Raw genomic sequence first — 45389 nt, 5'->3', positions numbered from 1 at the left:
ACATTATACCAGAAAAAGGGAGGTCAATGCTCTTTTTATTTGCATTCTCCCATAAAATCAAGGTTTTTATTGAATTTTGGGACAAAAAAACAGGTAGTTTTTGACACTACCACAAGTAACGAGGAGGTAATATTATGTCAATTACAGCTGAAACAGCAAAAGAACATGCAAAAGACCCTGCCGTATTATGTTGCAGAGCAGAAGGCGGAATTACAATTCAGGCAGCAAATCTGGAAGATCCGGCTATTTTCGATGATCTGGTAGATTCAGGACTTTTGAATCTGGAAGGAGCGCTTACGATCGAACAGGTTCTGGGAGCAACTCTGGTTAAGACTTGTGACTCTCTTACACCGCTTACCGCTGATCTGGTAGAAGGAGCCAATGTAGTTGCAGAAGCACCGATAGAAGAAGAGGAAGAAGCGGCTCCGGTAGAAGCATCTGCTGCAGCACCGGCACAGGTATGCCAGGCATCTGCGGCATCCGGTATTTTGAAAATTCATATCGGAGAAGGAAAAGATATCAATATTGAACTTCCGGTGGGTTTTAATGGCGGTGCTGCAGTAGCAGAAGTTCCTGCACAGCTTCCGGTTCAGGAGGCAGCACCGGCGGTGAAAGAACCGGAACCGAAAGTTGTAAGAAGTGTAACAAGAAAGCACTATAAGATTACAGAAGTAAAACGCGGCCCGGAGACAAAGATTGAAGGCACGACTCTTTACATCAGAGAAGGAATTGAGGAAGAAGCAGTTGCTTCTCAGGAGTTGGTACACAGCCTTAAAATTGATATCATTACACCGGATATGTATCATACCTATTCTGAGACAATTATGGACGTTCAGCCAATCGCTGCAAAAGAAGGCGATGACGAGATCGGAAGCGGAACAACAAGAGTACTTGATGGTGTTGTTATGATGGTCACAGGAACAGATGACAACGGTGTACAGATTGGTGAATTCGGTTCTTCCGAAGGCTATCTGGACGAAAACATCATGTGGAATCGTCCGGGTGCACCGGATAAAGGCGAGATCTTTATCAAGACAGAAGTTGTGATCAAAGAAGGAACCAATATGGAAAGACCGGGCCCGCTTGCAGCACATACCGCAACAGATGTGATCACACAGGAAATCCGGGTGGCTTTAAAAGCGCTTGAAGATGAAAGCCTTGTAGTAAATACAGAAACATTTGAACAGGTAAGAAGACCTGGAAAGAAGAAGGTTGTAATCGTAAAAGAGATCATGGGACAGGGCGCAATGCATGATAACCTGATCCTTCCGGTTGAGCCGGTCGGCGTTCTTGGGGCAAAACCGAACGTAGACCTTGGAAATGTTCCGGTTATGGTTTCTCCGCTTGAGGTACTGGACGGATGTATCCATGCACTGACCTGCATTGGACCTGCTTCTAAGGAAATGTCAAGACATTACTGGAGAGAACCTCTGGTTACGGAAGTGCTCCATGACGAAGAAGTAGACCTTTGCGGTGTTATTTTCGTGGGAAGTCCACAGATCAATGCGGAAAAATTCTATGTATCCAAACGTGTCGGCATGATGGTGGAAGCACTGGATGTTGACGGAGCTTTCGTCACAACAGAAGGCTTTGGAAACAACCACATTGACTTTGCAAGTCATATTGAACAGATCGGTATGAGAGGAATCTCTGTTGTCGGGATGTCTTTCTGCGCAGTTCAAGGAGCTTTGGTTGTTGGAAATAAATATATGACTCATATGATTGATAATAATAAATCTGAGTCTGGTATTGAAAATGAAGTTCTTGCCTGCAACACGCTTTGCAAGGAAGACGCAGTACGCGCACTTGCAATGCTGAAAGCTGCAATGGCTGGCGAAGAAGTAAAGAAACCGGAAAGAAAATGGAATCCGAACGTGAAATCAACCAATGTGGAATTAATTTCCGAGACGATGGACGATACGCTGGAACTGGTAAAGAATGAGCAGTCTTTGCCGATGAGCCAGAAGAGAAAAGAAAAATACGACTAAGAACAGGTGAAGAACATGAAATATGGCGATAAAATCATTTATATGGAAGGGGTAATCGTAGAAATTCATGATGGATGTGTTGGGATCGATCTCAAAGGACGTCTGGGCTATCTGAAGATTCCAATGCGAATGCTGATTACCGATTATCCATTAGTGGTGGGACAGGAAGTTGGATGGAATATGAGTTTTATTGAACAGTTAGGTCCCGAGGCCAATGACAAATATGTAAGTAACCTGGATACTTATCAGAGACGTCAGGAAGAAATGAAGTCTCATAAAGAAGAATGTGAATAGCAATTAGAGGAGGTAGTAACATGAGTTTAACAGTTGTTAAAGGGCTGCAGTCAGAAATCTATGTTCCGATTACTCCGCCGCCGGTATGGGCGCCTGTAAAGAAAGAATTAAAAGATATGACGATTGCACTTGCTACAGCGGCAGGTGTGCACCATAAAGAACAGGAAAGATTTAATCTTGCAGGAGATTTTACCTGGAGAAAAATTACCGATACGATGCCGTCAAGTGAGCTTATGGTTTCACACGGAGGATATGACAACAGTGATGTGAACAAAGACATCAACTGTATGTTCCCAATTGATAGAATCCATGAGCTGGCAAAGGAAGGATTTATCAAAGCCTGTGCACCGGTTCATGCAGGATTCATGGGCGGCGGCGGAAATCAGGAGAAATTCAAGGGTGAAACCGGTCCTGCGATCGCTCAGATGTTTGTTGAGGAAGGCGTGGATGCGGTTATCCTCACCGCTGGTTGAGGTACCTGCCACCGCTCTGCAGTTCTGGTGCAGAGAGCAATTGAAGCCGCTGGCATTCCGACTATCATTATCGCGGCACTTCCGCCGGTTGTACGTCAGACCGGTTCACCACGTGCGGTAGCTCCGCTTGTTCCGATGGGAGCAAATGCAGGAGAGCCGAACAATGTGGAAATGCAGACAGCTATTGTTAAAGCAACTCTTGAAGCTCTGGTGAGCATTGAATCTGCCGGAAAGGTAGTTTCACTTCCGTATGAATATGTTGCGAAAGTATAAGTGATATGAAATATAAAGTCTCAGATAAATAGTCTATGAGGCTTTAAAGCAAAAAAGAGAACCGAAGGGTTCTCTTTTTTGCTTTTGAAGATTGTTATCCAGAAGAGTATAATTCGTAGAGTATTTTACTCTGCGAATTTATTTAGCAGTATGTGAAAATAAAGGCTCCAGCTTTTCCATTTGATTTTTCTTTAGTTCACTTGAAGGATGAACATATCTGTTCAATGTAATATTCACAGAAGAATGACCTAGAATCTCACTTAAACTCTTAATATCAAAGCCGGATTCTACACAACAAGTTGCAAAAGTGTGTCTTAAAGTATGAAAATTGACATCTCGAATATTTAATTTTTTAAAAGTTAATTTGAAATGGTTTTCTAACGTTCGTGGCTCAATATATTTATTGATTTTCCCGGTTAACAGGAATTCATTTCCACTTTTTTGATATGATTTCAAATAAAATGCCAGGAATTCCGGAAGTGGTATACACCGATAAGATGAGTTGCTTTTTGGTTTAGTAATAACAACCTTTGTCTTAGTGCCATCTTTTTTTGTCTTATTTTGAATACGTTGCATAGTATATTTTATTTCCAAATATCTCTCATTTAGATGAATATTATCCCATGTCAATGCACATAGTTCACCAATGCGTATACCAGTAAAAAGAGCTAGCATAATACCTACTTCGCTTAATGATGTTGGGGTTTGCAAGGACGTTATAAGTGTTTGCTGTTCATGGGAAGTTAAGACATTAAAAGAAGGTGGGAGTGGACTAATGGAAATCATGGAGAAGTCACAATATAGAGGAATCTGTTGGGAAGAAGCAAAACGAAGTGCTCGTTTTACTAATGAAAATGTATCTTGGACTGTTTTTGTAGAAAGACCTTGCCGTGAATTATCTCCATTTAGAAGCAGTAATATGTAATTCTGAATATATTCTGTTGTTAACTCATAAATTTGTTTTTTCCCCAAAAACGGTAAAATGTTTTTTTCATAAGATTATAATATTTGTTGTAAGAAGTTTCTTTCAAGTTGGGCTTAATCAAGATTAGCCATCTACTAAATAATTGTTCAAAATCTTCATAATCGTTATTTTGAGGAAGTGTAGAAATTTCAAGATTCTGTTTTGACATTATATGGGAATTCCTTTCTATTACGTTAAAATTGACTGTACAAGTTTAATGTATTTTCTCTATTTTGCACAAATTATACAAAAACTTTGCTTTCCCACCCTCCTTTCATCGTACATATTGCTTGACATATTTTGAAATCATTAGTAGAATATAGTCTAAAGATAGTTCATACTTATGTACGGTTTATTTCGCAGAGTAAAATACTCTGAGAAAATTATATAGGATTTTAGAGGGAGAGGAAATGAATTATTTGAAGGAGTGATTAGTCAGATGATTGAAAAAACTCAAGATAAAATTCAAATTTTTCATGAGGGCGAATTCGTTCAAGTTGAGGCTTATGGTCCTAATGTTGTTAGAGTGAGAGCTTCGGCGGGAGAAATTGCTGATCTTGATTGGACATTATTGGAGCCATTAAAAGCAAGAGTTGAAATTTGCGATGGGAAGGATGGAACCATACAGTTGACGAATGGGAAAATTTGTGTCGAGGTCAGTGGTGATGGGCATATCACTTTTTTTAATCAGGAACATAGACTTTTGCTGAAAGAATTATGGAGAAATGAAAGAGATATAGGGGCGAGAATTATTCGGGGACATAATGGAGGACTCTTTCATCTGGAACAGAATTTTTGCCAAAGTGTAGGCGAGCATTTTTATGGATTAGGGCAAGAAGCACACGATTTGTTTGATTTGAAAGGTGCAACATTGGATTTGTGTCAGCAGAATACAAAAAGCACAATACCATTTGTTATGTCGTCCAGGGGATATGGCTTCATATGGAATAATCCCGCGATAGGAAGAGTGGAATTTGGAACTTCAATGACACGATGGGTCGCAGAATCGGCTAGACAGATTGATTATCTTGTTATAGTCGGAGATACACCTGATGAAATAGAAAAGAGTTATTGTACATTGATTGGCTTCGCACCAGAGTTCCCGATGTGGGCAACCGGTTTGTGGCAATCAAAATTACGTTATGAAACGCAGTCAGAATTGTTGGAAGTTGCCAGAGAGTATAAACGCAGACAGATTCCTATTTCTATGATTGTGTGTGACTATTTTCACTGGACACAGCAGGGAGAATGGAAATTTGATGAAAAATATTGGCCGGATCCGGCTGCTATGATAAAAGAATTGGATGAAATGGGAATTCGACTTTTGGTTTCTATTTGGCCAACTGTAGACCCACGCAGTGAGAATTTCTTGGAAATGAGAGAAAAGAATATGTTGATACGATCCGAAAGAGGACCGGGAACATTAGTGTATTGCCGTGGGCCGGAAACTTATTATGATCCAACAAATCCAAAAGCAAGAGAATATGTTTGGAATAAAGTGAAGAAAAATTATTATGATTTGGGAGTGAAAAATTTTTGGCTTGATGAATCGGAACCAGAAATTACACCTTATGATTATGACAATTTAAGATATTGGCTGGGAAATGGAATGGAAGTTAGTAGCCTTTATCCATATTATTATGCAAAGACATTTTATGACGGGCAAAAAGAGGCGGGACAGACAGAAATTGTCAACTTAATCAGATGTGCTTTCTTGGGAAGCCAGAAATATGGGGTTGTCTTATGGTCAGGTGATATTTGTGCAGATTTTGATAGCCTTCGTCGTCAGATTAAAACAGGATTGCATGTGGCTATAAGTGGAATTCCATGGTGGACTACAGATATTGGTGGGTTTCATGGTGGAGATCCCGATTCTCCTGATTATAGAGAATGTATTATTAGATGGTTTCAATTTGGTGCATTTTGTCCGGTATTCAGGATACATGGATTTCGTTATCGTGAAGATCGTCCGGTTTCCTCACCGGTAAGTCTTGAGGGATTTTGCTATTCTGGCGGACCTAATGAAGTGTGGAGCTATGGCGAAGAAGCGTATGAGATTATGAAAGCGTTTGTGCAGATAAGAGAACGGATAAGGCCATATATTTATGAAAATCTGAAGCTTGCTTCGAAAAGTGGCACACCGCTTATGCGCCCATTATTTTATGAGTATCCAGAAGAAAGAAATTACGATATTTTTGACCAATATATGTTTGGACCTGATATTATGGTTTGTCCGGTATATGAGTTGGGAAGACGAGAAAGAAAAGTATATTTTCCGGGAAATGAAATTTGGGTAGATGTATTTACAGGAGAGGAATATTCGGGTGGACTTGAAATAGTAGCGGAGACGCCGATTAGCCGGATTCCATTGTATTTAAGAAAAGGGACAGAACTTACTTGCGAGATGTTCCGGTCAAATGATTGCTAATGCTTTCACGCATTAAGTAATAAACAAAAGAAAGGAGTAAAAACATGAAAAAGACACTGAAAAAAACCTTGGCACTGGCACTTACGTTAACTATGTCAGTGGCACTGGCAGGCTGTGGAGGCAAAAAGGAAGAAGAAAAAACTCAAGAATCAACACCTACCGCTTCTGCAGAAGACACAAATTGGGAGGGCGCATCTAAAGCGGCAGAATTGAGCGGTAAGGTTACTTACATGCATTCTGGGGATGATTATGAACGTGAAATGTATGCGAACGTGTTTAAATCATATCAAGCATATGCCCCGAATGTTGAAGTGGAACAAATGTATGTACCATCTGACTATGCAACAAAACTTCAGACGCTGGCTGCAGCAGGCACTCTTCCGGATTTGTTCTGGACAAGTGAAGCTGGTGTAAAAGCCTATTATGAGGCGGGAATGCTTTCAGATATGAACGGAGTTCTGGAAGAATATCCACAGCTCACAGAAGACATCATTGATGGTGTATTAGAGTTTGGTAATATTGATGGAAAACAGGTCGCTTTTCCGAAAGATTGGACTTCATATGTAATGTACCTCAATCTTGATCTGTTTGAAGAAGCAGGTGTTGAAGTTCCAACAAATGACTGGACAGTTGAGGATTACAAAGAAATCGCAGCAGAGCTTACTCAAAAGAGCAGCGATGGAGAACGAGTAGATGTTTATGGTACAGCCATTAACAACTATCGTGCAGATTGGATTAACTGGATGGGTAACTTTGGGGCAGAGTGGTTCAAAGATGGAAAATCTAATCTTTCATCTCCAGAAGCGCTTGAAGGACTTAGTGTAATGTATGATTTAGTACAGGCTGGATCAGCACCTTCTCCTGGAACTGTTTCATCAACAGGTGATAGCGAAGACCGTCTGTTTGTTATCGGTAAAGTTGCTATGTATCCATCCGGACGTTGGGTTATTCCTTCATTCCGTTCAGAATGTGATTTTGAATGGGATGCTGTTGAAATGCCGAAGGGTACAACACGTACTTGTCCATTTATTTGTAGTATGGTTTGTATTGCAGAAACAAGCGAAAATAAAGATATTGCAGCAAATCTTCTGTCTTATCAGATGAGTGATGAAGGACTTGCATTGGTTATGGAATCTGCATTATCATTACCTGTTTATACTGATTTGCTGGCAAATGAAGATTATGTAAATACACCACCATCATCTGATGCATTCATTAATTCTGCAGAATATCTTGGAAATGAATCTCAGATTGAAGCATGTTTAACAGGACAGTGGGCTGAATATAATAGTATTATTAATGCCGGATTGTCAGATGCTTTTGAAGGTGTAACAACAATTGAAGAAGCAGTTAAGACTATTGATGAGCAGGCAAATACAACTGTGTTTAAGTAAAAAATTAGAGAAAAGGTATCCTGCAAAAACAGGATACCTTTTATAAAAGTTTGAATTAAGATGGAGGTGTCTGACCGTGAAAAATGCAAAGTTGCCTAAAAAGGGATTGACGCTGAAACAAAAAGAGGCATGCACAGGATATTTATTTATCCTTTTACCTTTAGTTAGTTTGATCATTATGATGTATTATCCAATCATTCGTTCTTTCTTTATCAGTTTCTTTGAATGGAATTTGTTACAGGAACCTACGTTTGTTGGTTTCGGAAATTATAAAACGTTAATTCATGACGAAGTTTTTAAAACAGCTCTTTGTAATACAGTGAAATGGGTTCTTATATATGTTCCTATGTCAGTAATTAGTTCCTTTTTACTTGCGCTTCTCCTTGATCGTAAAATGAAAGGAGCTGGATTTTTTAGAACATTATATTATCTTCCGGTAGTATGTCCAATTGTAGTAGTTTCTTTGCTGTTTGTGTGGATTTATAATACGGATTACGGTATTTTGAATTTTATATTAAAAGAATTGTTTCATATGGATCCTATAGGATGGCTTACGGATTCAAAGTATTCTTTGTTTGCTATTGCGATTATGTCTGTATGGAAATGGGCAGGATATAATATGTTGATTTTTTTGTCAGCTCTTCAGGGAATAGATGAGTCATTATATGAAGCAGCTGCAATCGATGGAATTTCACCGTTACAGAAATTGATTTATATTAAAATACCACTTGTTATGCCATCTATCTATTTTGTAATGTTGACTGCTGTTATTGATGCATTCCAGATGTTCACTGAGATATTCATTATGACTAAAGGTGGACCGGGATATTCTACATATACGGTATCTTATTATTTGTGGTCAAATGCATTTGAATATCAAAAAATGGGATATGCTTGTGCAATGGCAGCTGTTATGTTCGTGATTATATTGGCAGTTACATTGTTGCAGGATAGAGTTATGAATAAAAAAGTTCAATATGATGAATAAAAGGAGGTGGCAATCATGAAAAGGAAGAAAATAGGTTCGGTTTTCGTGTATTTCATGGTTATTTTAGTGGCGATTTTGGTTATTTTGCCATTTTTGTGGATGATTGTATCTGCGTTTAAGAGTCAGAGAGAACTCTTTGCATATCCACCAACTTTTTTCCCAAAAGTATGGAAGGTGGAAAACTTTATTGAGGCAGCGTCAAGAGGAAGCATTAGTTTTTGGCAGATGTTTTTAAATACTATGAAAATTGCGGTGCCTGCTACAGTATTTAATATTATCTTTTCATCACTGGCAGGCTATGCATTTGCTCGTTTACGTTTCCCATTTAGAGAGACGATTTTCATGTGCTTTATTGCGGCTATGATGGTTCCGTTTGCGATTACATTAATTCCAAGATTCCTTATGTTTAAAGATTTAGGATTCTATGATACATATGTACCATTGATTTTGCCGATTATGTTTGGTACGCCATTTTCAATCTTTTTAACGAGACAGTTTTTTATGACATTACCTAAGGAACTTGAAGAAGCAGCTATCGTTGATGGATGCGGTCACGTTAGAATTTGGGCACAAATTTTTATGCCGCTTTGTAAACCCATTATTGCAACTTTGGCAGTGTTCCAGTTCCAGAGTTCTTACAATGATTTTATGGGACCGGTTATTTACATCGCATCAGATGCTAAATTTACAGTACAGATGGGGTTATCCTCTTTTAGAAATTCATTTACATCACGATATGATCTTATTATGGCAGGGTCAATTTTAGCGATTATTCCGGTGCTTATTTTATTTATCTGTTGCCAGAAGTATATTGTTCGTGGTATTGCTATGAGTGGTATGAAGGGATAATAATTCTGCGACATCTTAGTAATATGTAAAGGCTTCTGCCGGCACCTTTTAGGGACTGGAGGAAGCTTTTTGCATTTTTAATGTGATACACTTCGTGCTAGAACTGGCAATAGAATAATACATTATATGACGAGGATACAACATGATTGAAGTAAAAGGACTTGTAAAAAAATATGGAAGTAAGACAGTTTTGGATAATGTAAGTTTTGAGGTGGAAGAAGGCGAAATAATGGGGCTGTTAGGACCAAATGGAGCTGGAAAATCTACGACTATGAATATTATTACCGGAAATCTCTCCGCAACGGATGGGATGGTAAAAATTAATGGGTATGAAATACTGGAATCACCTTTGGAGGCCAAAAAAGAACTGGGATATCTTCCGGAATTACCGCCATTGTACATGGATATGACAGTAAAAGAATATTTGAATTTTGTATATCGGCTTAAAAAATGCAGATTGCCAAGAAAACAACATCTTGAGGCAGTGTGTAAAGCTGCACATATACAGGATGTCTATAATAGAGTGATTAAAAACCTATCCAAGGGGTATAAACAACGTATAGGTATTGCGCAGGCGCTTATAGGGGAACCTAAGGTTTTGATTTTGGATGAACCTACAGTAGGCTTAGACCCTAAACAGATGATAGAAATTCGTGATCTGATTCGGCTTCTTGGAAAGAAGCATACAGTAATACTTTCAAGTCACATTTTGTCTGAGGTGCAGGCTGTATGTGATCGGGTAGTTGTAATAAACAAAGGAAAATTGATTGCAAATGATAGCCCGGAGAATTTGTCCAGACAATTACATGGAAATTGTTTGAAGATTGTTGTGGAAGGTCCTCAAGGTAAGATATATAATGCGTTGAAACAGATGAAAGAGCTGGCTTCGGTTGAAGTCCTTCCTGCCGTGGATCAGAATACTTGTGCATTTGAAATTCATGCGAAAGATAACTTGGATATACGTCACAGCATAGCAAAGTATTTTAAAGATACCCCTTGGTTACTTTTGGAACTTAAGATGTCAGATATGAGTCTTGAAAATATATTCCTGAAACTAACAGATGGAAAAAAAAGATAGGAGGAATGAAAAGTTGACTGCAATATTTTTAAGAGAATTGGCTTCCTATTTTATTTCGCCGATTGGATATGTATATTTGGCGGCGTTTTATGCTTTGGCTGGATATCAATATACGGTTATTATTTTAAATGGAAGTGCAGAAATGAATTATGAATTTTCATTCTTATATACGATTATCCTCTTGCTCACTCCAATTTTGACTATGCGCCTTATGAGTGAAGATAGAAAGCAGAAAACGGATCAGATTTTGTTCTCATCACCAATCTCTTTGTCAGAAATTGTAGCGGGAAAATATTTTGCTGCAATAGTAGTGTATTTGCTTGGAATTGGCGTTACCTTGTTACATGCGGTAGCGCTTGCACCATATGCTGATTTGAATTGGAAACTCATTCTGGGAAATGTGGTAGGGATTTCATTAATGGGTACGGCAGGAATTTCGCTTTGTATGTTTATCTCTGCGCAGACTGAAAATCAAATCATAGCAGCAATAGGAGGGTTTACTGCTATGATTGTAGTTATTTCATTGAATTCAATAGCAAATTTTATACCTTTTGAACCAATTAGAGCCGGATTATACAGTATTTCATTTTATACACGATACTACAATTTAACAGTTGGAATATTTCGAGTATCAGACTTATTTTTCTTTATTAGTTTTGCAGCAGTATTCTTTTTCTTAACGGAAAGAGTTTTGGAGAAAAGAAGATGGAGTGGACGATAAAGGTAAAGAAAGTGAGGACAAAGATGAAATCGATAAGTAGAAGAAGAAAATACGGAGTATTGGCAACTACAATCAGTATTTTGGGAGTTGTTTTGATTGTGGCGGCTAACATTGTTGTTGATAAACTGACAGATAAATATGAATGGAGTAAAGACTTAACAGAGGATGAAAGATATGCCATTACGGAAGAATCGATACGGTGTGTGAAAGAATTGGAAAGTAATGTGAAAATAACGGTTTTTGTTGATGAGGAATCCATGGCTTCTGGAAGCTATTATCTGGTGCAGGCATATCAGAATATCTTGGAATATGAGCGTAATTCAGATAAGGTAGAAGTGGAGTTTGTTGATTTAGTTGAGAATCCGACATATATTGCAAAATATCCAGAGTTAAATCTTAGCGCATATGACATTTTAGTGGAGTCCGACAAAGGCACAGAAGTATTGTCTTTGCAGGAAATGTATGAATATGATAGTTCTGGAAGTACAATTACAGGGTCAAAAGTAGAGCAGATGATAACGAATGCAATTGTTACGGTTACATCTGAAGCGAAAACGAAGGCGGTTGTATTAACAGGGTATGGAAAAACATACCCAAATGAATTAGTAGAATTGCTGGAAGCTAACCAATATGATGTGGAGGAACAATCACTTCTTACCGGAGAGATAAGTAAAGATGCAGAAACTGCTATTTTATATGCTCCGCAAGGAGATCTAGAGGAAATCAGTCTGAAAAGCTTAAGAACATGGTTGGATAATGATGGAAAGCAAGGGAAAAGTTTGTTTGTATTTTTAGATCCAACGATAGAAAAATTGCCTCGTTTAGAAGAATTTTTGAATGAATGGGGAATTGCATTGGGAGAGGGGTATGCATTTGAAGCGAATAAAAGCCTCTATTATGACAAGTTCTATTATCCAATTGCTCAGTATGCAGACAAGGATTATGCAGAAAATTTGACGGGGGATGATTTGACGATTATGGCGCTTTGTCGACCGGTGGATGTATTGTTTGATACAAAAGATAATTATACTACTTCTGTTCTATTGAATTTCTCGACAACATCAGGTGCGATAAAACTTGGTGAAACAGAAGTAACAAACGAGTTAGTAACTGGAGATGTCAAAGGAATGGTTATGTCAAGTCATGACTGGTATGGGACTGAAGTTAATACATCAAATGTTGTGGTTTCAGGATCGGCTCTGGCATTTAGCGAAAGCTTAATTACAAGTGATACATTTGCAAATTCAGATTATATATTGGGTGTATTTCGTAAATTGAATAACCGTGATACGGGATATTATATAGAAACAAAAGAATTTAGTATGCCTATGCATTCGATGACAGGGGCAAGAACAAATATGTATGTGTGGATATTTATGGTTATCCTTCCGGTGGTGGTATTCGCAGCTGGTATTGTAGTGTGGATGAAAAGAAAAAATTGTTAGAAAAGAGGGCTGTGAATGAAGAAACAAAAAAAGATAATTCTGATGATTGGTGTATGCCTGATTCTGTTGATAGGGGCTGGAGTTTTGTTGGGAGATCCGGATCAGAAATCAATTGAAAAAGATGAAAAAGTAATTCTTCTAGATACAGAAATGAATGTACTTGAGTCAATTGTGGTTGAGAATATGTCAGGAGGATATTGCGCTACATGTGAGAATGGGGAAATCAGTATAAATGATCTGGATGGGGTTCCGCTGGACTCATCAGTGATCAGTAAATTAAAAAATTGTTTGTCAAAAATTCAAAGTGAAAGTGAGGTTCAAAATGGTATAGAAAGGCTGACAGATTTTGGGCTTGACCAACCCTCAGCTACTGTAACGATAAAATCAAAGCAGGAAGAATTCGTGCTTATGCTTGGAGATGTTGTCCCTGATGAAAAAGAAGTTCGATATGTCGAATGGAATGATAAAGTATATACTATGGAAGAAAGTAAGGTTGAAGTGTTTTTTTATGACAAATACACTTTTGTATCTAAGCAGATTACTCCATCATATGAAGACGGCTCGGACGATTATTTGGTCACATCGGTTAAGATTGAAGGAGAACAACGAGAGAAGCCTCTTGAAATCAAACTTGCTGAGAGCCAGGAACTTGCAGGTTACATGGTGAACTCTTATGAATTGGTATCGCCTTTGCAATATCCGGCAACTGCTGATATATATGAACAGTTTTTGACATTTGTGTTTAATATGGAAGCAGAAGAGATTGTCAAGATAAAGCCGGATTCAAGTGAAATAGAGAAGTACGACCTTAAGGAACCTTACATATCTGCGCAGATAATATATCAAGATGAAGAAGAAAATGAGAAAGAAATTACTTTGTCAGTATCGCAAGCAGATGAGGATGGAAATGTTTATGTATGGAAGCAAGATACTGCTATCATTTATAAGTGTTCAAAAGAAACGGTTGCATGGATGGAATCTTCCGAGGAAAGTTTGGTAAGTAAAACAATTGCAGTACCAGACATTCGAAGCTTACAAAAACTGGAAATATATGATGCTGAAAGAGGAACGTTTTCAATTGAGATTGAAAGCGAGGAAGAAGAAAGTAAGGTATTTTTTGAAAATCAAGAATTACAGATAGACAATTTTAAGAATTATTATTATTTAGTAATTAGCCTTTCGGCAGATGAAGTATTATTCGATAATTTACCATCGGTAACGAATATGCAGGTAAGTGCTGAAATTAGATTTGTTTACGAAGATGGTAATAGAGATATTGTGTCATATTACCAGGAAGGAAATGGAAAATTATATGCAACATATAATAATGGGGAGAAGGGTTTTAGACTCTCCGCTTCAAAGCTTGAGTTGGTATTAAGTGATTTGCAACGACTAATCAGCGGAGAGAAAATTGAAACCAGGTATTAGTTATTGGGATCTGTTTTATGCTCATCAATAGATTTCGCTTTTTCAAGAGAGTCAAGCGCTTTTTTGAAACCGGGTTCAATTAGACGTTCGGCAGCCATAGCATAACAACCGGGAAGCAAAAACATAGTTACAGGTGCAATGTATGAAGCTACAATACATAAAAGAAAAATGATAATCAGTAGGAGGGTGAAGCCAAAACGAGTTACTGCCAGTGCAATACTTGTTTTGATTATATCAATGGTTTTCATGTAAAACCGTGATAGGACGGGGAAACCATATGTACATAATATGCATGTGAAGAATGAAACGAAAGCAGTAATGACTAAGTATAACAAACCAAGCACGCTGTCAAATTCCATACTTTTAGAAAAATTAAAGCAAACGAAAGCAAACAGAATAAGAAAAGTGGTTAATAAAGTTAAGATAATTCCCTGTTTCGCGTTAGATTTGAAAGAGTTCCAAAAAGTAGTTAATAGATAACCTTCATTTTGGAAAATTACTTTGTGGACAGTATGATATAATGCGGAAGTTGCGGGACCAATAGTAATAATGGGGCAACTGAAAATAATCCAGAGGATACTGACGATTAGAAGATCACAGAATTTGCTTAAAAAGGTCATAACAGGTCCGTCAAGGTTAAATAAAGTATTCATATCATTCCTTCTTTCTATGGTTGATATATGAATTCTAACACGGATATAACAAAGTGTCAAATAGTAAAATACGAGCCTGCATAAAGATAAAATAAATAGTGACAGGTAAAAGGAGGTAAACATGAGTGAAGATGTAAGAAAAATTGTTCAAATGGATTTGGAGTCAATCTATATTGGTAATTTAAACACTGTAGAAGACAACCTGAACTTGCCGAGTGAGGGAAAGTATGGTTCCCAATTAATATGGACAACTGGGGAAGAACGTTTTATTGAGGTGAATGGCATAGTTCATCGTCCATTACATGGAATGGGAAACCGTAACGTTGATTTGACTGTAGAGGCAATTTGCGGAAACTACAGTGAAAAAAGGACGTTTACAGCCACCGTACTACAGCAAACAAAGGAAAATATTGTGGCTAAAGTGTATGATGTGGAAATGGACGCTGAGTTTGGCGAGAAAAAAATATTACCTTCAGTTGTTATTGTAGATACTATGGATGGACGTTGTATGACAATGGCAGTAACATGGGATAACTATGAACCTTTACATACAGAAGGTGTAGTGGTTGTAAAAGGAAAACTGAAAGACAATGATAAAGATGCTTATGCAAAAATAAAATATAAAAAGCAGTTGATAAGAAAAGAGGCACCAAAACAGAAAGGAACATATTTCCCACTGAATCAAGTAAGGCTTCTTGAAGGTAGTCTTTATTATGATTATCAGAAGAAAATGGTTGAATATTTACTTGGTATAGATGATGATCAGATGTTGTACAATTTCAGAAAAGCAGCAGGGCTGGATACGCTAAATGCAGAACCGATGACTGGTTGGGATGAAGAGTCTTGCAAATTGAAAGGACACACGACTGGACATTATATGTCTGGACTTGGTCTCGCATGGTCGGTAACTGGGGATGAGAGATTTTTAGATAAAATTAAATACATGGTTGATGCATTGTGTGAATGTCAAGAAGCATTTGCAAAATCAGGTCAATATCACAGAGGTTTTCTTAGTGCATATTCTGAAGAACAGTTTGATCTTCTAGAACAATATACGCGTTATCCTGAGATATGGGCACCATATTATACATTAGATAAAATTATGTCAGGATTATATGATTGTTATCAGTATGCGGGATATGAGAAGGCTTTGTCGATTCTTACATTAATGGGGGATTGGGTTTATGATCGTCTTTCGAGACTTTCAAAAGAAGCAAGAGATAAGATGTGGGCGATGTACATTGCTGGAGAATTTGGCGGTATGTTTGGAACAATGGTGAAACTCTATCAGTTGACCGGTAATGAGAAACATTTAGCGGCTGCATGTATGTTTTATAATGAAAAATTGTTCTATCCGATGGAAAAGAATTATGATACTCTTGAAGATATGCACGCTAATCAGCATATCCCACAAATTCTGGGAGCTATGGATATGTATCAGACAACACAGGATGCAGAATATTGGGATATTGCAAAAAATTTCTGGGAAATTGTTACAAATGGGCATATTTATACTATAGGAGGAGTAGGAGAAACTGAGATGTTTCATGGTGCGGGAACTACTTGCTCGTATCTCACTGAAAAGGCTGCTGAAAGTTGTGCCAGTTATAATATGCTTAGGTTAACTGCTCAGCTCTTTGAATATACAATGTCCGGAAATTTGATGGATTATTATGATAATACACTTAGAAATCACATTTTGACATCGTGCAGCCATACTAACGATGGAGGTACTACATATTTTATGCCACTTGGTCCGGGACAGAGTAAAGAGTATTCTACAACAGAAAATACATGTTGCCACGGAACGGGAATGGAAAGTCGTTTCCGTTATATGGAAAATATTTATGCATATGATGAAAATTATATTTACATTAATCTATGGATTAACTCTGAACTTAATGGAGAAGTAAAACTGGAACAGAGAAGTGAGTATGGCAGTGAGACAACAGTCGTTTTGTGTAAAAGTAATTTAAATAAAAAGCTTAAGATTCATATACCGAGCTGGGCGGAACAATCATTTGAAATATTGATTAATGGAGTGGAATTACACAATTGTGTGGTTGAAAATGGATATGCTGTTGTAGAACAGTGCCTTGAATCTGGTGATAAGATTGAACTGAAATTACCGATGGAACTGAGGGTGATTGAAAATACATCAGATAAACATTTTGTCAATCTTGCTTATGGACCATATATTATGGCAATACTTTCAGAAGAGAAGGACTTTATGCAATTACCACCAATAGATACTATTGAGAAAAGTGAAGTGCCAATGCATTTTGTTGTAAAAGGAAAAGAAATGATTCCTTTTGCAGAAGTGGATCTGCAGTCATATCATGTTTATTTAAAGAGATAAATTAAGTGAAAATGTTTAGGCCTATTTCTTGACGCGTTAAATTGTTGAGGAGCAGGCCTTTATTCATAGAAATATCTACACTTTTCTAAAAAAATATTTTATAATACGAAAAGATGAAGTTAGTAAAACATATTTTTTAAAGGAGAAGGCAGTGGAAAAAGATTTACGCCGCCTTGTAATCAAGGCATTTCACGTACAGGACGTATCTTATGGACAGGAAAACCGGGTGATGCCGGATGGCAGGATGGTAATAGATGGAGCAATCCTTCAAGAGATTCTGGCAAAGCATCCGCAACTTGAGAAAATAGATGTTCAGATCATTCCGCCTCACGACCATGATCGTTACACGAACACAATTATGGATATCATCCCGATTTCGACCAAGGTTCTTGGAAAAATCGGAGAAGGAATCACACATACCCTTACCGGAGTGTACGTGATTCTGACCGGGGTAGATGTAAATGGAAAGCAGACGCATGAATTCGGATCTTCCGAGGGGAATCTGAAGGAAAAGTTGTATCTGAACCGGGCGGGAACGCCGGGGGATGAGGATTATATTCTTTCATTTGATGTCGTTCTGAAAGCTGGAATGGGACAAGAACGGGAAGGCGTTCTTGCCGCACACAGAGCCTGTGATGAATTTATTCAGATTTTCCGGGAACAGATGAAGAAATTCAGAGGAGACCTCTGCAGCGAGCGCCATGAATACCATGATATCGTGCGGCCCGGGAAGAAACGTGTGCTGATCGTAAAGCAGGTTGCCGGACAAGGTGCGATGTATGACACCTCGCTTTTTGCAAAGGAGCCTTCCGGCACAGAGGGCGGGCATTCGATCATTGATATGGGAAACATGCCGGTGATCGTGACACCGAACGAATATAGGGACGGAATCATCCGTTCTATGCAGTAGGAGGAAAGACTATGGGTATAGGACCATCTACAAAAGAAACATCCCTGCACCATTTTCGTGATCCACTTCTCGATGTGGTATCAGCAGATGAAGATCTGGATCTGATGGGAATTATGATTGTGGGAACTCCGGATGATAATGAAGATAAGATTCTGGTGGGGACCCGCGCCGCGGTCTGGGCGGAAGCAATGCGTGCTGACGGAGTGATTTTATCCTCTGACGGATGGGGAAACAGTGACGTGGATTTTGCCAATACGGTCGAGCAGATGGAAATCCGCGGCATTCCGGTGACCGGGCTTAAGTTCAGTGGTACGGTTGGGCAGTTTGTTGTCACGAATGATTATCTGGATGGAATTCTGGATATTAACAAAAGCGCAGAAGGTGTTGAGACGAATGTAGTCGGGGAAAACAATGTGACTCAGCTTGACGCCAGAAAAGTGACTGCGCTTTTAAAGCTGAAGATGAGAAAAAGAGACGCGTAATAGGTCTCTTTTTTGAACTTATTAAGTAATGATATGATTTCTTATAATCGCCCGCATGCTTTCGTTGAGGTATGGCTTCAAGCTTTCAAATGGAATCGGATCATTTTCCAGTATCGTGCTGTAGGAAGTGGAACTAGCAAGTTCAATGATGAGAAACATCATAGTTTCAGGTGCTTTGAGTTTAACTGCTGGATTTTCGAGAAGTCTTGTGCGGTAGAGTTCCATAATGTTGATATCTGCTTCATCGTCGCTCGAAAGAATCGCTTGGCGGAAAATTCCCCAACTTAGATTTTTAGAAATAAAGCGTAGCATCGCCTTGTTCTCCTGCATTTGTTCCAGAATAAAATCCACAATGAAAATAATCCGGTCCTCGAATGCCGGAATATCGGAAGACTCTAATGCCTGCCATGCGGCTAAGAAGAGCTTTCCGGCAGTCCGGGAGATCAGATGATCCCGCAATTCATATTTATCTGTAAAATAAAGATAGAAGGTTCCCTTTGCAACTCCGGCCTTTTTGGCAATGTCGCTGATGGAGGTTTTTTCAGTTCCCTGTTCTATGAATAAATCGTAGGCACTTCGATAGAGTGCGTCTAATTTCAATTGTTTGTTTTCATCTACTTTTCCCATAATTTATCTCCTTTACAAGAACATTATACAAGCGAAATGACTAAAAGTCAATTTTTTATATTTAAATTATTGACTTATGGTCATTTTTGGCATATAGTGAGAACGCGAAAAAGAAAAATGACCAAAAGTCAATAATAAAGGAGAGAACGCTATGAATAAAATAAGAAAACTCATTGTAAAATACCGAGTCGCAATTCTGGCACTTGGTATTCTTCTGCTGATCCCTTCGGCAATGGGCTATCTTAAAACCAGAGTTAATTATGATATCCTGTATTATCTGCCCGATGATATTGAAACGATGAAAGGACAGGATATTTTACAGGAGGACTTCGGGAAGGGTGCTTTTGCCATGGAAATCGTGGAAGGAATGACGTCAAAAGAAGTTGCAGAAGTAAAAGATAAAATAGAAGAGGTGGATGGTGTAGCTGATGTCATCTGGTATGATTCGATAGCGGATCTGTCGCTTCCGATTGATATCCTTCCCGATAGGCTGAAGGATGTATTTAATACGGATGATGCCACATTGATGGCGATCTTCTTTGAGGATACCACCTCTGCTGACAGTACGATGGATGCAATTACTGAAATACGGAAGATAACGAATGATCAGTGTTACCTAAGCAGCATGTCTGCGGTGGTAACGGATATTAAAGCATTATCGGAAAAAGAAACACCGATTTACGTGCTGATAGCAGTTGTGCTGACCTGCATCGTGCTTTCGATATTTATGGATTGCTGGATCCTTCCGATTTTCTTTATGCTCAGTATCGGTATGGCGATTGCCTATAATATGGGAACGAATTATTTCCTGGGAGAAATTTCTTACATCACAAAAGCATTGAGTGCGGTTCTGCAGCTTGGTGTCACGCTGGATTATTCTATTTTCCTGTGGCACAGTTATCAGGAGAATCAGCAGAGGTTTCCGGGAGATAAAGAGCGGGCGATGGCGCACGCCATTTCCAATACATTTTCATCGGTGGTCGGAAGTTCGATCACAACGGTTGCCGGTTTTATCGCGCTTTGCTTCATGAGCTTTACATTGGGAAAAGATCTGGGAATCGTTATGGCTAAAGGTGTTATTTTCGGCGTACTTTGCTGCGTCACGATTCTTCCGTCCTTTATCCTTGTGTTTGATAAAGCGATTCAGAAAACAACGCACAAAAATATCATGCCAAAGATGGAAAAACCGGCGGCATTTATTACAAAACATTACAAAGCATTTGTTGCGGCGTTTGTGGTTGTTTTGATTCCGGCGTTTTTGGGATATACAAAAGCGGACGTTTATTATAATCTTGATGCAACCTTGCCGAAGGATCTGGATAGTATTATTGCAAATGAAAAACTGTCAGATGAATTTGATATGAATGCAACCCATATGGTTCTGGCAAATGCGGATTTATCTTCCAAAGATGCAAAGGCGATGCTGAATGAAATGTCGGATGTAAAAGGCGTCAAATTTGCTTTGGGACTGGATAGTATCCTTGGCTCGGCGATTCCGAGAGATATGATTCCGGATGAGGTGACGAGCCAATTGAAAGAAGGCGATTGGCAGCTGTTTCTGGTACAGTCTGAATATAAGACGGCGACGGATGAGGTGAATGCCCAGTGCGAAGAACTGAACAGTATTATTAAAAAATACGATTCGACAGCGATGCTGATCGGTGAAGCGCCCTGTACGAAAGATCTGATTACGATTACGGATAAAGATTTTAAAGTGGTCAGTGCGATATCTATTGTGGCAATATTCCTCATCATTGCATTGGTGTTTAAGTCCGTGTCTGTTCCGATTGTACTTGTATCGGTAATTGAATTTGCAATTTTCATCAATCTGGGAATTCCGTATTATACCGGAACGAAGATGCCGTTTATCGCATCCATTGTCATTGGAACCATACAGCTTGGAGCAACTGTGGATTATGCAATTCTGATGACAACACGATATAAGAAAGAACGTTGTCACGGTAAAGAGAAGAAAGAAGCAATTCAGATTGCGCTTTCTACATCTATTACTTCGGTTATCGTGTCTGCACTTGGGTTCTTTGCGGCAACATTCGGGGTTGGAATGTATTCAGACATCGATATGATTTCAGCTCTTTGCACGCTGATGGCAAGGGGCGCGATTATCAGTATGATCGTTGTAATATTCATTCTTCCGTCCATGCTCATGGTTTTTGATAAAGTGATCTGTGCGACGACGGGAGAAATGCGAAAAATAAAGAAACAAAAAATGGCAGCTGTGGCTGCTGAACTATAACAGGAGGCGTGAATTATGAAGAATAGAGAATTTCGTACTTTGATGGCAGTTGCGGTTATGACAGCTATGGTAGCCGGCGGGGTACAGGGAACCACGATGTATGCACAGGCAGCAGATGAGGCAAATGAAGTGAATTCCTTAGAGGTTTCTTCGGAAGAAGAAAAAGTACTGAAAAATGAAACGGTCTATGTAAAGCTTGATGCGAATGGAAAGAAGAAAACGGTTGAAGTGTCAGACCAGCTTAAAAATATTACAGATTTGACAACGCTTAAGGATATTTCCGATTTAAAGGATATTGTAAATGTCAAAGGTGATGAAACCTTTAAACAGAATGGTACCTCTTTGACCTGGGATGTAAACGGAAGTGATATCTGCTATCAGGGGACAACGGATAAGAAGCTTCCGGTTGGAATAGGAATCACTTACGAACTGGATGGAAAAAAAGTTTCGGCTGAAGAGCTTGAAGGGAAAAGCGGACATTTGAAAATTCGCTATGAGTACCAGAATTTGACCGGAAAAGACGGAGAAGATTACACTCCGTTTGCGATGGTGACGGGAGTAATCCTTGACGCGGATAAATTTACCAACGTTACAGTGACAAACGGGAAAATGATATCAGATGGAGAAAGAGAACTTGCAATTGGTATTGGTATTCCGGAAATGAAGGAAACTCTTGGTATTAGTGAACTGGATATTCCGGACTGTTTTGAAATAGAAGCCGATGTGACAGAGTATGAAGCGGTGGAAGGAATTTCAATTGCCACCAATGATATTTTTAATGAAGTAAGTACGGATAAATTCGACAGCTTGGATGATTTGAAGGATTCGATGTCGGAATTGCAAAGTGCTGCTGATAGGCTTGTAGAAGGCTCGGGAGAATTGAAAGACGGTTTGGATACACTTCTTGAATCTTCCGGTTTATTATTCCATGGGATTGGAGAACTTGCAGATGGAGGAAATCAGCTGGCCGCGGGAACAACGTCGCTTTCTTTGGGAGCTTCGGAACTGAAAGAAGGTGCCGGAACACTTGCGGCAGGAACCGGTGCCTTGTCATCGGGAGCGGGAACACTGGCGTCCGGAGCCCGGGGAGTTTCAGATGGAGCAAAGAGTACACTTGCGGGAATGAATCAGCTCTATGGCGGAATAGAAAGTCTTGATCAGGGAATTGCTTCGTTTGGGTCAGAAGCTTTGGCAGGTATCGCTCAGTTACGTGAAGGCGTAACTGCATTGCAAAATGGTATCGACAGTGCGGCAGAGGGCGCAAGTGCGCTTGCGGGAGGAATCGGTCAGGCAAAAGAGGCAGCGCAGAATTTGTCGCAGGCGACAACACAGCTCGCACAAAGTAGTTCTGCGGATTCGATAAGTGAGCAAATTGCGACGCTCATGCAGTTAAAAGAAAATTGTGAAGATGAGACCTTGAAGGAACAGCTTGGTGCAGTGATTTCTAATCTGGAGAGTATAAAGAGCAGCCTTGAAACTCAGCAGGCAACAGCGGCATTAATTGCATCTGGAATGAATGACCTTACATCCACGCTTGGCAGTGGAGAGGGTCAGCTTGGCGCAGGGGCCGCATCACTTGCAGCGACTCTGAATGAGCCTCTGAAGAATGGAGCGGCATCCGTGAACGAGGGAATGAATCAGATGGAGCTGTCGCTTGAAGCAGGAGTAGGAAGACTGAGCGAAGGAACCGGAATGTTGCTTGGTGGTGAAGATGGAAATGGAGGAGCCAAAGCACTTAAGAGCGGAATGAATGCTCTTGCTGACGGGGCACAGCAGGTAAGTGATGGCAGTGAGAGTTTGAGTGAGAATCTGAAAACGGCAGAAAACGGAGCAAATACTCTCAAGGCGGGAACGATAAGTCTTGCATCAGGCGCGGAGGAATTAATGAATGGTTCTGCGACGCTTTCGACCGGCCTTGAAACACTTAGGCAGGGCTCGGGAGAACTTGTAGAAGGTGTGACGAAACTGGATGAAGGAGCAGGAGAGCTACATGACGGAATGATCCGGTTTAACGAAGAGGGAATTGAAAAGCTTGTCTCCGCTTTTGGAGGGGATACAGAGGAACTTCTTGATAAATTAAATGATATGCTGGATGCTTCGAAGAAATATAAGAGTTTTACCGGAATTTCTGATGGAATGGATGGGGAAGTGAAATTTATATTTGTAATGGATAAGTAATACGATTTGGCCATGTGGCAGAAATTTGCCGCATGGCTGAAACCGTATTTGGGTGAACTGGTTCTCGATATTCTTTATGAATTCTGTTATAATAGACGGTAGATTCGGGTAAGGAGGACAATGAGAGAATGATATTTACAGAGAAAAGTCCGGAAAAAATCGTGAAAGAAGATCTGGATGCTGTTTATATAGGAAATTTAAATACAGTAGAAGCGGATCTGGATTTACCCTTGCAGGGGAAAAACGGTGCCAAGTTCCGGTGGGATAGTGGTGAAGAAAGATTTATTTCAGACGGAGGGAAGGTACATCGACCTCTTTATGGAATGGGGAATAGAAAAGTTATTCTGCGAGTAACAGCTTCTTGGGGTGGTTACAGTGAAGTTCGCGAGTTTGAGGTAACTGTGCTTCAGGAAAAACGTGAAACGATTATAACGAAGATTTATGAAGTGAAATGTGAAGTTACGATTGGTGAGAAAGCAGAACTCCCGTCGGTTGTAATCGCCGAAACTAAAGACGGCAGGACCTTGACGGTGCCGGTGAAATGGGAGCAAGTGAAGATGCCGGACAAAGAAGGGACAGCCTGCGTGAAAGGGACGGTAGAAGGGACAGGCAAAGAGGCGCATGCTTCTGTGCATTATAATCGAAAGAAAAAGGAAACTGTGGATGCACCGAAGAAAAAAGCGGAGTATGTTCCAATACGGCAGGTGCGCTTAAGTCCCGGAACTTTATATTATGAAAGACAGCAGGAAATGTTGGAATATCTTTTACATGTTGATGATGATCAGATGCTTTATAATTTCAGACAGGCAGCCGCTCTTGATACGAGAGGCGCACAGCCGATGACCGGATGGGACGAAGAAAGCTGCAAGCTGAAGGGGCATACGACAGGGCATTATTTATCCGGACTTGCCCTGGCATTTGGTGCGAGTGGGAATGCGGCTTTTCAGAAGAAAATTGATTATATGGTGTCTGAATTGGAAAAGTGTCAGATGGCAATGGCCAAATCCGGAAAATATCATAAAGGATTTCTGAGCGCGTATTCGGAAGAGCAATTTGATCTGCTGGAAAAATACACTCGCTACCCGGCAATCTGGGCTCCGTATTATACGCTTGACAAAATCATGTCCGGACTTTACGACTGTTACCAGATAGGTGGAAGTAAAAAGGCTATGAGCATACTTGCAGGAATGGGTGACTGGGTTTATGAACGACTTTCCCGTCTCCCGAAGGAAACTCTGGATAAGATGTGGTCCATGTATATCGCAGGAGAATTCGGCGGCATGCTGGGGACGATGGTAAAACTTTATCAGATTACTGGAAAAGAGGAACATTTGAAGGCGGCAAGGCTTTTTGCGAATGAAAAGCTGTTTTATCCGATGGAAGAAGGATGTGATACACTGGAAGATATGCACGCAAATCAGCATATCCCGCAGATTATGGGTGCGATGGATTTATTCCAGACCACAGGGGAAGAAAAATACTGGAAGATTGGAAAGAATTTCTGGGATATCGTTACAGGAGGCCATGTTTACTGCATTGGCGGAACCGGAGAGACAGAGATGTTCCATCGGGCGGGAACAACTTGCTCCTACCTGACAGAGAAGGCGGCAGAAAGCTGTGCAAGCTATAATATGCTGAGGCTCACATCGCAGATCTTCTCTTATACACTGGATGGAAGTATGATGGATTATTACGATAATACTCTTCGCAATCATATTCTTACATCCAGCAGCCATAAGGCAGATGGCGGCACGACGTATTTTATGCCTCTCGGACCCGGACAGTGCAAGGTGTACTCTACTACGGAGAACACATGCTGTCATGGGACAGGTATGGAAAGTCGCTTTCGTTATATGGAAAATATATACACATATAATAAGGAAGAAATCCTTGTTAATCTGTTCATAGATTCTGTCCTTGATGGTGAAGAAAAGCTTGAAATCAGCACTAACGAGTCAGATGGCATTGTGAAAATCTTGTGCGGAAAAAATATGGACAGACATTTGAAAATTCACATTCCGTCATGGGGAGTAGGACAATTTACAGTTTGGATTAATCAGACGGAAATAAGGAATAAGGCATTGGAAAAAGGATACCTTTCGATTCCGGAATATCTGAAAAAAGGTGACGAGATTTTGATTCATTTGCCTATGGAATTCCGAATTGTAGAACATGCATCGGATTCGAACTATGTTAATCTGGCATATGGTCCCTATATACTGGCTGCACAATCTGACAAAGGGGAATTTTTTGCACTCCCTAAATTGGAGAGGTTCCAACCGGAAAAAGAATCACTGCATTTTGAAGCTGACGGTATCAAGTTTATTCCGTTCCCGGAGATCGATGAAGAACAATATCATGTATATTTTCTGGCACCGGAAAAATAAAAAATGTATAAAGGTTGAAAATAAAGGCAGAATCTGATATATTGATACTGCTTTTATAAATAGAAGAAAAGACACGACCACAGTCGTGCCTTTTCTTTTTGGTATGTCATTGAGAGGTTTTTCCTCGTTGCCTTGCAGTCTTGTCTATATACAAAGCTGGGGAATGCTCCTCGAAAGAGGAAGTATATATAAATTGAGTTTTACCATCGCGGGATTATTCTTGGGGGAAACAATCGGCAATGATATAACTGCAACAGCAACCAATCGGTTTATACCTAATTGAAAAAATAAAAAAAGACGATATCCAACTTTCTTGGAAACCGTCCTTGGTTTATTGCTTTCGATTAAGTTGGTTACACTATAACACTTTATTGTGATGGTGTCAATAAGCGAAATGCAAAAAAATGTATTTTTATAAATGCATACGGTTGGTGGGATTGTACCTAAAAAAATACAATATTTTTCGGAAAAGCCTTGCAAATAAGAAAGATATCTTGTATACTGAAAAAGCTGTGACATGATAGCTGTGAAGCGTGAGGTTGCTGCCTGATATGGCAGGTTTTCCGTGGAGCGAATGTCAAGTTAGGAAACTGGCGACAAGTCACTGTACTGAATCATAACAGCCGCTGAGATGCGGTAACAACGTGTGAGTTTCTCACGACACACACGGGGAAGTGTACAGTCACCGCTTGTCGTACTGAGGTTTAAGTACGAAAAGGAGGCGACTTTTTTTATGGCAAGTCAAGTAATGAGAATCACATTGAAGGCATATGACCATCAGCTGGTTGATGCATCTGCCAAGAAAATCATCGAAACTGTAAAGAAGAATGGAGCACAGGTTAGCGGACCGGTACCGCTTCCGACAAAGAAGGAAGTTGTAACAATCTTAAGAGCGGTTCACAAATACAAATACTCCAGAGAACAGTTCGAACAGAGAACTCATAAGAGACTGATTGATATCATTGCACCGACACAGAAGACGGTTGATGCTCTTTCCAGATTGGAAATGCCGGCTGGTGTATATATTGATATCAAAATGAAAACAAAATAAGAACACAGTAATTCCTAAAATTTAGGATGAACATCAATCCGATGTTCCGCTGTAAATCACAGGAGGTAATTATAATGAAGAAAGCTATCTTAGCTACAAAAGTCGGAATGACTCAAATCTTCAACGAAGATGGAGTATTGACTCCGGTAACTGTTCTTCAGGCAGGTCCTTGTGTTGTGACACAGATCAAGACTGTTGAGAATGACGGTTACAGTGCTGTTCAGGTTGGATTCGTTGACAAGAAAGAAAAGATCGTTAACGTGGACAAGAACGGAAAGAAAGAAATCGTGCATAGACACGGTGTTACAAAAGCTGAAAAAGGACATTTTGACAAAGCTGGCGTAACAGGAAAAAGATTCGTAAGAGAATTCAAATTCGAGAACGCTGATGAATATCAGCTGGCTCAGGAAATTAAAGCTGACATCTTTGAGGCTGGCGACAAAGTTGACGCAACAGCAATTTCAAAGGGTAAAGGATTCCAGGGTGCAATCAAGAGACACAATCAGCACAGAGGACCTATGGCGCATGGCTCTAAATTCCATCGTCATGCAGGTTCAAACGGTGCTTGTTCTGACCCGAGCAAGGTATTCAAAGGAAAAGGAATGCCGGGACACATGGGAGCAAAGAGAATTACAGTTCAGAACCTTGAAGTTGTAAGAGTAGATGCTGAGAACAACCTGCTCTTAGTAAAAGGTGCCGTACCGGGACCAAAGAAATCTTTAGTAACTATTAAGGAATCTGTAAAATCTATCTAAGATTTGCACTAGGAAAGGAGGAACACACAGATGGCAAACGTATCTGTTTACAATATCGAAGGCAAAGAAGTTGGTACAATCGAACTGAACGACGCTATTTTCGGTGTAGAAGTTAACGAACATCTTGTACACATGGCAGTTGTTAACCAGCTTGCAAATAATCGCCAGGGAACGCAGAAAGCGAAAACTCGTTCTGAAGTTTCCGGTGGTGGAAGAAAACCGTGGAGACAGAAAGGTACCGGTCATGCGAGACAGGGATCTACAAGAGCTCCGCAGTGGACAGGCGGCGGCGTAGTATTCGCACCGGTTCCGAGAGACTATTCTTTCAAGATGAACAAGAAAGAAAAGAGAGCAGCTCTTAAGTCTGCGCTTACTTCCAGAGTAGAAGAAAACAAATTCATCGTAGTTGATGAGATGAATTTTGATGAAATCAAGACAAAGAAATTCCAGGCAGTATTAAACAACCTGTCAGTATCTAAAGCATTAGTTGTATTGGAAGATGGAAATGTGAATGCAGAACTTTCTGCAAGAAACATTGCTGATGTTAAGACAGCCAAAACAAATACAATCAATGTGTATGATATCCTGAAATACAACACAGTGATCGCTACGAAAGCTGCTGTTGAAGCGATTGAGGAGGTGTACGCATAATGGCAAACGTTCAGTATTATGATGTAATCCTTAAACCGGTAATTACAGAAAAAACAATGGAGCTTATGGCTGATAAGAAATACACGTTCTTAGTTCACACAGAAGCTACAAAGAATCAGGTGAAAGAAGCTGTTGAAAAAATGTTCCCGGGAACAAAAGTTGCCGGAGTGAATACAATGAATCTTGATGGCAAGACAAAACGTCGTGGCATGACATTTGGAAAGACAGCGAAAACAAAGAAAGCGATTGTTCAGTTAACAGAAGACTCAGCAGAGATTGAAATCTTCCAGGGACTGTAAGAACAAACTGATTAAACGGTGCAATTCCGTGACACTAATAATTAGAAGTAACGAAAGGAGATAGAGTAATGGGAATTAAAACATACCGCCCATATACACCATCCAGAAGACATATGACCGGTTCTGATTTCTCAGAAATCACAAAGACAACTCCGGAAAAATCCTTAGTTGTATCTTTGAATAAGACAGCCGGACGTAACAATCAGGGTAAAATTACTGTAAGACACCGCGGAGGCGGAGTTAAGAGAAAATATAGAATTGTGGATTTTAAACGTAAAAAAGACGGAATCCCGGCTACTGTAATCGGAATTGAATACGATCCGAACAGAACAGCTAACATCGCATTGATCTGTTATGCAGACGGCGAGAAAGCATACATCCTTGCACCGGAAGGACTTAAGGATGGAATGAAAGTTATGAACGGACCGGAAGCGGAAGTACATGTAGGAAACTGCCTGCCGCTCAGCTGCATCCCGGTTGGTACACAGATCCACAACATTGAGCTTCATCCTGGAAAAGGCGGACAGATGGTTCGTTCTGCAGGAAACAGTGCTCAGTTAATGGCTAAAGAAGGTAAATATGCAACACTTCGTCTTCCTTCAGGCGAAATGAGAATGGTTCCGATCGAATGCCGCGCATCAGTTGGTGTAGTTGGTAATGGTGATCACAACCTGGTAAATATTGGTAAAGCAGGACGTAAACGTCATATGGGTATCAGACCTACAGTTCGTGGTTCTGTAATGAACCCGAATGACCATCCACATGGTGGTGGTGAAGGTAAGACTGGAATTGGTCGTCCGGGTCCGTGCACACCTTGGGGTAAACCGGCACTTGGCCTTAAGACTCGTAAGAAAAACAAACAGTCTAATAAGCTGATCATCAGAAGAAAAGACGGTAGAGGAATCAAATAGTTAATTTTGAAGGAGGTTATAACCTATGGCTCGTTCACTTAAAAAAGGACCATTTGCAGATGCAAGTCTGCTGAAAAAAGTGGAAGCAATGAACGCATCAGGAGACAAGGGTGTTATTAAAACATGGTCTCGCCGTTCTACAATCTTCCCGATTATGGTTGGACATACAATTGCAGTTCATGACGGAAGAAAACACGTTCCGGTATATGTAACAGAGGATATGGTTGGACACAAACTCGGAGAGTTCGTTGCAACCAGAACCTATAGAGGACATGGAAAAGACGAAAAGAAATCCAAAGTTAGATAATATTTAACGTATTGAAAGGAGGTTTCATCCCATGGCAAAAGGACATAGAAGTCAAATTAAGAGAGAAAGAAATGCAAATAAAGACACCAGACCATCAGCTAAGTTATCTTACGCTAGAGTCTCTGTTCAGAAAGCATGCTTCGTATTAGATGCCATCAGAGGTAAGGATGTACAGACAGCGCTTGGTATTTTGACATATAACCCAAGATACGCTTCAAGCATTATAAAGAAATTATTAGAGTCAGCAATTGCTAATGCTGAAAACAACAATGGTATGAATGTTGAAAACCTTTATATCGAGGAATGTTACGCAAATAAAGGACCAACAATGAAGAGAATCAGACCGAGAGCACAGGGCAGAGCTTACAGAATCGAAAAGAGAATGAGTCATATTACACTTGTGCTGAATGAAAGATAAGGAGGACAATCATGGGACAGAAAGTTAATCCTCATGGCTTGAGAGTCGGTGTTATCAAAGACTGGGACTCAAAATGGTATGCAGAGAAAGATTTCGCTGATTACCTGGTAGAAGACCATAAAATCAGAGTATTTCTTAAAAAGAAATTATATAGTGCCGGTGTTTCTAAGATTGAAATCGAAAGAGCATCTGACCGTGTGAAGATTATTATTTATACTGCTAAACCGGGTGTCGTAATCGGTAAAGGCGGTTCAGAGATTGAAAAAGTAAAAGCTGAACTTAAGAAAATGACGGATAAAAAAGTTATCGTTGATATCAAAGAAGTGAAGAGACCGGATAAGGACGCACAGTTAGTAGCTGAGAATATTGCACAGCAGCTGGAAAACCGTATTTCATTCCGTCGTGCAATGAAGTCCTGCATGTCCAGAACTATGAAAGCAGGAGCGCTTGGTGTTAAGACTTCTGTATCAGGACGTCTTGGCGGAGCTGATATGGCTCGTACAGAGTTCTACAGTGAAGGAACGATTCCGCTTCAGACATTAAGAGCAGACATTGACTATGGCTTCGCTGAAGCAGACACAACTTATGGAAAAGTTGGTGTTAAGGTATGGGTATACAAAGGCGAAGTACTTCCAACAAAGGCAAGTAAGGAAGGGAGCGATAAATAATGTTAATGCCAAAAAGAGTAAAACGTAGAAAACAGTTCCGTGGCTCCATGAAGGGTAAAGCATTAAGAGGAAACAAGATCACGAACGGTGAATATGGTCTTGTGGCAATGGAACCATGTTGGATCAAATCCAATCAGATCGAAGCTGCCCGTATTGCTATGACACGTTACATCAAGCGTGGTGGTAAAGTTTGGATTAAGATTTTCCCGGATAAACCAGTAACAACAAAACCGGCTGAAACTCGTATGGGTTCTGGTAAAGGAACTCTTGAATACTGGGTAGCAGTTGTTAAGCCAGGACGTGTTATGTTTGAGCTGTCAGGAGTACCTGAAGAAGTTGCAAGAGAAGCACTTCGTCTGGCTATGCACAAGTTACCATGCAAATGTAAAGTCGTTTCTCGTGCAGATTTAGAAGGCGGTGATAACAGTGAAAATTAAGACATTCGTAGAAGATTTAAAAGCAAAATCAGTTGCGGAGCTGAACGAAGAATTAGTAGCTGCTAAAAAGGAACTCTTTAACCTGAGATTCCAGAACGCAACAAACCAGTTAGATAATACAAGCAGAATCAAAGAAGTCAGAAAGAACATCGCAAGAATTCAGACAGTGATTACTGAAAAAGGCAACGAATAAGCAGCGTAGCTTAGAGTGTTCTAGAAAGGAGCAAAACCGTGGAAAGAAACCTGAGAAAAACGAGAGTTGGTAAGGTTGTAAGCAACAAGATGGATAAGACAATCGTTGTTGCAGTAGAAGACCATGTAAAACATCCGCTTTACAATAAGATCGTAAAAAGAACTTATAAATTAAAAGCGCATGATGAAGAGAATAAATGCAATATTGGCGATAGAGTAAAAGTTATGGAAACAAGACCGTTATCGAAAGATAAGAGATGGAGACTTGTTGAAATCGTAGAAGAAGTTAAATAGTTTGGCTTTGAATAAGTATAAGGAGGTTTACCTGCATGATACAGCAAGAAAGCAGATTAAAAGTAGCTGACAACACAGGTGCTAAAGAATTACTCTGTATCCGTGTATTAGGCGGTTCTACAAGAAGATATGCAGCAATCGGCGATGTGATCGTTGCGTCTGTTAAAGATGCAACACCAGGCGGCGTTGTTAAAAAAGGTGATGTAGTAAAAGCTGTTGTAGTTCGTACTGTAAACAGCACACGTCGTAAAGATGGTTCTTACATCAGATTCGACGAGAATGCTGCAGTAATTATAAAAGATGACAAAAACCCAAGAGGAACTCGTATTTTTGGACCTGTAGCCAGAGAACTTCGTGAGAAACAGTTTATGAAAATTGTTTCCCTGGCTCCGGAAGTACTGTAAGGAGGTTCGAATATGTCAACAATGAAGATCAAGAAAGGTGATACTGTTAAAGTAATCGCCGGAAAAGACAAAGACAAAGAAGGCAAAGTAATCGCTGTTAATAAAAAAGACGGAACTGTCCTTGTGGAAAATGTTAACATGAGAACAAAACATACAAAACCGAGCGCTTCCAATCCGGAAGGTGGAATCATCCATCAGGAAGGACCGATCGATGCGTCCAACGTAATGTATGTGCACAAGGGAGAAGCCACAAGAGTTGGTTTTAAACTTGAAGGAGACAAGAAAGTTCGTTTTGCTAAATCAACAGGCGAAGTGATTGATTAATTCGAGGAAGGAGGTCCAGAGCTTTGAGTAGACTGAAAGAACAGTACCAGAATGAGATCGTTGATGCAATGATCAAGAAATTTGGTTATAAGAATATTATGGAAGTGCCAAAACTCGATAAAGTTGTAATCAACATGGGTGTTGGCGAAGCAAAAGATAATGCAAAAGCATTAGACTCAGCAGTAGCTGATATGGAAAAAATTACCGGACAGAAAGCGGTTCTTACAAGAGCTAAGAAATCTGTTGCTAACTTCAAAATCCGTGAAGGTATGGCAATTGGATGCAAGGTTACATTAAGAGGCGAGAAGATGTATGAATTCGTTGATCGTCTGATCAACCTTGCACTGCCGCGAGTTCGTGACTTTAGAGGAGTTAACCCGAACGCATTTGACGGAAGAGGAAATTACGCTCTTGGAATCAAAGAGCAGCTGATCTTCCCTGAAATCGAGTACGATAAAGTGGATAAAGTAAGAGGTATGGATGTTATCTTCGTTACAACTGCAAGAACTGACGAAGAAGCTCGTGAATTATTAACACAGTTCAACATGCCATTCACAAAGTAAGGAGGAAATTTTCATGGCAAAGACAGCAATGAAACTGAAACAGCAGCGCAAACAGAAATTCTCTACAAGAGAATACAATCGCTGCAGAATCTGCGGACGTCCACATGCATATTTAAGAAAATATGGAATCTGCCGTGTATGCTTCCGTGAACTGGCATACAAGGGTGAAATTCCGGGCGTTAAGAAAGCAAGTTGGTAGAAAAGGAGGACAATCCAGATGACTATGAGTGATCCAATTGCAGATATGCTTACAAGAATCCGTAATGCAAATACTGCAAAACATGATACAGTTGATGTTCCGGCATCTAAAATGAAAATCGCTATTGCAGATATTCTTCTGAATGAGGGATATATTGCAAAATACGATATCGTAGAAGAAGGCAGCTTCAACACAATCCGCATCACATTAAAATACGGTGCAGATAAAAATGAGAAAGTTATTTCTGGTCTGAAGAAAATCTCTAAACCGGGTCTTCGCGTTTACGCTGGTAAAGACGAACTCCCGAAGGTACTCGGAGGACTTGGAACAGCTATTATTTCTACAAATCAGGGAGTCATTACTGATAAAGAAGCAAGAAAACTTGGCGTAGGCGGAGAAGTTCTTTGCTTTATCTGGTAATATAAAGTAGCAACTGAAAACAGAATGAGCACAGCACTCATTCCGAGAATGTAAGTGTAGGAGGTAAAAGGCATGTCACGTATTGGAAGACATCCGGTAGCGATCCCGGCAGGTGTAACTGTTGAAATCGCAGAGAATAATGTAGTGACCGTTACAGGTCCAAAAGGAACTCTCGTTAGAGAACTTCCGGTTGAAATGGAAATCAAAAAAGAAGGCGACGAAGTTGTAGTAACAAGACCGAATGACTTAAAGAAGATGAAATCTTTACATGGTCTTACAAGAACTCTTATTAATAACATGGTGATTGGTGTAACAGAAGGTTATCAGAAAGTTCTTGAGATCAACGGTGTTGGTTACAGAGCAGCAAAATCTGGAAATAAATTAACATTGAGTTTGGGATACTCTCACCCGGTTGAGATGGAAGATCCAGAAGGAATTGAAACGGTTCTTGAAGGACAGAACAAAATCATCGTTAAGGGAATTAGCAAAGAAAAAGTTGGCCAGTATGCAGCTGAAATCAGAGATAAGAGAAGACCGGAACCTTACAAAGGTAAAGGTATCAAATATGCTGATGAAGTTATTAGACGTAAAGTTGGTAAGACTGGTAAAAAATAAGTAAGGAGAGTGTGAACAAATGGTTAGTAAAAAATCTAGAAGCGAAGTTCGTGAAAATAAGCATAGAAAATTACGCAACCGTTTCAGCGGAACAGCTGAAAGACCGCGTCTTGCTGTGTTTAGAAGTAATAATCATATGTATGCTCAGATCATTGACGATACTGTTGGAAATACTCTTGTCTCAGCTTCCACTCTTCAGAAAGATGTAAAAGCTGAACTGGAAAAGACCAACAACGTTGAAGCAGCAGCATACCTTGGAACTGTTATTGCAAAGAAGGCATTGGAAAAAGGTATTACAACAGTTGTATTTGACAGAGGTGGATTCATCTACCACGGAAAAATTAAAGCATTAGCAGACGCAGCTAGAGAAGCTGGTTTGAATTTCTAGTAAGGAGGCGCACACATGAAACAGGAACGTATTGATGCTAAACAGTTAGAACTTACCGAAAAAGTAGTATCAATTAAACGTGTTACCAAAGTTGTTAAGGGTGGTCGTAACATGAGATTCACAGCTTTAGTAGTTGTCGGAGATGGAAACGGCCATGTTGGTGCAGGTTTAGGAAAGGCAGCAGAAATTCCGGAAGCGATCCGCAAAGGAAAAGAAGATGCCATGAAGAAACTCATCACAGTAACATTAGATGAAAATGAAAGTATTACACATGACTATATCGGAAAATTCGGAAGTGCTTCTGTACTTCTGAAGAAAGCTCCGGAAGGTACCGGTGTTATCGCTGGTGGACCGGCTCGTGCCGTTATCGAGCTTGCCGGAATCAAGAACATTCGTACAAAATCTCTTGGTTCAAACAATAAGCAGAATGTAGTACTTGCTACAATCAATGGTTTAAGTGAACTGAAAGCTCCAGAAAAAGTAGCTAAACTTCGCGGAAAATCTGTTGAAGAGATTTTAGGCTAAGGAGGAGATTACAGATGGCAAATTTGAAAATCACATTAGTGAAATCTACAATCGGTGCTGTTCCGAAACATAAAAAAACAGTAGAAGCTTTAGGGCTGAGAAAAGTAAATAAAACAGTTGTATTGCCGGATAATGCTGCAGTCAGAGGAATGGTGCAGCAGGTAAGACATCTGGTAAAAGTTGAAGAAGAAGCATAAATCTTATAGATAAGGAGGTGTCACAATGGACTTATCAAATTTAAGACCTGCTGACGGAGCAAAACATAGCGATAATTTCAGAAGAGGCCGTGGACACGGTTCAGGAAATGGTAAGACAGCCGGAAAAGGACACAAAGGTCAGAAAGCCCGTTCTGGAGCAACCAGACCAGGTTTCGAAGGTGGTCAGATGCCATTATACAGACGTATTCCTAAGAGAGGTTTCACATGCAGAAACTCTAAGACAATCGTAGGAATTAATGTCAGTGCTTTAGAAGTATTTGAAAATGATTCAGTTGTTTCCGTTGAGACTTTGATCGAAGCAGGAATCGTTAAGAATCCTAGAGATGGTGTTAAAATTCTTGGAAATGGAGAGTTAACCAAAAAGCTTACTGTTCAGGCAGATGCATTTAGTGCAGGTGCTGTAGAAAAGATTGAAGCAGTTGGTGGAAAAGCAGAGGTGATCTAATGCTACAGACATTCCGTAAGGCATTTCAAATTGAAGATATACGGAAAAAAATACTGTATACCCTTGCGATGTTGTTTGTAGTACGCCTCGGGTCACAACTCCCTACCCCGGGAGTTGACCCGAACTACATTAAGGATTTCTTTGCAAATCAGACCGGTGAAACATTTAATTTCTTTAATGCTTTCACCGGTGGTTCTTTTGAACAGATGTCCGTTTTCGCATTGAGTATTACACCGTATATTACTTCTTCCATTATCATGCAGCTCCTCACAATTGCAATTCCGAAATTGGAAGAGATGCAGAAAGAGGGAGAAGACGGAAGAAAGAAAATTGCTACGATTACACGTTATGTAACAGTTGGTCTGGCTCTGATTGAATCAACTGCCATGGCAGTTGGTTTTGGACGTCGGGGACTTCTGGAAGAATACAATTTTGTAAATGCAGCAATCGTAGTTCTGACACTGACAGCTGGTTCTGCATTCTTGATGTGGATAGGTGAGAGAATTACGGAGAAGGGCGTAGGAAACGGAATTTCTATCGTTCTTTTAATTAATATTCTGTCGCGTGTACCAAGTGATCTGACTACGTTGTATGAAACTTTTGTCAAAGGTAAAGGCCTTGCAAAAGGTGGGCTTGCGGCGCTTATCATTCTGGCAATTATTCTTGCACTTGTAGTGTTTACAGTTGTGCTGCAGGATGCAGAAAGAAGAATTCCGGTTCAGTATTCTCAGAAAGTACAGGGAAGAAGAAGTGTTGGCGGACAGTCAACAAATATTCCGCTTAAAGTAAATACAGCAGGAGTTATTCCGGTTATTTTTGCTTCATCTATTATGCAGTTTCCAATTGTAATTGCTTCTTTTTTAGGAAAAGGCAATGGAACTGGCATTGGAAGTGAAATACTTCGTGGATTAAATTCAGGAAACTGGTGTAACCCGTCTCATCTTCAATATTCATGGGGATTGATCGTATACATTGCATTGACAGTATTTTTTGCATATTTCTATACGAGCATTACATTTAACCCACTTGAAATTGCGAATAATATGAAGAAAAGCGGCGGATTTATTCCAGGTATTCGTCCTGGTAAGCCTACTGTAGATTATCTGACGAAGATTTTAAATTATATTATCTTTATCGGTGCGTGTGGTCTTGTAATTGTGCAGGTGATTCCGTTCTTCTTTAATGGAGTATTTGGAGCGCAGGTATCGTTCGGTGGAACATCTTTGATCATTATTATTGGTGTTGTACTTGAAACTGTGAAACAAATTGAATCACAGATGCTCGTACGAAACTATACAGGATTTTTAAATAACAAAGGAAATGCAATGAAGAACAGTTTCCTTGGATTTTAGAACACAGTGGCTCGTTGTTGTTTATCATTACATAATAGATAAATTGCAACGAGCTATTTGAACATGTTAAAAAAGGAGGTAGCAGTATGAAGATTATTATGTTAGGTGCTCCTGGAGCAGGAAAAGGAACTCAGGCTAAGAAAATAGCGGCAAAATATGGAATTCCGCATATTTCAACCGGAGATATTTTCAGGGCAAATATCAAAAACGGTACGGAACTTGGAAAGAAAGCAAAGACTTATATGGATCAGGGACTTCTCGTTCCGGACGAACTTGTTGTGGATCTTGTAGTAGATCGTGTCAATCAAGAAGATTGTGAGAATGGATATGTACTTGACGGTTTTCCGAGAACAATTCCTCAGGCAGAAGCACTGGATAAAGCGCTTGCTGCCCAGGGACAGAAAATGGATTATGCTATCGATGTAGATGTTCCGGATGAAAATATTGTTCGCCGCATGGGCGGAAGACGCGCCTGTGTGGGATGTGGCGCTACATATCATCTTGAATATGCGCCGACCAGACAGGAAGGAATTTGTGATGTATGTGGCGGTGAATTAATTCTGCGTGATGATGATAAACCGGAGACTGTTCTGAAACGTCTTGGCGTATATCATGAACAGACACAGCCGCTGATCGAGTATTATACGAATCAAGGCATTTTAAAAACTGTAGATGGAACAGTAGATATGGAAGACGTATTTGCTGCCATTGTTTCTATCTTGGGAGAATAGCTCATGGCAATTACGATTAAATCAGAAAGAGAAATTGAACTGATGACCCAGGCCGGAAGGATTCTGGAAATCGTACATGAGGAGATGGAAAAAGCATTAAAGCCGGGAATGACAACACTGGACATTGATGCAATTGGAGAGGAAGTGATTCGCAGCTACGGCTGCGAACCTTCTTTCCTGAATTATAACGGGTATCCTGCATCTATCTGCGTATCGGTTAATGAAGAAGTTGTTCATGGAATTCCATCACGAAATCGGATCATTCAGGAGGGAGACATTGTAAGTCTGGATGCGGGACTTATTTATAAGGGGTATCATTCAGATGCGGCAAGGACGCATGCAGTAGGAGAAATCAGTGAAGAAGCAAAAAAACTGATCGAAGTGACCAGACAAAGCTTTTTTGAAGGAATAAAATATGCAAAAGAAGGCAATTATTTATTTGAGATTTCCGGTGCAATAGGAAGATATGCTGCCGGATTTGGTTATGGAGTAGTAAGGGAACTTTGCGGACACGGAATCGGAACCCACCTGCATGAAGATCCTGAAATCCCGAACTTTCCGATGATGAGACGCGGACCTAAATTAAAAGCCGGAATGACCCTTGCGATCGAGCCTATGATCAATCTTGGTACTGAGAAAGTCAGATGGCTGGATGATGATTGGACGGTTGTGACGCGAGATGGGAAGCTTTCGGCACATTATGAGAATACAGTGCTGATTACAAAGGGAGAGCCCATACTTTTGACACTTGGCGGCAAAATAAAGTAAGTCTGTGTAACATGATGAGGCGCGAAGATATGGAAAGATGGGAAGAAGGTATGCTTGCCAGGTCACTGGCGGGGCATGATAAAGAAAAAGTTTATGTCATTACTAAGATAGAAGATGCATATGTATATCTGTCAGACGGAAAAAACAGAAAAACAGATAATCCAAAAAAGAAAAAGAAAAAGCATGTGCAGCTTATTCGGATAAAACATGAAATTAATTCAGCAGATGATGAAAAAGTAAAAAGGATATTGAAAGAGTACAGTAAATCACTGACAGGAATGAAGGAGGAATCTTAATATGTCAAAGGCAGATGTAATTGAAATTGAAGGGACGGTTGTTGAAAAACTTCCAAACGCAATGTTTCAGGTAGAACTCGAAAATGGTCATCAGGTCCTGGCACATATCAGCGGAAAGCTTCGTATGAATTTTATTAAAATTTTACCGGGAGATAAAGTAACATTGGAACTTTCGCCATATGATTTATCAAAAGGAAGAATTATCTGGAGAGATAAGTAAAATAACTATTGACTTTATATTTTGTGTAATGCTATAATATTAGGCGAACTGCTGTCGGGTATTAATAGACAGTGGTGGGAAAATGCAAACTGGCAAGGTATGAAAGGAGGATTTGACATGAAGGTTAGATCATCAGTAAAACCGATTTGCGAAAAATGCAAAGTTATCAAGAGAAAAGGAAGCGTCAGAATTATCTGCGAAAATCCGAAACATAAACAGCGTCAGGGATAATGACGAATGTTTATAATGAATTAGGCGGCTGATAGCACGATACGCCTGGAAGTGTGTAGGGCGTTGGATGCTATTTCAAATATACAGGGAAACACCCCATCTGCCATAAAGCTAAAGCGGTGGTTTCAAGTATATTGCTTACAATACCGGCGGTCATTAGCCGATAGATCGGTTGCCGGAAAGGATGCGAATACCGACGCATCTGGGCTGGTATATCGGACAAGTCATGTAAGGTGAAGGAATGTCCGGTAGGGTGCTTTTGATAACGGGATACCCTCAGCCTCAATTTAAGACAGTATCAAAAAATGAATCAAATGGAGGAAATCACAAATGGCTCGTATTGCAGGTGTAGACTTACCAAGAGACAAACGTGTAGAAATCGGATTGACTTATATCTACGGAATCGGTAGAACAAGTTCAAACCGTATTCTTGCAGAAGCTGGAGTTAATCCAGATACCCGCTGCAGAGACTTAACAGATGACGAAGTTAAGAAAATCAGTGCAGTAATCGACGAAACTCAGATGGTAGAAGGTGATCTCCGCAGAGAGATCGCGCTGAACATCAAGAGACTTCAGGAAATCGGATGCTATAGAGGAATCCGTCACAGAAAAGGACTTCCTGTTCGTGGTCAGAAGACAAAGACGAATGCAAGAACAAGAAAAGGTCCGAAGAGAACAGTTGCAAACAAAAAGAAATAATTTGAGAAACAGATAACAGTATAATAGGAAAGTGTAGGTTAGTTTTATTATGGCTAAAAAAGTTACAAAAAAAGTGACAAAAAAACGTGTCAAGAAAAACGTTGAACGCGGACAGGCACATATCCAGTCATCTTTCAATAATACAATCGTTACTTTGACAGATGCTCAGGGAAATGCTTTATCATGGGCAAGTGCAGGTGGTCTGGGATTTAGAGGTTCAAGGAAATCTACTCCTTATGCAGCTCAGATGGCAGCAGAGACGGCAGCTAAAGCAGCTTTAGTTCATGGTCTTAAATCAGTAGATGTATTCGTAAAAGGACCTGGTTCAGGAAGAGAAGCAGCAATCCGTGCACTTCAGGCATGCGGAATTGATGTAACAAGCATCAGAGACGTAACACCGGTACCGCACAATGGATGCCGCCCACCGAAGAGAAGAAGAGTCTAGTCGAATTATTATAGGAGGATAAAGAGCATGGCAGTAAATAGAGTTCCGGTTCTGAAAAGATGCCGTTCATTAGGAATGGATCCGGTATATTTAGGAATTGATAAAAAGTCTAACAGACAGTTGAAAAGATCTAATAGAAAAATGAGCGAGTATGGTCTGCAGTTACGCGAGAAGCAGAAAGCTAAATTTATCTATGGTGTATTAGAGAAACCTTTCAGAAACTACTTTGAAAGAGCAGATCGTATGAAAGGTATGACAGGTGATAACCTGATGGTTCTTCTTGAATCAAGACTGGATAACGTAATTTTCCGTCTTGGATTTGCCAGAACAAGACGTGAAGCAAGACAGATTGTGGATCATAAGCATGTACTTGTGAATGGAAAACAGGTAAACATTCCATCATACCAGATCAAAGCCGGTGATGTTATCGAAATCAAAGAAGGAAAGAAGAGCCTTCAGAGATACAAAGACATTATGGAAGTGACTGCTGGACGCATGGTTCCAGATTGGCTTGAAGCAGATCCGGAAGCTTTAAAGGGAACGGTAAAAGAACTTCCGCTTCGCGAAGCAATTGATGTTCCGGTAGACGAAATGATGATTGTCGAGTTATATTCTAAATAAAACGCATTCATTTAAGAAGATGCAGTACTTAACGAACCTGATTTTCGGGTTCGTTAAGGTGCTGTTGAAAAGAATACCCGGCTATCCTGCAGGGAGGAGGGTCCGGGACAAAGCAACCCTCAACATTCAAAAACCCATAAGGAGGGACCAAAATAGTGTTTGATTTTAATAAACCAAATATTGAAATTACAGAAATTTCTGAAGATAAAAAATATGGCAGATTCGTAGTAGAACCTTTGGAAAGAGGATATGGTACGACGTTGGGTAACTCTTTGAGAAGAATTATGCTTTCTTCTTTACCGGGTGCAGCAATCAGCCAGATTAAAATCGACGGTGTACTGCATGAATTCAGCTCCATTCCTGGAGTTAAGGAAGATGTAACTGAAATCATCATGAATTTGAAATCCCTGGCAATCAAGAATACTTCCGAAACAGATGAACCGAAAACGGCTTATATTGAGTTTGAAGGTGAAGGTGTCGTAACGGGAGCAGATATTCAGGCTGATTCTGATATTGAAATCATGAATCCTGATACAGTGATTGCTACATTGAATGGCGGAACTGACAGCAAGCTTTACATGGAACTGACCATTACAAAGGGAAGGGGATATGTGGGCGCTGACAAGAATAAGACGGAAGATATGCCGATTGGCGTGATTCCGATTGATTCCATTTACACCCCGGTTGAACGTGTAAACCTTACAGTACAGAATACGCGTGTTGGCCAGATCACAGATTTTGATAAGCTTACGTTGGATGTATGGACTAATGGAACACTTTTGCCGGATGAAGCAGTCAGTCTGGCAGCAAAAGTACTCAATGAACATCTGAAATTATTTATTGATCTTTCTGAAGTAGCTCAGGCTGCAGAAGTTATGATTGAAAAAGAAGATGATGAAAAAGAAAAAGTACTTGAAATGAGTATTGATGAACTTGAACTTTCAGTACGTTCATACAATTGTCTGAAGAGAGCAGGTATCAATACGGTAGAAGAACTTACAAACAGAACGCCTGAAGATATGATGAAAGTTCGTAACCTCGGACGTAAATCACTCGAAGAAGTTCTGGCTAAATTAAAAGAACTTGGCTTGGAATTAAGTCAGGGAGAGGAATAGAGCATATGGCTCTGCCTTTCAGGTAACTATCTGGCTAGTAAGCCCGATGAAAGCATAACCAGATGGCATATCCCGGTAAGTCCAAAGAAGCACGTGATATGTCCCAAATAAATGGAGGATTAAGAAAATGGCAAAATATAGAAAACTTGGCAGAACATCAAGTCAGAGAAAAGCTTTATTAAGAAATCAGGTAACGATGTTACTTCAGCATGGAAAGATCAAAACAACAGAAGCTAAGGCAAAAGAAATCCGCAAGATTACAGAAGGCCTGATTGCTCTTGCTGTAAAAGAAAAAGATAATTATGAAGAAGTAACTATCAAAGCGAAAGTTGCAAGAAAAGACAAAGACGGAAAGAGAGTAAAAGAAGTTGTTGACGGTAAGAGAGTAACCGTTTACGATGAAGTTGAAAAGACAATCAAAAAGGATAATCCGTCACGACTTCATGCAAGACGTCAGATGCTCAAAGTTCTTTATCCTGTAACAGAAGTACCGACTGCTGCAGCAGGAAGAAGAAAAAATACGAAAGAAGTAGATCTTGTAGATAAACTGTTTACAGAAATTGCGCCGAAATATGCAGATCGTAATGGTGGATATACAAGAATTATTAAAATTGGACAGCGTAAAGGTGACGCTGCAATGGAAGTTCTTATCGAATTAGTATAGAACTTAACTATAAAAATGTGACCGCATATCATAATGATGTGCGGTCTTTTCAAATTTGAAATAATATTTGCGAAAGGGTGAACCTTGATGAAATGGAAAACAGCTGCTCTTATGACGGCAATATGTTTAGCCTTTGCAATTTCAAAAATTGGACTTGGATGCACTGGAGAACGAAGAAATGGAAGTGGACAGCAGGAAGAATTTGATTATCTAATAACGGTAGGAATGGTTCAGGGAGGAGAGGACTCTGCGTGGAAAGAGGCAAATACAGAATCTTTTCAATCAATCTTTACAGAGGAAAACGGATATAGATTTTTATTTAAGGATGCCGGAAATGATCAGGAAAAACAGATTGAGGCTATTCGTGCATTTGCGGAAGAAGGCGTGGACTATATTTTGTTGAATCCGGTTGCGGAAATGGGATGGGAAGAAGCACTGGAAGACGTAAAACGCGCTGGAAGTTCCGTTATTCTTGTCAATCAGCAGATTGATGAAAGCGATGCTTCTATGTATGAATGCTGGATTGGAAGTAACTATGAAGAACAAGGTAAACAGGCACTGAAATGGCTTGAAGATCATCTGGATAAAGAAGATAAAGCCGAGGACGAAGAAGAATTGGACATTGCGATGATTCAGGGGAGTATCGGTTCGCCGGAGCAAATGGAGAGAGCGGAAGGATATCAGAAAATACTCGGAAAGCATTCAAACTGGAGAATCGTAGGACAGCAAACAGCTGAAAATGATAGAACAACTGCAAAAGAAGTCATGTTGATGTTTCTTGAAAATGAGGATAAAATTGATGTTGTTATAGCGGAAAACGATCAAATGGCCATGGGCGTAATTGATGCACTGGGAGAAAAAAATATGAGTTCAGGACCGGACGGGGATGTCATTCTAATTTCTTTTGATGCGAGTAGAGAAGGCCTTGAAGCAGTGCAGGAAGGGAAAATCAATATATCTTTTGAATGTACACCTTTTCTCGCACCCAAAACAGCTGAAATTATTCAAAAATTAGAGGCAGGAATCAATATTGATAAAAAGCAATATGTGAAAGAAAGCTATTACGATATCAATAACGATCTTGAAGAAGTTATAGAAAAAAGATCATATTAAACTCTTTATTTCACATTCTTGACTACGAAGAACTGTATGCTTATAATATAACTAGCTTGTAAAATCATTTTGAGTATGAAAAAGGAGAATGTTAATATGAAAATAGGAGTTGCGAATGATCATTCTGCTGTTGACATGAAAAAACAGGTCGTCGAATACCTGGTTGAGAAAGGTTACGAAGTCATAAACTACGGAACAGATTCATATGAAAGCTGCAATTATCCCGAATACGGCGAAAAGATTGCGCATGCAGTTGTAAATGGAGAAGTTGAATTGGGAATTGCGATTTGCGGAACAGGTCTGGGAATTTCACTTGCTGCGAATAAAGTACATGGTATTCGGGCTGCCGTATGTTCGGAACCATATACAGCAAGAATGGCAAGAGAACATAATAATGCGAATATACTTGCATTTGGTGCAAGAGTCATTGGTATAGAGACTGCAAAGATGATTCTTGATGAGTGGCTGAATGCAGAATTCAAGGGCGGACGTCATCAGGATCGAGTGGATATGGTCATGGCGATTGAAGAACGACAATAGAATAGTAGTTGATATAGGAATAGAATATAAAAACTAAGCTGCAGAGCATCTGGAAAATATAAGAGAGATGTTTTGTGGCTTTTTTAATAGAATTGTTTTGTATGTATGGATTAATACAGATTTTCTTAATAATATCATGTCAAGTAAAAAAAACGTAGAAATAATACTATAGTTTTTGTACATATTTTGATGTATTGCCGCGAAAAAAATAAAATATGTATACATATGCAAATTCCGGCTCATCTGACCACGCATTCCGCTAAGAGCTGATCAGTCTTTCCGGATGTAACTGAACGCGTTTCCGCTTCAGCTGATCAATAAGTTTTCAACGTGTTAT

The 45389-nt window shown here is 39.8% G+C and carries 54 protein-coding genes; 51 read left to right on the top strand and 3 right to left on the bottom strand.

Features of this window, described 5'->3' with window-relative positions; translation table 11 throughout:
* The first annotated feature begins 134 nt into the window (after positions 1-134).
* The 3 genes from prdA to prdB are packed head-to-tail and all read left to right on the top strand — an operon-like array spanning position 135 to position 3028.
* The gene (prdA, locus tag ACTNBR_RS11460; protein ID WP_441018329.1) at positions 135-1988 is read left to right on the top strand and encodes a D-proline reductase (dithiol) proprotein PrdA; all 1854 of its coding nucleotides are present in this window, start codon (positions 135-137) and stop codon (positions 1986-1988) included.
* 15 nt (positions 1989-2003) lie between these two features.
* The gene (locus tag ACTNBR_RS11455) at positions 2004-2282 is read left to right on the top strand and encodes a CBO2463/CBO2479 domain-containing protein (RefSeq protein ID WP_427806725.1); all 279 of its coding nucleotides are present in this window, start codon (positions 2004-2006) and stop codon (positions 2280-2282) included.
* Positions 2283-2302: 20 nt separating this feature from the next.
* Complete coding sequence (gene prdB / locus ACTNBR_RS11450) at positions 2303-3028, top strand: D-proline reductase (dithiol) protein PrdB (protein ID WP_427806666.1); 726 nt, start codon at positions 2303-2305, stop codon at positions 3026-3028.
* A gap of 138 nt (positions 3029-3166) precedes the next feature.
* Here prdB and ACTNBR_RS11445 read toward each other — a convergent pair whose 3' ends face one another.
* Positions 3167-4000, bottom strand: coding sequence for a tyrosine-type recombinase/integrase (locus tag ACTNBR_RS11445; protein WP_441018331.1), 834 nt, complete (start codon positions 3998-4000; stop codon positions 3167-3169).
* A 431-nt stretch (positions 4001-4431) separates the two neighbouring features.
* On the opposite strand from ACTNBR_RS11445, the gene ACTNBR_RS11440 reads away from it, so the two are divergent.
* From ACTNBR_RS11440 to ACTNBR_RS11405, 8 genes are all read left to right on the top strand, one after another.
* A complete protein-coding gene (locus ACTNBR_RS11440; protein ID WP_441018332.1) occupies positions 4432-6420 on the top strand; it encodes a TIM-barrel domain-containing protein in 1989 nt (662 codons plus the stop codon).
* Between the two features lie 44 nt (positions 6421-6464).
* A complete protein-coding gene (locus ACTNBR_RS11435) occupies positions 6465-7814 on the top strand; it encodes an ABC transporter substrate-binding protein (RefSeq protein WP_441018334.1) in 1350 nt (449 codons plus the stop codon).
* A gap of 76 nt (positions 7815-7890) precedes the next feature.
* On the top strand, positions 7891-8802 hold the full coding sequence (locus ACTNBR_RS11430; RefSeq protein WP_441018336.1) for a carbohydrate ABC transporter permease: 912 nt from the start codon (positions 7891-7893) through the stop codon (positions 8800-8802).
* Positions 8803-8817: 15 nt separating this feature from the next.
* On the top strand, positions 8818-9651 hold the full coding sequence (locus ACTNBR_RS11425) for a carbohydrate ABC transporter permease (protein WP_427806672.1): 834 nt from the start codon (positions 8818-8820) through the stop codon (positions 9649-9651).
* Positions 9652-9793: 142 nt separating this feature from the next.
* Complete coding sequence (locus ACTNBR_RS11420; RefSeq protein ID WP_427806673.1) at positions 9794-10729, top strand: ABC transporter ATP-binding protein; 936 nt, start codon at positions 9794-9796, stop codon at positions 10727-10729.
* Positions 10713-11450, top strand: coding sequence for an ABC-2 transporter permease (locus ACTNBR_RS11415; RefSeq protein ID WP_427806674.1), 738 nt, complete (start codon positions 10713-10715; stop codon positions 11448-11450). The genes ACTNBR_RS11420 and ACTNBR_RS11415 overlap by 17 nt, the downstream gene beginning before the upstream one ends.
* A complete protein-coding gene (locus tag ACTNBR_RS11410; protein ID WP_441042707.1) occupies positions 11435-12895 on the top strand; it encodes a DUF7088 domain-containing protein in 1461 nt (486 codons plus the stop codon). The genes ACTNBR_RS11415 and ACTNBR_RS11410 overlap by 16 nt, the downstream gene beginning before the upstream one ends.
* A 15-nt stretch (positions 12896-12910) precedes the next feature.
* Entirely contained in the window at positions 12911-14323 is a 1413-nt protein-coding gene (locus ACTNBR_RS11405; RefSeq protein ID WP_427806676.1) for a DUF4340 domain-containing protein, read from the top strand.
* On the opposite strand, the gene ACTNBR_RS11400 is transcribed toward ACTNBR_RS11405, so the two are convergent.
* Complete coding sequence (locus ACTNBR_RS11400; RefSeq protein ID WP_441018338.1) at positions 14320-14976, bottom strand: YesL family protein; 657 nt, start codon at positions 14974-14976, stop codon at positions 14320-14322. The genes ACTNBR_RS11405 and ACTNBR_RS11400 overlap by 4 nt on opposite strands.
* Positions 14977-15097: 121 nt before the next feature.
* Between ACTNBR_RS11400 and ACTNBR_RS11395 the strand changes: the two genes are divergently transcribed.
* The 3 genes from ACTNBR_RS11395 to ACTNBR_RS11385 all read left to right on the top strand — a co-directional run bounded on the left by ACTNBR_RS11395 (position 15098) and on the right by ACTNBR_RS11385 (position 18727).
* On the top strand, positions 15098-17335 hold the full coding sequence (locus ACTNBR_RS11395) for a beta-L-arabinofuranosidase domain-containing protein (RefSeq protein ID WP_441018340.1): 2238 nt from the start codon (positions 15098-15100) through the stop codon (positions 17333-17335).
* Between the two features lie 151 nt (positions 17336-17486).
* Positions 17487-18245 (top strand): proline reductase cluster protein PrdD, encoded by a 759-nt coding sequence (gene prdD / locus ACTNBR_RS11390; protein ID WP_427806681.1) that lies wholly within the window; start codon positions 17487-17489, stop codon positions 18243-18245.
* A gap of 11 nt (positions 18246-18256) precedes the next feature.
* Positions 18257-18727, top strand: a complete 471-nt coding sequence (locus ACTNBR_RS11385; protein ID WP_427806682.1) for a glycine/sarcosine/betaine reductase component B subunit — start codon at positions 18257-18259, stop codon at positions 18725-18727.
* Positions 18728-18748: 21 nt separating this feature from the next.
* Here ACTNBR_RS11385 and ACTNBR_RS11380 read toward each other — a convergent pair whose 3' ends face one another.
* Entirely contained in the window at positions 18749-19354 is a 606-nt protein-coding gene (locus tag ACTNBR_RS11380; RefSeq protein ID WP_427806683.1) for a TetR/AcrR family transcriptional regulator, read from the bottom strand.
* A 151-nt stretch (positions 19355-19505) separates the two neighbouring features.
* Here ACTNBR_RS11380 and ACTNBR_RS11375 point away from each other — a divergent pair, with 151 nt between their 5' ends.
* The 37 genes from ACTNBR_RS11375 (at position 19506) to rpiB (ending at position 45052) form a co-directional block, all read left to right on the top strand.
* A complete protein-coding gene (locus ACTNBR_RS11375; protein WP_427806684.1) occupies positions 19506-21608 on the top strand; it encodes an efflux RND transporter permease subunit in 2103 nt (700 codons plus the stop codon).
* Between the two features lie 15 nt (positions 21609-21623).
* Positions 21624-23786: a hypothetical protein gene (locus ACTNBR_RS11370; RefSeq protein WP_441018342.1), complete on the top strand. Its 2163-nt coding sequence runs from the start codon at positions 21624-21626 to the stop codon at positions 23784-23786.
* A 128-nt stretch (positions 23787-23914) separates the two neighbouring features.
* Positions 23915-26173, top strand: a complete 2259-nt coding sequence (locus ACTNBR_RS11365; protein WP_441018344.1) for a beta-L-arabinofuranosidase domain-containing protein — start codon at positions 23915-23917, stop codon at positions 26171-26173.
* 733 nt (positions 26174-26906) lie between these two features.
* Complete coding sequence (gene rpsJ / locus ACTNBR_RS11360) at positions 26907-27224, top strand: 30S ribosomal protein S10 (protein WP_427818798.1); 318 nt, start codon at positions 26907-26909, stop codon at positions 27222-27224.
* Between the two features lie 74 nt (positions 27225-27298).
* On the top strand, positions 27299-27979 hold the full coding sequence (rplC, locus tag ACTNBR_RS11355; RefSeq protein WP_427806689.1) for a 50S ribosomal protein L3: 681 nt from the start codon (positions 27299-27301) through the stop codon (positions 27977-27979).
* 30 nt (positions 27980-28009) lie between these two features.
* The gene (gene rplD / locus ACTNBR_RS11350; RefSeq protein ID WP_427806690.1) at positions 28010-28630 is read left to right on the top strand and encodes a 50S ribosomal protein L4; all 621 of its coding nucleotides are present in this window, start codon (positions 28010-28012) and stop codon (positions 28628-28630) included.
* A complete protein-coding gene (gene rplW / locus ACTNBR_RS11345; RefSeq protein ID WP_427806691.1) occupies positions 28630-28929 on the top strand; it encodes a 50S ribosomal protein L23 in 300 nt (99 codons plus the stop codon). Before rplD ends, rplW begins: the two co-directional genes overlap by 1 nt.
* Positions 28930-28997: 68 nt before the next feature.
* The gene (gene rplB, locus ACTNBR_RS11340; RefSeq protein WP_427806692.1) at positions 28998-29840 is read left to right on the top strand and encodes a 50S ribosomal protein L2; all 843 of its coding nucleotides are present in this window, start codon (positions 28998-29000) and stop codon (positions 29838-29840) included.
* Between the two features lie 25 nt (positions 29841-29865).
* Complete coding sequence (gene rpsS / locus ACTNBR_RS11335) at positions 29866-30147, top strand: 30S ribosomal protein S19 (RefSeq protein WP_008372528.1); 282 nt, start codon at positions 29866-29868, stop codon at positions 30145-30147.
* A gap of 31 nt (positions 30148-30178) precedes the next feature.
* Entirely contained in the window at positions 30179-30565 is a 387-nt protein-coding gene (gene rplV / locus ACTNBR_RS11330) for a 50S ribosomal protein L22 (RefSeq protein ID WP_427806693.1), read from the top strand.
* Between the two features lie 11 nt (positions 30566-30576).
* Positions 30577-31233 (top strand): 30S ribosomal protein S3, encoded by a 657-nt coding sequence (rpsC, locus tag ACTNBR_RS11325; protein WP_441018346.1) that lies wholly within the window; start codon positions 30577-30579, stop codon positions 31231-31233.
* Positions 31233-31670, top strand: coding sequence for a 50S ribosomal protein L16 (gene rplP / locus ACTNBR_RS11320; protein ID WP_427806696.1), 438 nt, complete (start codon positions 31233-31235; stop codon positions 31668-31670). Before rpsC ends, rplP begins: the two co-directional genes overlap by 1 nt.
* On the top strand, positions 31660-31863 hold the full coding sequence (gene rpmC, locus ACTNBR_RS11315) for a 50S ribosomal protein L29 (protein ID WP_427806697.1): 204 nt from the start codon (positions 31660-31662) through the stop codon (positions 31861-31863). The genes rplP and rpmC overlap by 11 nt, the downstream gene beginning before the upstream one ends.
* Positions 31864-31901: 38 nt before the next feature.
* Positions 31902-32156, top strand: coding sequence for a 30S ribosomal protein S17 (rpsQ, locus tag ACTNBR_RS11310; protein WP_427806698.1), 255 nt, complete (start codon positions 31902-31904; stop codon positions 32154-32156).
* Between the two features lie 35 nt (positions 32157-32191).
* Complete coding sequence (rplN, locus tag ACTNBR_RS11305) at positions 32192-32560, top strand: 50S ribosomal protein L14 (RefSeq protein ID WP_427806699.1); 369 nt, start codon at positions 32192-32194, stop codon at positions 32558-32560.
* Between the two features lie 12 nt (positions 32561-32572).
* The gene (rplX, locus tag ACTNBR_RS11300) at positions 32573-32884 is read left to right on the top strand and encodes a 50S ribosomal protein L24 (protein ID WP_427806700.1); all 312 of its coding nucleotides are present in this window, start codon (positions 32573-32575) and stop codon (positions 32882-32884) included.
* A 23-nt stretch (positions 32885-32907) separates the two neighbouring features.
* Positions 32908-33447, top strand: coding sequence for a 50S ribosomal protein L5 (rplE, locus tag ACTNBR_RS11295; RefSeq protein WP_427806701.1), 540 nt, complete (start codon positions 32908-32910; stop codon positions 33445-33447).
* 13 nt (positions 33448-33460) lie between these two features.
* Positions 33461-33646 carry a type Z 30S ribosomal protein S14 gene (locus tag ACTNBR_RS11290; protein WP_008372546.1) on the top strand — a complete coding sequence of 62 codons (186 nt, stop codon included), beginning with the start codon at positions 33461-33463 and terminating at the stop codon, positions 33644-33646.
* A gap of 18 nt (positions 33647-33664) precedes the next feature.
* Positions 33665-34066: a 30S ribosomal protein S8 gene (gene rpsH, locus ACTNBR_RS11285; RefSeq protein WP_427806702.1), complete on the top strand. Its 402-nt coding sequence runs from the start codon at positions 33665-33667 to the stop codon at positions 34064-34066.
* Positions 34067-34138: 72 nt separating this feature from the next.
* On the top strand, positions 34139-34681 hold the full coding sequence (rplF, locus tag ACTNBR_RS11280; RefSeq protein ID WP_427806703.1) for a 50S ribosomal protein L6: 543 nt from the start codon (positions 34139-34141) through the stop codon (positions 34679-34681).
* A gap of 19 nt (positions 34682-34700) precedes the next feature.
* Positions 34701-35069 (top strand): 50S ribosomal protein L18, encoded by a 369-nt coding sequence (gene rplR, locus ACTNBR_RS11275; protein WP_427806704.1) that lies wholly within the window; start codon positions 34701-34703, stop codon positions 35067-35069.
* A 15-nt stretch (positions 35070-35084) separates the two neighbouring features.
* Entirely contained in the window at positions 35085-35594 is a 510-nt protein-coding gene (gene rpsE / locus ACTNBR_RS11270; protein ID WP_427806705.1) for a 30S ribosomal protein S5, read from the top strand.
* Between the two features lie 14 nt (positions 35595-35608).
* A complete protein-coding gene (gene rpmD, locus ACTNBR_RS11265; RefSeq protein WP_427806706.1) occupies positions 35609-35791 on the top strand; it encodes a 50S ribosomal protein L30 in 183 nt (60 codons plus the stop codon).
* Positions 35792-35816: 25 nt separating this feature from the next.
* The gene (gene rplO, locus ACTNBR_RS11260) at positions 35817-36257 is read left to right on the top strand and encodes a 50S ribosomal protein L15 (RefSeq protein ID WP_427806707.1); all 441 of its coding nucleotides are present in this window, start codon (positions 35817-35819) and stop codon (positions 36255-36257) included.
* Positions 36257-37609, top strand: coding sequence for a preprotein translocase subunit SecY (gene secY / locus ACTNBR_RS11255; RefSeq protein ID WP_427806708.1), 1353 nt, complete (start codon positions 36257-36259; stop codon positions 37607-37609). Before rplO ends, secY begins: the two co-directional genes overlap by 1 nt.
* A gap of 86 nt (positions 37610-37695) precedes the next feature.
* A complete protein-coding gene (locus tag ACTNBR_RS11250; RefSeq protein WP_427806709.1) occupies positions 37696-38340 on the top strand; it encodes an adenylate kinase in 645 nt (214 codons plus the stop codon).
* 3 nt (positions 38341-38343) lie between these two features.
* On the top strand, positions 38344-39108 hold the full coding sequence (gene map / locus ACTNBR_RS11245) for a type I methionyl aminopeptidase (protein WP_427806710.1): 765 nt from the start codon (positions 38344-38346) through the stop codon (positions 39106-39108).
* A gap of 29 nt (positions 39109-39137) precedes the next feature.
* A complete protein-coding gene (locus tag ACTNBR_RS11240; RefSeq protein ID WP_427806711.1) occupies positions 39138-39404 on the top strand; it encodes a KOW domain-containing RNA-binding protein in 267 nt (88 codons plus the stop codon).
* A gap of 1 nt (position 39405) precedes the next feature.
* Positions 39406-39624 (top strand): translation initiation factor IF-1, encoded by a 219-nt coding sequence (gene infA / locus ACTNBR_RS11235; protein ID WP_004607275.1) that lies wholly within the window; start codon positions 39406-39408, stop codon positions 39622-39624.
* Positions 39625-39741: 117 nt separating this feature from the next.
* A complete protein-coding gene (gene rpmJ / locus ACTNBR_RS11230; protein WP_005339020.1) occupies positions 39742-39855 on the top strand; it encodes a 50S ribosomal protein L36 in 114 nt (37 codons plus the stop codon).
* Positions 39856-40185: 330 nt separating this feature from the next.
* Entirely contained in the window at positions 40186-40554 is a 369-nt protein-coding gene (gene rpsM, locus ACTNBR_RS11225; RefSeq protein ID WP_427806712.1) for a 30S ribosomal protein S13, read from the top strand.
* Positions 40555-40603: 49 nt separating this feature from the next.
* Positions 40604-40999 carry a 30S ribosomal protein S11 gene (rpsK, locus tag ACTNBR_RS11220; protein WP_016223756.1) on the top strand — a complete coding sequence of 132 codons (396 nt, stop codon included), beginning with the start codon at positions 40604-40606 and terminating at the stop codon, positions 40997-40999.
* Between the two features lie 27 nt (positions 41000-41026).
* The gene (rpsD, locus tag ACTNBR_RS11215; protein ID WP_427806713.1) at positions 41027-41620 is read left to right on the top strand and encodes a 30S ribosomal protein S4; all 594 of its coding nucleotides are present in this window, start codon (positions 41027-41029) and stop codon (positions 41618-41620) included.
* A 155-nt stretch (positions 41621-41775) separates the two neighbouring features.
* Positions 41776-42735 (top strand): DNA-directed RNA polymerase subunit alpha, encoded by a 960-nt coding sequence (locus tag ACTNBR_RS11210; protein WP_427806714.1) that lies wholly within the window; start codon positions 41776-41778, stop codon positions 42733-42735.
* 127 nt (positions 42736-42862) lie between these two features.
* Complete coding sequence (locus tag ACTNBR_RS11205) at positions 42863-43399, top strand: bL17 family ribosomal protein (protein WP_427806715.1); 537 nt, start codon at positions 42863-42865, stop codon at positions 43397-43399.
* Between the two features lie 87 nt (positions 43400-43486).
* On the top strand, positions 43487-44512 hold the full coding sequence (locus ACTNBR_RS11200; RefSeq protein WP_441018348.1) for a substrate-binding domain-containing protein: 1026 nt from the start codon (positions 43487-43489) through the stop codon (positions 44510-44512).
* Between the two features lie 96 nt (positions 44513-44608).
* Positions 44609-45052, top strand: a complete 444-nt coding sequence (gene rpiB, locus ACTNBR_RS11195; RefSeq protein ID WP_441018350.1) for a ribose 5-phosphate isomerase B — start codon at positions 44609-44611, stop codon at positions 45050-45052.
* Positions 45053-45389: the final 337 nt, after the last annotated feature.

The organism is Bariatricus sp. HCP28S3_F11, from assembly GCF_052065395.1.
GTDB lineage: Bacteria > Bacillota > Clostridia > Lachnospirales > Lachnospiraceae > Allocoprococcus.
The sequence above is the reverse complement of the archived record's forward strand: the minus strand, read 5'-3'. Positions and strand labels throughout refer to the sequence as shown.

Coding starts and splice junctions, on each gene's coding strand:
- prdA (WP_441018329.1), top strand. CDS start 135: ATGTCAATTACAGCTGAAACAGCAAAAGAACATGCAAAAGACCCTGCC.
- ACTNBR_RS11455 (WP_427806725.1), top strand. CDS start 2,004: ATGAAATATGGCGATAAAATCATTTATATGGAAGGGGTAATCGTAGAA.
- ACTNBR_RS11440 (WP_441018332.1), top strand. CDS start 4,432: ATGATTGAAAAAACTCAAGATAAAATTCAAATTTTTCATGAGGGCGAA.
- ACTNBR_RS11435 (WP_441018334.1), top strand. CDS start 6,465: ATGAAAAAGACACTGAAAAAAACCTTGGCACTGGCACTTACGTTAACT.
- ACTNBR_RS11425 (WP_427806672.1), top strand. CDS start 8,818: ATGAAAAGGAAGAAAATAGGTTCGGTTTTCGTGTATTTCATGGTTATT.
- ACTNBR_RS11420 (WP_427806673.1), top strand. CDS start 9,794: ATGATTGAAGTAAAAGGACTTGTAAAAAAATATGGAAGTAAGACAGTT.
- ACTNBR_RS11415 (WP_427806674.1), top strand. CDS start 10,713: ATGGAAAAAAAAGATAGGAGGAATGAAAAGTTGACTGCAATATTTTTA.
- ACTNBR_RS11410 (WP_441042707.1), top strand. CDS start 11,435: ATGGAGTGGACGATAAAGGTAAAGAAAGTGAGGACAAAGATGAAATCG.
- ACTNBR_RS11405 (WP_427806676.1), top strand. CDS start 12,911: ATGAAGAAACAAAAAAAGATAATTCTGATGATTGGTGTATGCCTGATT.
- ACTNBR_RS11400 (WP_441018338.1), bottom strand. CDS start 14,976: ATGAATACTTTATTTAACCTTGACGGACCTGTTATGACCTTTTTAAGC.
- ACTNBR_RS11395 (WP_441018340.1), top strand. CDS start 15,098: ATGAGTGAAGATGTAAGAAAAATTGTTCAAATGGATTTGGAGTCAATC.
- ACTNBR_RS11385 (WP_427806682.1), top strand. CDS start 18,257: ATGGGTATAGGACCATCTACAAAAGAAACATCCCTGCACCATTTTCGT.
- ACTNBR_RS11380 (WP_427806683.1), bottom strand. CDS start 19,354: ATGGGAAAAGTAGATGAAAACAAACAATTGAAATTAGACGCACTCTAT.
- ACTNBR_RS11375 (WP_427806684.1), top strand. CDS start 19,506: ATGAATAAAATAAGAAAACTCATTGTAAAATACCGAGTCGCAATTCTG.
- ACTNBR_RS11370 (WP_441018342.1), top strand. CDS start 21,624: ATGAAGAATAGAGAATTTCGTACTTTGATGGCAGTTGCGGTTATGACA.
- ACTNBR_RS11365 (WP_441018344.1), top strand. CDS start 23,915: ATGATATTTACAGAGAAAAGTCCGGAAAAAATCGTGAAAGAAGATCTG.
- rpsJ (WP_427818798.1), top strand. CDS start 26,907: ATGGCAAGTCAAGTAATGAGAATCACATTGAAGGCATATGACCATCAG.
- rplC (WP_427806689.1), top strand. CDS start 27,299: ATGAAGAAAGCTATCTTAGCTACAAAAGTCGGAATGACTCAAATCTTC.
- rplD (WP_427806690.1), top strand. CDS start 28,010: ATGGCAAACGTATCTGTTTACAATATCGAAGGCAAAGAAGTTGGTACA.
- rplW (WP_427806691.1), top strand. CDS start 28,630: ATGGCAAACGTTCAGTATTATGATGTAATCCTTAAACCGGTAATTACA.
- rplB (WP_427806692.1), top strand. CDS start 28,998: ATGGGAATTAAAACATACCGCCCATATACACCATCCAGAAGACATATG.
- rpsS (WP_008372528.1), top strand. CDS start 29,866: ATGGCTCGTTCACTTAAAAAAGGACCATTTGCAGATGCAAGTCTGCTG.
- rplV (WP_427806693.1), top strand. CDS start 30,179: ATGGCAAAAGGACATAGAAGTCAAATTAAGAGAGAAAGAAATGCAAAT.
- rpsC (WP_441018346.1), top strand. CDS start 30,577: ATGGGACAGAAAGTTAATCCTCATGGCTTGAGAGTCGGTGTTATCAAA.
- rplP (WP_427806696.1), top strand. CDS start 31,233: ATGTTAATGCCAAAAAGAGTAAAACGTAGAAAACAGTTCCGTGGCTCC.
- rplN (WP_427806699.1), top strand. CDS start 32,192: ATGATACAGCAAGAAAGCAGATTAAAAGTAGCTGACAACACAGGTGCT.
- rplX (WP_427806700.1), top strand. CDS start 32,573: ATGTCAACAATGAAGATCAAGAAAGGTGATACTGTTAAAGTAATCGCC.
- ACTNBR_RS11290 (WP_008372546.1), top strand. CDS start 33,461: ATGGCAAAGACAGCAATGAAACTGAAACAGCAGCGCAAACAGAAATTC.
- rpsH (WP_427806702.1), top strand. CDS start 33,665: ATGACTATGAGTGATCCAATTGCAGATATGCTTACAAGAATCCGTAAT.
- rplF (WP_427806703.1), top strand. CDS start 34,139: ATGTCACGTATTGGAAGACATCCGGTAGCGATCCCGGCAGGTGTAACT.
- rplR (WP_427806704.1), top strand. CDS start 34,701: ATGGTTAGTAAAAAATCTAGAAGCGAAGTTCGTGAAAATAAGCATAGA.
- rpsE (WP_427806705.1), top strand. CDS start 35,085: ATGAAACAGGAACGTATTGATGCTAAACAGTTAGAACTTACCGAAAAA.
- rpmD (WP_427806706.1), top strand. CDS start 35,609: ATGGCAAATTTGAAAATCACATTAGTGAAATCTACAATCGGTGCTGTT.
- rplO (WP_427806707.1), top strand. CDS start 35,817: ATGGACTTATCAAATTTAAGACCTGCTGACGGAGCAAAACATAGCGAT.
- secY (WP_427806708.1), top strand. CDS start 36,257: ATGCTACAGACATTCCGTAAGGCATTTCAAATTGAAGATATACGGAAA.
- ACTNBR_RS11250 (WP_427806709.1), top strand. CDS start 37,696: ATGAAGATTATTATGTTAGGTGCTCCTGGAGCAGGAAAAGGAACTCAG.
- map (WP_427806710.1), top strand. CDS start 38,344: ATGGCAATTACGATTAAATCAGAAAGAGAAATTGAACTGATGACCCAG.
- ACTNBR_RS11240 (WP_427806711.1), top strand. CDS start 39,138: ATGGAAAGATGGGAAGAAGGTATGCTTGCCAGGTCACTGGCGGGGCAT.
- infA (WP_004607275.1), top strand. CDS start 39,406: ATGTCAAAGGCAGATGTAATTGAAATTGAAGGGACGGTTGTTGAAAAA.
- rpmJ (WP_005339020.1), top strand. CDS start 39,742: ATGAAGGTTAGATCATCAGTAAAACCGATTTGCGAAAAATGCAAAGTT.
- rpsM (WP_427806712.1), top strand. CDS start 40,186: ATGGCTCGTATTGCAGGTGTAGACTTACCAAGAGACAAACGTGTAGAA.
- rpsK (WP_016223756.1), top strand. CDS start 40,604: ATGGCTAAAAAAGTTACAAAAAAAGTGACAAAAAAACGTGTCAAGAAA.
- rpsD (WP_427806713.1), top strand. CDS start 41,027: ATGGCAGTAAATAGAGTTCCGGTTCTGAAAAGATGCCGTTCATTAGGA.
- ACTNBR_RS11205 (WP_427806715.1), top strand. CDS start 42,863: ATGGCAAAATATAGAAAACTTGGCAGAACATCAAGTCAGAGAAAAGCT.
- ACTNBR_RS11200 (WP_441018348.1), top strand. CDS start 43,487: ATGAAATGGAAAACAGCTGCTCTTATGACGGCAATATGTTTAGCCTTT.
- rpiB (WP_441018350.1), top strand. CDS start 44,609: ATGAAAATAGGAGTTGCGAATGATCATTCTGCTGTTGACATGAAAAAA.